This window comes from Microbacterium phyllosphaerae, from assembly GCF_050628115.1.
In the GTDB taxonomy this organism is placed as follows: domain Bacteria; phylum Actinomycetota; class Actinomycetes; order Actinomycetales; family Microbacteriaceae; genus Microbacterium; species Microbacterium phyllosphaerae_A.
Genome location: NZ_CP192502.1, coordinates 568,765 through 626,435 on the forward strand (window position 1 = coordinate 568,765; position 57,671 = coordinate 626,435).

Sequence of the window (57,671 nt, forward strand, 5' to 3'; positions counted from 1 at the left end):
GGTCACGCTCAGTGCCCGCGAGGGCATCCTCGAGCGTCACGAGGACCTCGTTGAGCTGACGAGCCTGCTCGTCCCAGCGGGACATCAGCGTCGAGAACGATGCGGCAGCCGCACCCGTCCAGAAACCACGCAGCTGCTCGATCTCGCTGCGGACCTTCTTGGTCTGCTGGTCGATCCCGGACTTGGTCTCCCGCACCGCCTGGGCTCCGCGGCGCAGAGCCCCTTCTTCTGCGGAGATGACATCAGCCATAACTCACTCCCTCCGGTCCTTGCGGACACACGTGCGGGGAGCGCATCCCAGAGTTGGGACGACTTCGAAACAACCCCCCACGATTCGTTTCAGGAGACAGGCTAGGTCAGATCCACCGGAATCGCCAGAACAGCGGGCTCATCCGTGCGGAGATCGTCCGGTCGATGGAGAAATCGTCGCGACCGACGACTACGTGTTGTCGCATGCCTCAACTAGGGTGAAAGGCGGAATGCGCAGCCACGGGTCTCCTCCCGATCGGCGGCACACCATGGAGGGGGCATCGTTCCATGACTCAGAGCAGCACAGCGGCAGGCACCGTGTTGCGGCTTTCCGTCGTCAGCGACGACCGACGGCTCGACGTCGGCGTGCCGTCGCAGGTGCCGCTCGTCGAGATCATCCCCGGCTTCGCCCGGAGCCTCGGCGTGCTCGACCCGACCCTCACCCACGGCGGCTACTCGCTGCAGAGGGCAGACGGCACCCCTCTCGACCCCGCCCGCGGCGCCGCTGCGCAGGGCGTGCACGACGGCGAGCTGCTGACCCTCGTCCGTGGCGGCCTGATGAAGGAGCCGCGCGTCTACGACGACGTCGTCGAGGCCGTGATCGACGCCACCGCCGAGCAGCACGGCTCGTGGACGCCGGCAGACAGCTCGCGCACCGCCCTCTTCGTCAGCCTCACGTTCCTCGCGCTCTGCGCGCTCTTGCTCGTGGCCACCCCGCCGACGTCGCTCCTCCCGGCGATCATCGCGGGAGCGGGCGCCATCGTGCTCAGCGTCGCCGCAGCCGTCCTCATGCGCCTCCGCCAGCCGGAGGCCGGACACGCACTCGGACTCACCGCTGCGGCCTACGGAGGGCTCGCCGGGTACCTCGCCGTGCCGGTGCAGAGCATCTGGGGCTGGCCACTCGCCGCTCTGGGCCTCGGACTCGTCATCGTCGGAGGCGTCGGCCTCGCGGTCACACAGGACAAGCCCGAGATCCACCTCGTTCCCATCGCCCTGGGCGCATCGATCGGCATCACGGCCACGAGCGCCGCGATCTTCGGAGATGCGCTCGCGCCCTACGCGATCATGCTCGCCACGACGGCACTGCTCGCCAACGGCATCCCCTGGCTCGCCCTCACCTCCACCCGCATCCGGGTGATCTCGCCGCAGAGCGATGCCGACATGTTCGCCGCCCCCGAGCCGATCGACGCCGACGAGGTCAAGCGCCGCGCAGCGGCCGGCACGCGCACGCTCATCGCGCTGCGTGCCGCACTCGGCCTCGCCGCCCTGATCGCGACTCCGCTGGTCGCCGCCAGCGGCGTCTTCGGTGCTCTTCTCTGCGTTCTCGCGTTCGTCGGCATGATGTTCCAGTCGCGACAGATCCACGCCCGCCTCGGCGTGCTCGTGCTCATGGCGATCGGGGCCATCGGCCTCGCGACGACGGGCGTGACGGTGGCGCTCGCGCTCCCCGACGTGCGCACCTGGATGCTGCTCATCCTCGTCGTCGCGACGGTCATCCTCGTCGGACTGACGCTGCTGACCCCGAAGGCCCGGCTGCGACTGACCCGCCTCGGCGACACCGTCGAGGTCATCGCTCTCGCCCTCCTGCTGCCGCTCGGCGTCACCACGGCCGGACTCGTCTGACCGATGGCGACCAAGAAGGATCTGATCGAGGCGCAGGGCTTCAGCCGGCGTCGACTGCTCTCGGCGTTCACCGGGGGCGCCCCCGGCGGCAAGGAACTCGACCCCGCGAAGCCGTTGCGCGCCGTCGTGGCAGGCGTCGCTCTCACGGTCGGCGTCATCCTCGTCGGGGTGTTCTGGGGCATCATGCAGCCCGGGCTTCCTGGCGACTGGCAGAACAACCGACTCATCGTCGCCACCGACACCGGGGCGCGCTACGTCTCGGTCGACGGCACTCTCTACCCGGTGATCAACACCGCCAGCGCACGCCTGCTGATCCCGGCCGGCGAGTTCAAGGTGGTGCGCACCGACCAGGCCGCGCTCGACGGGATCCCGGTCGGCCCGGCGATCGGCATCCTCGGTGCCCCTGACGACCTTCCTGCCCCGAGCGCGCTGATCAACTCGTCGTGGACAGCCTGCGTCGACGACGGCGAGGGCGCCGCCGTCTCTCTCTCGACCTCTCCCATCGCCGACGTCTCGACAGGCACGGGAGCGGTCGTCCAGCGCGGCGACGAGCTCTTCGTGATCGCTGACGGCCTGCGCTACGCGGTCTCGGCCGATGACGCGAACGCCGTGCTCCGCGCGGTCGGCCTCGGAACCAGCGACATCCTCGAGGTCGACGGCCGCTGGCTCAACCTCTTCGAGTCCGGAGAAGAGCTCGAGCCGATCAGGCTCAACGCCATGGGCGCCCCCGTCCCCGACACGAACCTCACGGCGGGAACGATCGTGCACACGCAGGGCACCCCGGCCGACGAGCGCTATGTGGCTCTCGCGACCGGCGAGCTCGCACGCCTCAGCCCGCTCGCCTACCAGCTGTACCTCCTCGGCAGCGGCCAGGAGGCCACCGAGAAAGAGGTCTCTCCCGCCGAGACCGGAGACGTGCCGACCGTGCCGTACATCGGAGGCGAGGACTGGCCCACTCTGCCGCTGAAGCCACTCGCGGCAGGTGAGTCTCCGTGCGCGGTGCTCACCGACGACGCTCACACCGTGCTCGGGGCGACCACGACAGCGCTGCCTGAAGAGCGCTCCACGGTCGATGTCAAGGTCGGTGGCGGAGCCCTCGTTCAGGTCAGCGCCGCATCTGACGACGCGGTCGGCATGGCCGTGCTGATCGACGAATCCGGCACGGCCTACGCGATCCCCGGGGCTGTGGCAGAGCAGAGTCCAGAGGATGCAGCGAGCGGCCCGATCGCGCAGCTCGGCTACTCACCCGACGATGTGGGACGGGTGTCCGACGCGTGGCTCGAGTTCTTCGCCGCAGGGCCAGCCCTGACCACCGAAGCCGCGAGAGAGTCGCCCGGCTCGGGGACGAACTGATGCGTCATCGCAGCGCCGCCCTCGCGGCCGTCATGCTCGGCGCCGCAGTGCTCGGCGCACCGGCGACGGCGCTGGCGTCGACCGCCCCCGCCTCGTCGATCGTGTCGACTGCTGCAGCGGGCCAGGCGTGCACCCCCGGAACCGTCGTCTTCAGTCCCGAGGCTCCGGCCGCTCTCGCCGAGCTCGGCGCCGAGGACGCGAACCGGCTCGCCACGGGCAAGGGCATCGTCGTCGCGATCGTCGACTCGGGGATCGATGCGAGCAATCCGCACCTCGCCGGCGTCGTGATCGGCGGCGTCGATCTGGTCGGCGACGGCGAGCGCGCCGACGGCATGAGCGACACGACCGGTCACGGCACCGCCATCGCCGGTCAGATCGCAGCGCAGCCTGTCGCGGGTTCGGGCGTGGTCGGACTCGCACCCGACGCGCGACTGCTGTCGGTGCGGGCATTCCGCAGCACCCAGCAGCAGGATGTCGACAAGGGATACGGCCCGACCTCGCAGCGCCTCGCAGACGGCATCCACTGGGCAGCAGACAACGGCGCCGACATCATCAACGTCTCGATGTCACAGGACAGCGACTCCGCCGAGCTCCGAGCCGCCGTCGAGCACGCTGCCGCCGTCGGCGCACTGGTCGTGGCGAGCGGCGGCAACCGGGCATCGGACGCCGATGCTGCGGACGCCGCCCGGTATCCCGCGGCGTACGAACAGGCACTCGGGGTCAGCGCGGCCGACAGCAACGGCCTAGCCACCGAGAGCTCGATCCACGGCCCCCAGGTCGATGTAACCGCTCCTGGTGGCAACGTGCTGACGGCGGCGGCCGGCGGCGGGGATTGCATCTTCGCCGGCGACGCGCCCGCATCGAGTTACGCCACCGGATACGCCAGTGCCGCCGCAGCCCTCGTCGCCGAGGCGCACCCCGAGGATCCTCCGGCAGGGTGGGCCTATCGGCTCACGGCCACGGGGCTGCGAGCAGACGCAGACAACCGCGACGACGTGAACGGGTGGGGCTTCATCCAGCCGTTCGCCGCGATCGAGCTGCTCCCTGACGAGACCACACGGGGCCCGGTGAGCCCGTACTTCGACACGACCGAGAGCGCGGCCCGACCGCCCGCCGCCACGGTCGACCCCGACCACGGAGCCTCGCCGTTCCTACTCACCCGCGAGGCGGCGCTGTTCACCGCGATCGGCGGAGCGAGCCTGCTCGGTGTGCTCGGCATCCTCATCGTGCTGCGACGCCGCAGGGAGGCTCCCGTCGATGACCCGAGCGAGGTCGAGCGCGAGGGCGGACTGCTGCACACGCCGGACACGGGCGCCGACAGCGACCGGCTGAGCTGACCGGGCCGGTCCGGTGAGCGGAGCCCGCGGTCGAGGTCGCCGGCTCGGTGCGCAGCGGGCGGGGCTTCAGGCGAAGACGACGAAGCCCAGCGCGACCAGCCCGACGACAGAGACGGCACAGGCGGCCGCGAAGGCGAGGAGAGTCATCATGCTCCAGCGCAGGCCCTGCTTCGCGACGGAAGGAAGCTCCGGGTCCACCGCGCGCGTGGGCGCGGCAGCGCCGACGACGACCGGAGGCGCGGAGGGTCCGAGGGGAGCGGGACGCGGACGGTAGATCTCGGGAGCCGGGGCATCGGTCGGCGCCTCGAAGGAGAGGGGCGCGGCAGTGGGCGCGGGTTCGACAGGGGCATCGTCGTGTTCCGCGGCTCCCGGCTTTCGCTTTCGCCGCAGACGTCGAGGCGGCCGAGAAACGACGACGGTCGCCTCTTCGACGGGTTCGTCGTCAGGAGAATCCGTGGGCTTCTCGGCGCGTCCCGCACTCCGGTCGACGACGACCGTCGCCTCATCGGCAGAATCGGCAGGCTCCTGGACGACTCCCCCGCTCCGGTCCACCAGGACTGTGGCCTCATCTATGAGTTCGTCGTCGGGAGTAGCGGCGGGCTCCTCGACGGGTCGCGCACTCCGGTCCACCACGACGGTGGCCTCATCGAGAGCGTCGGCGGCGGTGACATCCGCTGAATCCGCGGCCCCCGCGGACCCCGCGTCTTCGTCCGCGACGTCCGCATCAGCCGTCTGCGCTGGCTGCGCTGACTGCGCCGACTGCGCCGACTGCGCTGGCTGCGCATCCGTAGCCGCGCCACCGCGCCGCCGATCACGACGGGTGAGGATGACGGTCTCTTCACCGTCGTTCTCGTCTTCGCTCATCTCACCCGCACCGGGATCGTCGTGCCCTCGAGCATGGAGTCGGTCAGCGAGGAGGATGCCGCGATGCGTCCTGCCGTGCTGTCGTCAGGCCTCGTGCGCGCCCCGCCGGCGACCACGTCGATGACGACGACCGAGACGTTGTCGCGCCCACCTGCCTTGAGCGCACGGCTCACCAGCGCCGCGGCGGCGGTCTCTGGGCGTCCGTTCATCGTCAGGGTCGCGCGGATGGCCTCGTCGCTGACCTCACCGCTCAGCCCATCGGAGCACAGCAGCAGCCGTTCGCCGTCGACGACGGGAAGCAACCAGCTGTCGGCCGTGCTGTCCGGCGCACCGATGGCCCGGGTGATGACGTTGCGCTGAGAGAACGACGCGAGGTCCTCGGGGCGCAGTTCTCCGGCATCCACGAGCTCTTGCCCCAGCGAGTGATCGATCGTCAGCTGGGTCAGGTCGTTGCCATGGTGCCGGTAGACGCGGGAGTCACCGACGTTGAAGACCAGCCAGTGCGGCGCACCGTCGTGCTCGACGAGCGCGACGCCGGTGACCGTGCTTCCCGCCCCGCGCTTGTGCTCGGCGGAGATGTCCTCGACCACCGCGGCAGCATGGCTCAGGGCTTCGCCGATGTCGGCGACCTCGACCGTGCGCCCTCGCAGGGGTTCGAAGGCCTCGACCACGGCAGCGCTGGCCCGGTCGCCCGCCTCATGCCCGCCCATGCCGTCGGCGACCAGGAAGACCGGCGAGGCGACGAGCATCGAGTCCTCGTTCGCGGCGCGCTTGAGACCGGTGTCGGTCAGCGACGCGACATTGAGGACCACCGAAGAGAGACTCACGAATCGCGCTCCGCCATGACGTGCATGCCCACTTCGCCGAGGATGAAGCGCCCGTTGCCGGTGACGCTCTCACCCGGATCGAGCAGGGTCTCCGTGCCGTTCTCCTCGACCACGACGACGCCGTTCGTGGCGTGCAGATCGGTGAGGCGCCACTCGTCGTCGTGCACGACGAGGCGCGCATGCGTCTTCGACAGCGTGCGTGTGGTGTCGGAGATCGCGAGTCGCTGCTCGCCCGGCTCGCCGATCGGATTGCGACCGATCACGACGCTCGCGCCCGAGAGCGAGAACTTGCGGCCGTCGTCGAGCACGAGCGAGCGACGTATGCCGCGCTTGCGCGCCACGACCACCGTGGCATCGAAGTCATCGACGTCGATCTCTGCCGGACGGGGCGTGACGACTGTCTTGTCGACGTCAGCGGCGAGTCCGCCGAGCGGCATCGGAGCGACGGGGGATGCGGCGGCATCCGAGGGATCGACCGGCGCCGGCGCCGGGTCGACTGGCGCAGGGTGGGCCGGCGCAGGCTGGGCAGGCGCTGCGGGCGCCACGGAAGCGTCCACGGTCGCCGACGGGGCCGGACGGATGACGGGCATCTGCGGCTCGAGGTCCGAAGCACCGTCGCGGAACGACGGCGGGGCGGGACGCACGACACGCTGCGGGTCGGCGGTCGGCGCGGCGGGAGGCTGATCCGCTGCCCCATGATGCGGCGATGCCGGCGCCGCGAACTGCACGGCGGGCGGTACGGAGGGTGCGTCCTCGAACGGAGCGGGCGGCTGCGCAGCGGCAGCAGGCGGCGCAGCGGCAGGAGCAGGAGGCTGCGGAGCGGCAGGAGCAGGAGGCTGCGGAGCGGCAGGAGCAGGCGGCTGCGGGGCAGCGACGGGCGCGGGTGCCGGCGGGGCCACCGGCTCTCCGCCCATCGCGGCCATGATCCCGGTCGTCGGGTGCGCCTCGACCGGAGCTGACGGCTGCGGAGCGGATGATGGCACCGGCGGCTCCGGAGACGCCACCGGGGCGGGCGGCTGCGGTGCGGGCGGCTGCGGTGCGGGCGGCTGCGGAGCGGCCACCGGGGCGGGCGGATGGGGTGCGGACTGCGGTGCGGGCGGCGCGAACGACGCGGCAGGCGCTCCGATGTTCGGCGACTGCCCTCCGGACGATGCGAACGACGGGGGCTGCGCGCCGGGCACGGGCGGCGGACCGACCGGCGCCATCGGTGTCGATGACGGAGCTGATGACGGAGCTGATGACGGTGCCGACGGCGACTGAGGCGGCTGCGGCGGCGCGCCCCACGCGGACGGTGTGGCGGGTGCGGCGGGAGCAGCGCCACCGGCGGATTCCGACGGCGGGGTCGCCCGGGGCGGGGCCGCGTAGTCGGGGAAGATGAGCGCAGGAGCATCCGGCTGGCTCGGGGTGTGCGGCGCGAGCGACGGGATCGTGTAGCCGGACGCGTCCCGAGCGGGCGCCGCGGCAGGTTGCGCGGTGCGACGCGGGCCGGGCTGCAGGGCGGCCAGACGGTCACCCTCTGGATAGGGCGGGGCGCCCCAGGCGAGCACCGTCGCCCACACCGGCGGAAGCAGGATGGCGAGCACCGTCATGCCGGCGCCCCGCCCGAACCGCTGGTTGATGCGGTGGGTCGCGACGACCTTGAGGTAGATGCCGTACAGCTGCACGATCGGGATGAAATAGAACACGACCGACCAGGCGGGGACTCCACCTCGTGCAAGGATCTCGGCCTCGTTGAGGATCGGGACCCACCCCTTCCACCCCTCGCCGTCGATACGCGGGAACAGGCGCGAGAGCGCGTACGCGTACCAGACGTAGATGGCGATGCCGATGAGCACACCGAGGCCGCCCACGATGGCGAGCATCGTCGCGTAGCCGGTATCCACGGGCGCGATCATGAGTCCCCCTTCTTCCGGTCGCCGAGCGAACCGGTCAATCCGAGCGTACCGAGCGCGGGCCGAAGTCCGAACGAGCGGAGGCCGCCCGCTGACCGGATCCGACCGATGAACGATGTCGGCCGCACGCGCTTGACGAGGCGATGCCACCATTTTCCGTCATGCGCGAGCTCGGCACGTTCCGCGTCCACGATCTCCCATGCGGCACTCGCGTCGTCCTTCGTCGGTGGATGCTCGGCGAACACCGCACGGTCGACGAGCGCCGCCAGGCGGTCCGACGCCTCGCGGTCGGTCGACAGCGCACGCTGAGTGCGTGTGCCCTGCGCATCCATCGCGACATCATGGTCGGCGTACACGTCGACGAGCTCCTCCCATGCGCCGGCGAGTCGCACTTCAGGGTCCGCCGCCGTGCGACGGGCTCTGGCGCGATACCGCTTGGCGAACACGAGGACGAGGAACGGCAGCGCCAGCAGTACGAGTCCGAGAAGGCTCAGACCGACCGCCCGCAGGATGGGCAGGAGGATCGCCAGCAGCTCCGACTGCGGTTCCTCGAGCGGAGGCGCGTCGTTGTTCGAGTCGCTCTGCGCCTGGGGAGGATCCAGCGCCTCCGAGCGAGGCTGCTCGGGGACGGTCGGATGCTCGGGCAGCTGCTCGCCCTCCGTGATGGAACTGGGCAGCATCGCGTACTGCGGCGTCGTGTCGACCGGCATCCAGTCGGCGCCGGAGGCGCGTACCTCGACCCAGGCGCTCATGTTCGCCCCCGTGCACGTCTCGGTGCACGCGGGGATCCCCGGCACCTCCTCGGCCGCGGCGAGACGCGTGCCGATCACGACTCGGGACTCGAGGCCCCAGTGCTCGGCGAGAAGCGCCGCGGCCACCGAGAACTGCTCGTCGTCTCCGACGGCCGAGACGAGCAGCTCGGGTGCGGCATCCGCTCCCGCCCGCCGCTCCTGCTCGACCATGTCGGTGAAGAGCTCCTCGACGCGAGCGGCGGAGTGCCCGGCGTAGCTCGGTGCGAACGCGTACCCCTCGGACTCCTTGAGCGAGGCGATCCACCCGGCTGCCGCTTCGTCATCGATCAGGGCATGGCTGAGGTATCCGCGGGAGCGCAGGCGATCGATGATCTCGAGATAGCCCGCCCCCGTGCGGGGCTGCTCCTGCATCTCGGCCCACTCGACGAGTGCCGGATAGCGATCGGTGTCGAGGTTCGACGCTCCGCCCTGCAGTGCGGTGATGTCGCCCTGGCCGTCGGGAGCATCCGCGAGCACCGTGTAACGGTCGCCGGGGATGAGTCCCTCCTCACCTGTGGAGGTCTCGGCGATCGTGATCGCCGTGTCGCCCCCCTCGTTCACATGGAACCCGTCCGCGAGCGCGTCCGCACGGGTGCCGGAGAACGCCGGCGCCTCCGCGAGGCCGGCCGGTGACGGCACCCAGATGCCCCGGTAGGCGTCGCCGATGGTGATGTCGAGGGAGACCCGCCCGGCCGCGGGGAGCGCCGTGCGCGGGAGCCGGCTGAACCGGTCGTCCGGGTCGATGTGGAAGTCCTCGCCGTCGTACGAGTCGAGGGTGACGAGGCGGATGCGGTCGACCGCCCCGGGGTTTCCCTGCACCCGCAGGACGGTCTCATCGAGAGTGCCGCCCGCGAACCACGAGCGATAGGCGCTGAGCGGGCTCGCCTGCTGCTGCACGACGATCATCGGCTCCACCTCGTCGCGCAGCACCGATCGGTCCGACCATCCGGCCGCCGCCGGGGCGATCGCGAATCCGGCGACGAGCGCGACCACCGCGAGCGCGGCCGACAGGAGATGCCGACGCACGGTCAGCCAGACCGGGGTGGCCCGGCGCGAGATGTTGGCGGCGGCGACCGTGCGCAGCGCCTGGGCACGCTGCAGCCGCGCACGACCGACCAGCCAGACGAGGGCTGCGACGAAGAGGGCGACGCCGATCAGCCACTCTCGGGGAGCCGGAAGCGCGACTCCGAGGATCGAGACCGGCGACGTGGTGCCGCTCACACCGAAGGCGATGCCGAACACGCTCATCGCCGTCACGACCGGGACGGCGATCGTGGCGCGGCGTCCGTTCTCGAGCACGAGGAGGGTCGCGACGAACGCGCCGAACAGCATCACGACGAGGAACGGGATGAGCACGGCCTGGTATTCGCCGAGCGGCGGGTTGAGCGTCAGCATCTGCTTCCACCCGAGCACGACGCCGAGCACCGCATCGCGGAGGCCGCCGATGAATGCGGGGACCGACGAGAGCGCGGAAGGGATCGCGAGCGGCACCGCGACCACGAGGTACGTGCCGACCGCCGCGAGGGCGCCGATCAGCATCCCCCAGCGCAGCACGCGGGCGAGCACGGCGATCGCCATGCCGAGCAGACCGCCGACGAGACCGACGGCCAGGGCGCGCGGCGATTCGTAGACCGGCCAGACCGCAGCGGTCGCGAGGCCGACACCGACCAGCACGTAGCCGAGCGACCAGAAGGTGAGGGCCGAGAGGGCGAATGACCGCCGCGACCCGGCCACACCGCGCTTGGCCCCTGCCGCGCTCATCGAAGGGCTCCGCGCGCGAGCATCTGCGGCAGGTCTCCGAGCGCTCCGAGGGTCATCACCGCGAGCTCTCGCGCCGACCGCATCGTGGGCTGTTCGCCGAGTTCACTGCGCACGGCGACGGCCTCGACTGCGGCGGGCAGCTTGACCGCTGCGAGTCGGAGTCGGTCGAGCGGCATCCGCGAGCCGGTGAGGAGGAATCCGATCGAGAGGTCCGGATACGACTGCACGGTGAGGGCGGTGACCGCCTCGAGACGCATGACCCGGTCGGCCGCGTCGATCGTCGACGTGGCATCGAGCAGCGCTTTGGGCGTCACGGTCGGCAGCGTGCGGATCGAGAGCACCTCGGCACGACTGTGCTCGGGGATCTCGTTGCTCACCGAGAACAGCACGTCGCGGCCGTCACGGACGCCCTGAAGCGCCAGGGACGCCGCGGCGCTGACCGTGTTCTCGAACTCGTCGTCGCTCTCGTACGACTCGGCATCGAGGTCGAGGATGATCGCGATGCGGGCGTGCCGCGACTCCTCGTACTGGCGCACCATGAGCTTGCCGGTCTTGGCCGTCGACTTCCAGTGCACGTGGCGCTGCGAGTCGCCGACGACGTACTCGCGCACGGCGTGGAACGAGAGGTCGGCGTCGACCAGGACCGAACTCGGTGTGCCCTCGAGATCACGGATGAGCCCCGCACTGGTGCTGGGAAGACGCACGGTGACCGGATGCACGTGAATGCGCTGCACGTCGGGCCAGCGGAGCTCGCGGCGGAGGATGCCGATGGGATCGCCGCGGGTGATGGTCATCGGGCCGACGTCGATGACACCGCGGCGGTGGGCGGCGATCGTGAGCTGCTCGCGGTGATGCGCGCTGGGGCGCAGCAACGGGACGTGCGCCTCGACCAGCCCCTCCCCCACGGGGACGTCGACGACACCGGGGAGCGAGAGATGCTCGCCGTTGTTGCGGACGTCGAGGGTTGCCCCGATCTCCGCTCCGGCCACCACGCGGTCACGATCGAGCGTGAGGTCGATCCGGTAGTCGTGGGTGCCGAGGATGAACGGGACGCAGGCGACCAGCAGCACCAGGGCGATCGCAGCCACGGCCCAGGCCTCGACCCAGCCGAACAGCAGTCCGGCGATGAGACAGAGAACGAGCGCCACGGCCACCAGCATCCCGGCCGCCGTGACCGTCTCGCGCACCCAGGCGACGGATGCGCGAGCGGCGCGCCCCGTGTTGCGAGCCGCACGACGAACGCCGAAGACCGCGCCGCGGACGGGGCCCCGGCGCGTGCGGTCGTAACGCGTGACCGTCGACGTGCGCGTCGACGTGCTCGTGCCCGCCGTCGTGCGCGTCAGACGGGACTCGGTGCTGAAGCTCACGCAGTGCCGTTCTCGCGCGGGGGCTCGACGTCGAGCAGGATCTGGCCTACGACGGCGACAGCGGTGACGCCGTCGAACTCCGCCTCGGGTTCGAGCACGAGACGGTGGGCGAGGGCCACGACAGCGAGCTCGCGCACGTCGTCGGGCGTGACGAACGTGCGGCCGTTCTTGGCAGCCCAGGTCATCACGAGACGCGAGAGCGCGATCGCGCCTCGCACGCTCGCGCCGAGACGGACCTCCGATGCCCGGCGCGTGGCATCGACGATGCGCATGATGTAGTCGGAGACGAGCGGGTTCACGTACACGCCGCGGGTCATCTCGGCCATCGTGAGGATGGTGTCTGTGCCGACGATGCCGTCGAGCACGTGCTTCGGCTGCGCGGCTCCCTGGAGGATGCGCATGGTCGCCGCCTCATCGGGGTAGCCGATCGACGTCTTGATCATGAACCGGTCGAGCTGCGCCTCGGGCAGACGGTAGGTGCCGCCCTGCTCGATGGGGTTCTGCGTCGCCATCACGAGGAAGGGCGAGGGCACGGGGCGGGTGACGCCGTCGACCGTGACCGTTCCCTCTTCCATCACCTCGAGCAGCGAGGACTGCGTCTTCGGGCTCGCGCGGTTGATCTCGTCGGCGAGCACGATGTTCGCGAAGACGGGTCCGGCGTGGAACTCGAAGGCGCCCTCCTTCTGGTCGTAGACCGTGATGCCCGTCACGTCACCCGGCAGCAGGTCGGGGGTGAACTGGATGCGCGTGCTCGTTCCGGTCACGGTCTGCGCGATGGCACGTGCGAGCGCCGTCTTGCCCGTGCCGGGGAAGTCCTCCAGCAGCACGTGTCCTCCGCTGACGGCCGCGGCGAGCACCAGCTCGACCACGTGCCGCTTGCCGAGGATCGCCTGCTCGACGTTGCCGGTGAGGATCGAGAAGGTCTCCGCGAACCAGGCGGCCTGTTCGGGAGCGATGGTCACGGGAGCGGCTGTGGGAGCAGACATAAGGAAAGAGTATTCGTTGGTTGTGTGGTGGTCGGGCGACCCGCCTCAGGGGCAGGCGCCCGTCACGCGATGGGTGATGGATGACAGGGTCGCGTATGCGCCCTTCCAGGTGATCTTCACGTCGAAGGCACCGGGGGTGTCGGTGACGGGCGTGACGACCCGGTCATACGACCCGCTGGCCGCTCCCGAGACCGCTACGACGTCGGACTCGCGTGCGGGCATGCACGCCCGGAACTCGACGTCGACGATCGTCGGCGCAGTCGTCGCAGTGATGTTCACGGCTCCCGAGCACGAGCGCGTCTGCTGGGGGTGGCACGCGCGCGCCTGCACCTGACCCGGTGACGAGTCAGGGCTGAGGAAGAAGTCTCCTCGCCAATCGCCGTACATGTTGTACTGCGCGACGAAACCGTCTTCGACGTCGAGTGCCGGAGCCGACGACAGTCCGTACGAGTACCGGTCGCCGTTCTTCGACGGCGAGGTCGCCACCGTGTAGGTCGTATTGCCGCCGGGACCGTCGACGAAGGTGAAGGTGAACACCGTCGCCGTCGACGACTCCGCGACGCCGTAGCCGTTGGAGGCACACGCCTTGACGTTGTAGACCTGGTACGCCTGGAGTCCCTGCAGCGACGGCGAGGCGGACTGCACCTCGGCGCCGGAGACCGACAGACGGCCATTGCCGTCGGCGCTGCAGCTGGCGTTGCCCGAACGCCAGGCGAGGTACACGACGTCGAGACCCTGGGCGCTGCCGTTGGCCTGCGCGGCGATGCCCGACACATTGATCGACGTGTTGGATGCTGCGCTCGCGTTGGTCCACGACGGTTCGAAGTACGGAGCGCCCGCCACCGTCACGGACGTGCGGAAGGCTCCTCCCTCGTTGCCACCCTCGCCGTTAGGGGGCTGGAACTGGCTGATCGGGACGATCGTGAGGTTCTGCGCTCCGGGAGACAGTCCGATCTCCACCTGGGTCGTGCCCCCGTTCCGGGGGATCATCTCGCCGGTCTCCTCGATGCGGAAGGCCAGCGCGTCATCCGAGGCGTCGATCGCGAGCGCGACGATGCCCCGCCCACGGTCGGACTGTCCCGGACGGTAGACCGGCGTCGCGGTCGCGTTCGAGACGACCGGCGCCGCATACGCCCAGCTGGTGAGGGGCGAGGTCGTCGCCGATGTGCCCACGGCGTTCACTGCGGCTGCGGTGAAGACGTGCGGCGCCCCGTTGACGAGCCCGTTCACGGTGCAGCGGTAGGAGCCTCCCGCGGGACTGCACGAGGCGTTCGCCGGCGATCCGTCCTGCATGATGGTCACGCCCGAGACGCTCGGGTGTGCACGCCCTGCCTCGCCGAGGGGTACGTCGAGCACCACGGTCGTCCGGGTGAAGCCGACCGTGGTGACGCTCGCGGGCGCCTGCGGGAAGCCCTGCAGGTCGAGTGTCAGGGTTCCTGTTCCGGTGCGACCCTGCGCATCCGACACCACGAACGGGATGACGCACTGGCCGCCGGGCGCCTGTCCGCCGCCCGGCCAGCTCGCCGTGATCGACTTGCTGCCAGACGTCGAGATCGAGGCGACGTCGCAGCGCGCTCCCGCGCCGAGCGACATCAGTCGCAGCCCGGAGCCGGGCTTGCCCGCGAACGGGTCGTACTCGCCCGCCACGTCGACCACGTCGATCGTGCAGTTCGGGTTCGTGACGATGCACTGCTTCGTGAAGGTGGCCCCTCGCGGAGCATCCGGCGGAGCCGCACCGACGACGAGGCGGACGGATGCCGAGGGCTGCCCGTACTGCTCGACCGTGACACTGATGTTCTCGCTGTTGCCCGGCTTCGCATCCGCACGGGCCTCGATCGTGAGGGTCTTGCCGTTGGACGTCACGATGAAGGCCGACCCGGAGTACACGACCCGGTACACGAGCGACCCGGAGTTGCCCTCGCGCCCACCCTCCCAGGCGGCCATGTTGGCGTACATGTCGATGGTCTCGGTGGCACCGGGAGCGATCGTGTGCGAGATGGACGAGAGCAGCAGCTGCGGCTCGGCAGGACGGATGCTGATGGGCACGTCGATGTACGACCAGCGCTCCTGCCCCTTGAGCCGCACGGGCACCAGGCAGGTATCCGACCATGGCGCCTCCCGGCCGGCACGGTAGGTCGCACCACCGGATCCCTCGGCGACGCACGACGCAGCCGCGCGCTGGGCGCTGAACTGACCGCTGCCGACCTCGACGGCATCCGATGCCGTCAGATCGACGTAGTCGCTCACGTCGAACGTTGCCGAGGCATCCTCGTCGACCACGACGGGCGTGGAGCCGGGTTTGAGCTGCACCTGCATGTCGTCGAAGGCTGGGATGCGCAGGAACCCGTATGCGACGACGTCGCGTCCTCCCGACCCCTTGCCCTTGAGCTGGAACGGCACGAGCGCGCCTTCGGCCGGAGCGGTGCCCACGATGCGGTTGCCCTCCACCGTGTATCCGGGCTGGTCGCCCCACAGGCTCAGGGTGAGCGACGACGTGTCTCCCGACGGCCAGCTCACGCGATCCGTCACGACGTCGATGCCGCGGTCCGCGAGGTCGTCGCGATCACGTGCGGTGAGGACGGTGTCGGCGACGCTCGGCTGATCGGCGACCGCGCCATCGGTCACCGTGACCACGATCAGGCCCTGCGCGGTGCTCGACGTGCGCTTGGACTTGACCGTGTAGAAGTAGGAGTTGGTTCCGGCGGTGTCGCCGGCACGCAGCACGACCCGGCCCTCGTCGAGGTCGGTGTCGGAATCGATCAGCGCGTTCAGGCGGTCGTACAGCGGGTTTCCCTTGACCGGCGGAGCGTTGGGCACGAGCTCGGTGATCTCGAGCTCGCTCTGCGCGGGATCGAGGTCGTTCGAACGAGGATCGAGGACGATCGGGGTCTTCGACCCCGCCTCGACGCGCACATAGTCGCTGAAGGTCACGGGGGCGGAATCATCGACATCCGCGTCGAGCACTCCGATGCGGACGACGCCCGTTCCCTCCTCTCCCTGCGGGTCGCGCACGGTGTAGCGGAAGCTGGCCTGGCCGCCCTGGACGCCGGCTGCGGGGGCCCGGTAGACGATGGACTCGCCGCTCGCCGAGATCGTCGCCGTGCCCGCGCCCTTCTCGGGCTGCTCGATGCCGGTGAGCACCACGCGATCGCCGTCGCTGTCCATTCCGTTGGCCGGGACGCGGAGCGAGACCGTCTGGCCGCTGAGCACGCGTCCGGTGAGAGTGGTGGGAGTCGGCGCACGGTTCGTGCCCGGGGGCACGACGGTGACCGTCACCGTGCCGGTGTCGGAGAGCGACGGGTTGCGCTCCAGCGAGACGGAGTAGGTGAGCCGGTACGTGCCCGGCGTGGTCGGGGCGAGATATCGCAGCGCGTTTCGGTCGGCGAACACGAGCTCGCCGGCTTCGCCGGAGCCGGTGACCTCGGGGAGCACGACCAGGGGCTCTCCTCGCGGAGCGACGTCGTTCGCCGTGACGCTGATGCGGGTGAGCGACCCTGCGCGCACGGTGATCGCGTCCGAGAAGACGATCGGGCGGGTCACGGTCGACGGCGGGGTGAGGAAGACCGTGACGGTGCCCTGCACCGCGGCTCCCGATCCGTCGGCGACGGTCACGGTGGCTCGGCCGATGACTCCGGGCTCGCCGTCTTCGGTCGTGCCGTTGACGCGGATGCTCTCGTTGCCGACCACACGCACGTTCAGCTGCGGGGTGGAGCTCACGGCATCGGACAGCATCAGCACCCGGCCGCTGGTGTTCTGCACCGCACGCAGTACATCGACGGTGGTGTCCTCGCCCTCGCGCACGAAGGCGGTCAGGGGTGCCATGGCCAGCCCGGACGACCCGTCGACGGCGGTGATGCGGATGACGGCGGACTGCTCGGCCTGCGTCGAGACGTCCTGGGCGGTGTACGTCACGACGTACTGACCCGGTTCTGCGACGGTCAGCTCGACCGTGCCCGATGCGGCGTTCGGCGTGACCTCGAGTCCCTGCGCGGTGGCGGCCGTCTGCACGGCATCGACCAGTCGATACGAGCCGGAACCGCCGGAGAGGTGATCGGAGATGCGGATCGACTGCAGCTCACCCACGCGAGCGGTCAGGGCGACGGGCGATGCCACGAGGGCCGGACTGCCCGTGACCTGCACGTCGAGGGTCTTCTCGGCGGTCGCGCCGTGCACGTCCTCGACCACCACGGTGACCGCGATCACCGCATCCGCCGCGTTCGGGTCGGTATGACGTATGGCCACACGACCGTCCGCCATCGGAACGACCATCACGGGCGATGACGAGTCGGTCTCGTAGGCGTCGCTGAGCACGAAGGGGTCACCCTCGGGGTCGACCCAGCCGGAGAGGGCGGAGACCACCGTGCTGCCACCGGGGAGGAGCTGCGGAGTCGGCCACTCCTGCTGGCAGGCGTCGACGCCGCACCACACCGGCGCCGAGTTCACGCCCGCGTCGACGACGGTCAGGGTCACGGTCGCGGGTGACGACACCGCAGCCCCATCGGTCACGGTGTAGGTGAAGGAGGTCTGGCCTGATCCCGCCTTGACATTGACCACCAGCGATTGGCCGTTGGCGACGAGGGTCAGGTCGCCGAACGCGGGATCCCCGAGACCGCCCGCCACAGAGTCGGGGTCGATCGTCAGGACGTCCTTCTTGTTCGGATCGTGGTCGTTGAGCAGCACCGGGAGGATCACCTGCTCGCCGGCGCGGACGCCGAAGGCGTCATCGACGGCGACGGGCGGAAGCTGCTCCGCCACATCCTCGACGATGATGGTGCCCTCCTGCTGCTCCGTGTCGTCTTCGATCGCCCACTGCTCGAGCGGGATCAGCACGCCGTCTGGCGCGGTCCAGATGAGCCCGGTGCCCGTCTCGCTCAGCACGGCGCGGTCGCCGTTCTCCTGGAAGACCGGCTCGATCGTCGCGGAGTCGAGTGCCTCGTCCGGAACGCGCAACGGCACGGTCTCGCCGTCGGCCCACAGGGTGCCAGCGCCGGTGTCGAGCCAGGCGGCATAGACCTGGTCGCCCACGACGACGGGGGCCGCCGGAACTCCGGTCGCATCAGCGACGCGCTCGGACTCTCCGGAGGCGAGGTCGACCGACACGAGGCCGTCGGAGTCGGCGATGAACAGGGACTCGCCGGAGGCGGCGCCCTCCTGCAGACGAGCGTCCTCGGCGACATCGAGCTCGACGGGTTCGTCTCGACCCTGGAGCCACAGTTCACCGGACCCCGTCTGCAGCATCGCCCAGCGGTCGCCCACGACGGTGACGGACAGCCCCTCCCCCGCGTCGGGAGCCGAAGAGACGGATGCCGGATCGCCGAGGAATCGGTGCTCCTTGATGTCGAACCGGCGCACCGCGCCCTCATCGGCCGAGTACAGCACGAGCAGACCCTCGGGTGAGAGCCCGATCGCATCCGCCGTGTAGGTCGGCGGGTCTTCGCCCTCTTCGACCTCGACGCCCGCGAACGGGTCGACGAGCGCGGTGGCAGCCCCCGCGTCGAGTGTCGTCACCGAGACCTGACCGGTATCGGTGCGGTAGGCCACGTAGGGACCAGCGGAGAGGATCTCCCTCGTGCCCGCAGGGGTCGGCTCGGAGGCGAGCGGGGTGCCTGCATCGGACGAGTCGGAGAGCAGGTCGGTCGGGCTGGCGGGGTCGAGATCCCAGCGCTGCCTGTTCCCCTGCGCGTACAGCACGGCGGCGGAGCCGCTCTGCCAGACAGCCTCGGGGTCGTCGACGTTGCGCACCGTGTCGATCTCGGCGAGCTCGGTGTTCACACGGGCGTACTGGCCACTGTCGCGCATCACCCAGACCGCGGACTCGAGGCGGGGCACCTCCTGCGACTGGTATCCCTGCGCCGTGACGGCGAGGGTGACCACGACGGCGAGGGCGGCGACACCCGAGATCGCGGCGATCAGGCGGCCTCGCGACCGGGGCTTCGTCTCCGCGCGGTTGCGGTCGCCGATGGCCATCAGAGGATCCCTGTCAGGTAGAGGACCGCGATGCCGACGCCGGCGAGCACGGCGGCGCCGATCAGCGCGCCGATCACTCCCGCGATGAGGGGCGAGCGGGTCTTGGTGCGGGCGGCGGGGAGGTCGTCACGGTCGCGGGGTGCGGCCTGCTGGCGCGCGGCACGCACAGCACGACGCGAGTCGGGGGCCACCGTCGTGATCACGGGCCCGCGCGGCGCGGAGTCCGAGAAGCTCACCGGTGCCGCGGCCGCCCACTCGGCGGATGCCGCTTCGAACGCCGTCGGGTGGATGCCGAGCTCGTACTGGGCCCAGCGCAGCCGTTCGGCGAAGTCGGCCATGCTCGCGAACCGCTTGGCCGGATCGCGGTGCATCGCCGTCGCGAAGATCTCATCGACGATCGGCGGGATGCCGGGCAGGGGCACAGCGGTGTAGCGGGCCTTGACGATGCGATCGGTGAGCTGGTCGCGCGAGTTGGATCCGCGGTCGGGGCGCTCGAAGGGGCTGCGCCCTGCGAGCAGGGTGTAGAGCGTCGCGCCGAGGCTCCAGATCTCGCTCGGCACGGACCCGGAGACGCGTTCCTGCAGTACCTCGGGCGAGCTCCACGGCACGGACATCGCGATCGTCTCGCCGTCGCCCTCATCGATCACGGCGGCAGCGATGCCGAAGTCGGCGAGCACGGGAGCACCGAGGGAGTTGATGAGGACGTTCGAGGGCTTGATGTCACGGTGCAGCAGACCTGCCCGGTGCACGGTCTCGAGTGCACCGGCGATGCGCACACCGGTGTCGAGCACCTCCGCGAGGGCGAGCGGCGCCTTCTTGTACCGGGCGCTCATGGTGTCGGGGCAGTATTCCATGGCGAAGTACGGGCGACCGTCCGCCGAGATCGACGCCTGGTAGATCGTCACGATCGACGGGTGCGCACTGAGTCGGGCGGAGATGTCGGCCTCGACGTTGAAGGTGCGCAGCACCTCGCGGTTGACCGCGTCAGCGAGGAGCACCTTCACCGCGGCGACGCGACGAGGCATGTCCTGCTCGTAGAGGAACACGTCGGCGAAGCCACCGGAGCCCAGCGGACGCACGTAGCTGTACCCCGCCAGCGTAGGCGGTGTCGATGCCATGCGCGTTGCCACTCATGCTCCTCACGGTCGGATGGGGAGACCGCGCCCTGCATGAACCCGACGCGCTGCGTTGGGCGTTCCCCCCGATCACAGAGTATATCGAGGGGATCGACGATCCCGAGGGCCGCTCGTCGCCTCGGGAGGGCGCTGCGGTGCAGGATTCAGGCGCGCCAGCATCCCGCGATGTGATCGTCGACCATCCCTGCTGACTGCATCAGCGCATACATGGTGGTGGGTCCGACGAAGCGGAAGCCGCGGCGACGCAGCTCTTTGCTCATGGCCGTGGACTCGGGCGTCACCGCGGGGACGTCGGCGAAGGAGGTCGGGCGGGTGCCGGGGGGCGGAGCGAACGACCACATCAGCGCATCCAGTTCGCCGTCCTGCATCGTGCGAACGATGGAGGCGTTGCCGATCGTGGCCTCGATCTTCGCGCGATTGCGGATGATCCCTGCATCCGCCATGAGCCGCTCGATGTCGGATTCGTCGAACTCGGAGACCGTCTGGACGTCGAATCCGGCGAAGACCTCTCGGAATCGAGGGCGCTTGCGGAGGATCGTGATCCAGGAGAGCCCTGCCTGGAATCCTTCGAGTGCCATCTTCTCGAACAGCGCACGGTCGCCGTGGAGCGGGGTTCCCCACTCCTCGTCGTGGTAGCGGCGATACTCCGCATCGTCACCCACCCATGCGCAGCGTTCGCGGTGGTCGGGCCCGGCGATCAGAGACGTCATGACCTCACGTTATCCGGGCGCACGGACATGGCCGACGGTTTCTCATCCGGTGACGGCGGGTTTCTCCGACCGGTGGGTTTCCGCGACCGGTGATGCTTCCGTGACGTGTGGCGTGTGCGCGGACCGCTGAGTCGTGGGGTGCGCCATCGTTGCTCGGGGTCCCACCATTTCGGCCCCCGCACCTGCGGGAGACCGTCGTTCATGCGGATCTCCCACCCGGACGTTCCGAGGGAACGGTGGTGCCACCAGCACAGCGGCACCCCGTTGTCCGTATGGGTCGGACCACCCCTCGCATGTTCGACCACATGGTGGATCTCGCACCACGATGCCGGGACGTGGCATCCGGGGATCAGGCATTCCCTGTCACGGGCGACGATCGCCCGGCGTTGATGCACGCTGAAGATGCGGTCGGTGGTGGTGATGCCGATGATCCTGCCCTCATCGAACAGGACGCGTTGGATCGTGCCGGAGCATCCGATGTGCGCGGCGACGGAGACGGGGAGGTGGGCACCGGATCCTGGGATCGTCGCCCACCCGCCATTGCCGGAGTTCGCGCCCGTTCCGGACGCCGCGGGTCCGAAGGCAGCCCCGGCACCGTGACCGACATGGGCATCGTGACCGGTGTGGGTGGCGTGATCGACATGGGCGCCGTGATCGGTGTGGGCGGCGAGGTCGTTCGCGTCGACGTTGACGACCAGGACCGGTGCCGCCCCACCGAGGGTGGGCATGGCGTTGTGACGGGCCGCGATCGCGAACACCATCGCGAGAGCGTCGTGGCGCTTCTGCGACGCGGTGCGATCATCGAGCACGCACCGCGGATCGGAGTTGAACGGATCCGCATCGGCATCGTCAGCATCTATGCCGGGGTCAGCATCGACATCGACATCAAAGTCGGCATCGGCATCAAAGTCGGCATCGGCGCCGAAGTCAGAAACATCAGAGACCGAGTCGGCACCGTCGCTGGGGGCGAAGTGCACGCCGGGCATGGGTGGGCCGTCGCCCTTGGGGTTGAGGATCGCGTCGATGATTAACTGGAACTGCGCCGCGACGTCTGGGGTCAGATAGCCCCGGATCGCGTGCACGCCGTCTTTGAGACGGCCGATCGTGATGCCCCGGCGACGCTTCGCGTCCTCATCTTTGGGTTCTTCCCCATCGGGGTCGAACATCGACGCGAGATCCTCCGCGAGAGCCGCCAGATCCTGCGCGGTCGGCGCCGGCCCCTGCCCATCAGCCTCGTCGTCGTCAGCATCCGCATCGTCAGCATCCGCATCGTCGGCGTCGGCGTCGGCGTCGGCGTCGGCGTCGGCGTCGGCCACGAGACCGTGCCCGCGGGCGCACCCCGCCAACGCGACATCCGCCGCCAGGCGCTGATCGACCGTGAGCCGATCCCACACCTTCTCGATCGGACCCGTCGCCGCGAGAAACCCCGCCACGCCGACCACCCCATCCAGCAACGCGAGCCGCAGCTCCGACCACCGCGCGGGCATCCGCTCCCCCGCCAGACTCGTCGGGCGCCGCACCAGGTCGACGACCTTGTCGACCCTCGTCGCACCCCGCACATCCACGAGCACCGTCCGCTGCAGCAACTCGTTCAACCCCCGACACCCCGCCGAGTGAGGGAAATCACCCGGATCACCCGTCGCGATGGTCTCCACGATCACCGCCTCGGCCCGACGGAACACCGCCCCCGCACCCTGCAGCACCATGATCCGATCCACGTCCGTCAACCCGGCTAACGCGTCATCGGACAGCATCGTGTCGAGGTCGGCGATGACCCGATCCAGAAGCTCCGTGGTGCTGTTCATACCCGTCAGTCAACACGGGACCACCGACATTCAAGACCCGAAACCATCCCGTTTTACCCCAGATCAGAGCCGTATTCCAATCTCCCAGAATGATGCAGAGTCGTCCACCGAGAGGCACACAGGGTGGTGGTGCTGAGGCGGCCCCAGGACGAAAGGGAGCACTGACCCGAGAGGCACCCCCGGAGAACGGGACACGAGCCGACGAGGCAACCGCAGGAGCAAGAGGCACGACCCGGAGAGGCCGCACTAAGAGAGAGGAACACGACAAGAGAGAGGAACACGACAAGAGAGGAACACGACAAGAGAGAGGAACACGACAAGAGAGGAACACGACCTCAAGAGGCGGCCCGATGAGACAGGAACACCGACCGAGAGACAACCCCGGAGAGAGGAACACGAACCGAAGAGACACCGCGGAGAGGCCGAGCACGCGAGACGGAGAACGGCGGGAGAACAGACCGCCCCTCCCCCGAACGCGAAGGTGGCCCCGCTCGAAGAGCGGGGCCACCTCGATCGCGCAATCGCGGAGGTGTCAGTCGGCGATGGTCTTCGCGTCGATGACGAAGCGGTAGCGCACGTCAGACGCGAGCACGCGCTCGTACGCCTCGTTGATCTGCGAGGCCGTGATGACTTCGATCTCCGATGCGATGCCGTTCTCGGCACAGAAGTCGAGCATCTCCTGCGTCTCCCGGATGCCGCCGATGTTCGATCCGGCGAGCGAGCGGCGTCCGCCGATCAGCGATCCGACATGCACTTCCAGCGGCTCGGCCGGCGCACCGACACAGACCATCGACCCGCCCACGTCGAGCAGCCCGAGGTAGGACCGCAGGTCGACGACGGCGCTGACGGTGTTGAGAATCACGTCGAAGGATCCGCGCAGCGAGCGGAAGGTCTCGGGGTCACTGGTTGCGAAGTAGTGGTCGGCGCCGAGGCGGATCCCGTCGTCCTTCTTGTTGAGGGTCTGCGACAGCACGGTCACCTCGGCCCCGAGGGCATGCGCGATCTGCACACCCATATGGCCCAGTCCTCCGAGTCCGACGACGGCGACGCGGGTGCCGGGTCCGACGTTCCAGTGGCGCAGCGGCGAGTACGTCGTGATGCCTGCACAGAGAAGGGGCGCGGCGACATCGAGTGCGAGCGCCTCGGGGATGCGCACGACGAACGACTCGGTCACGACGACCTGCTCCGAATAGCCGCCCTGGGTGATCGTCCCGTCGCGGTCGGTCGCGCCGTATGTCCCCACCGCGCCGTTCGAGCAGAACTGCTCCTCGCCCCTCTCGCAGTTCCTGCATTCACCGCACGAGTTGACGAGACACCCGACGCCGACGCGGTCGCCGACCGCGTGCTTCGTGACCTCGGAACCGACGGCTGCCACGATTCCAGCGATCTCGTGCCCCGGCGCGAGCGGATAGCTCTGCGGGCCCCAGTCTCCACGGACGGTGTGGATGTCGGAGTGGCAGATCCCCGCGAAGGCGATGTCGATCAGGACGTCGTGGGCACCGAGCTCTCGGCGCTCGATCACGGTCTTCTCGAGTGGTGCGGCTTCGCTCGGTGCGGCGTAGGCGTGGACACGGGTCATCGAAGACTCCTCGGGTCGGTTCGGGTGGGCAGATCGACACTACGGGGTGAACCTGTGTCGATCCGTCGCTCGTGTCGGTACCGTGGGCTGAGACTCCGGAGGGGGAAGTCCTATGCGCCGATCATCCTTGACCGCACGCCTGATCACGATCCTGATCACTCTCGTACTGACGCCGATCGCTCTGATACTGCTGTCCGTCGGCGGACAGGCGGTGAACCTCACGCTCTTCTCGTACGGCTTCGACGGCTACCTGGCGCCCCTGGTCGGGCCACTGCTGCTGCAGACCCTCGGGCTCGTGCTGCTCATCCTGGTGGTGCTCACCGGCATCCGGAGTTCTGCCGGCCTGATCGTCGTCGGCATCTTCAGCATCGTTCCCCTGATCGTCGCGGTGTTCCCGGTGACGCTGTCGTGGATCATCCGGATCCAACCGCGGGACTGGGGCGACGGCCTCGTCTACGGGATCCCTCTCGTCGTGCTGGCAGCTCTCGGGGCGATGGGACTGGTGCTCGTTCTCGTCCGACGAGACCCGCGCCCTAAGGGCACTGCCCTGGGCGTGATCGGCATCGTCGCCGCCCCGCTGCTGCTGACCGCGGGCGCCTGGGCGATCACCTGGGGCATCGCCGATGGAGCACTCTTCGCCCTGCAGCGATTCCAGTTCGACCTCCGCCCCGGTGCGGCAGCGGCGGTCTTCGCCGGCACCCTGCTCGTTCTCGCAGGCATCGCCGTGTCGAGGTGGTCTCCCTTCGCGCTCATCCTGCCGGCGCTCGCGCTGCTGATCGCCAGCATCCTGCTGATCGCCGCTCCCGATGCCACATTCCGGATGCTGTTCCAGCTGCCGCGCGGACTGAACGCCGTGATTCCGACCCTGCTGCTCTATGGTGGCGGGGCAGCGGCCGGGCTGCTGTATCTCACGTTCACCGTCGTGCTGCTGCGTGTCCGGAGGCAGTCGCGGCTCACGGGCGACGGCTCAGCACACTCGGGCGACACCTCGTCCGCACAGGCACAGTACTCGGCGGGGCAGTATTCGGGCACGCAGTATCCGGGCGCGCAGCATCCCGGCGCACAGAACGCTCAGAGGCAGTACCCGCCATCGCAGTACCCGCCCGCCCCGACGCAGCATCCGTACCCGCCAGCCCCCGGGCAGCAGCAGCCTCCCGCACCGTACCCACCTCAGCCCGGGCCCTGAGGGCGCGACTTCCGACAGACGACACCGGCCGGGATCCTACGATCCCGGCCGGTGTCAGTGGAGTCGCGAACTCCGTGTCAGCGCTTGGCGTTCTTCTTCAGCACCTTCTCGAGCACCGGAGCGTCTCCTGATGCCGCGAGCGCCGCGTAGTACTCGCGTGCTTCGTCCTGCCGCGCGCGCTCCGCGCCCGAGGCGATGGGGGCGCGCACGTGCTCGGGCTCGTAGCCGAACGCGTCCACGAGTTCCAGCGCGTACGGACGAAGCCGCATGCACAGCCGGTCGATGTACCGTGACACCGCGGCCGCGCGCTGCGTCGACAGACGCCCGTTGATCAGGTGCCACGCGAGGTGCTTCTCGATGAGCTGCAGGCCGAACAGGTCGCGCAGCCACGTGAGCACCTTCTTGGTGTCGGCGTCGTCGACGCGGTGGACGGCGTCGGTGAACGCCTCCCACTGCAGCAGTTCGCCGTGGGCCCGCGCAGCCTCGATCAGCTCGGCCTGGTTCTCGTTGAACAGCTGGGCGCCGAGAACCTTGTCCTTGCCCGCCGGACGCAGTCGACCGGCCACGTCGGCGACCATCTGCTGCACGCGCTCGGCGAGCAGCTGGTGCTGCTGCTCCTCTCGCAGACCGTTCTCGACCGAGCGCGCGACCTGACCCAGGTCGACGACCGACTGACCGAACTGCCGCAGTCCCGCACCGTGGAACACCTTGCCCGCGGTCATCCCGACGGCGAACTTCGCCAGCGCCGCAGCATCCTTGCCCGTGAACTGCTTGGCGTAGTCGGTGAGCAGACGCTTGCCGACGAGCTGCAGCAGAACGTTGTTGTCCCCCTCGAAGGTGACGTAGATGTCGAGGTCGGCGCGGAGCCCGACGAGACGGTTCTCGAACATGAAGCCCGCGCCGCCGCAGGCCTCACGAGCCTCCTGCAGGGTGTCGAGCGCATGCCAGGTCGACAGCGGCTTGAGCGCCGCGGCCAGGGTCTCGAGGTCTTCGCGGTCTGCAGGGGTGTCGGTGCGACCCGAGAACACTCCGTCGAACTTCTGCAGGAACTCGTCGTGCGCGAAGATCTGAGCGTACGTCGTCGCGAGGCGCGGGAACAGGCGGCGCTGGTGCTTGCCGTAGTCGAGCAGCACGACCTCCTGCCCGTCTGCTCCGTCGAACTGACGACGCTGGGTGGCATAGGTGATCGCGATCTTCAGCCCGAGAGCGGATGCCCAGCAGGCCGCGCCGTCGAGAGAGACGCGCCCCTGCACCAGCGTGCCGAGCATCGTGAAGAAGCGACGGCCCGGGCTGTCGATCGCGCTCGAGTATGTGCCGTCTGCCGCGACGTCGCCGTACTTGTTCAGCAGGTTCGTGCGGGGGATTCGGATGTGGTCGAAGCTCAGGCGCCCGTTGTCGATGCCGTTCAGGCCACCCTTGAGCCCGTCGTCCTCCCTGCCGATGCCTGGCAGGTCGACTCCGTCTTCTCCGCGCAACGGCACGTAGAAGCAGTGCACGCCGTGGTTGACGCCGTTCGTGATGAGCTGCGCGAACACGGTCGCGGCGATCCCGTGCAGGGCCGCGTTGCCGAGGTACTCCTTCGTAGCCCCGCGGAACGGGGTGTTGATCACGAACTCCTCGGTCTCGGGGTCATAGGTCGCGGTCGTGCCGACGGCCGCGACGTCAGATCCGTGTCCGATCTCGGTCATGGCGAATGCGCCGGGGATCGAGAGGTCCATGACTCCGGGCAGCCACTTCTCGTGGTGCTCGGTGGTGCCGAGCTGCAGGATCGCAGAGCCGAAGAGCCCCCACTGCACACCGGACTTGATCTGCAGGCTCGGGTCGGCGACGACCAGTTCCTCGAAGCCCGCGATGTTGCCGCCGTTGTTCTCCTCGCCGCCCAGCGACTTCGGGAACGCACGGTGCACGGCCTTGTTCTCGACGAGCAGGTGCAGCTGGCTGAGCACGCGCTCGCGGTGCTCGTCCTTGCCCAGTTCGTCCTTGCGCCAGAACGCCGAGTCCTTGATCATCTCGCGCGCCTCGCGGCGGGTGTCGGCCCAGGTGCCCATCAGCAGATCGGTGACCCGGGCGATGTCGAACGTCAGGTTCGCATCAGCACTGTCGGTGTGGGGGCGAGTCGTCTTCGGACGGACGGCGGCGTCGGCCATGAGCATTCCTCTCAGAGGGAAGTAAAGATGCTTCCATGGTAGGTCTGCCACAACCAGGAGCGAACTGCCCTGTGTTCATCCTCCAACGCCGGGCGGGCACCCCGCCCCGCCACATTGTCGTCAGACCACAGTCGGCACCACACGAGCGACCGTCAGGCCTCGACGGCCGCTCCGGGCGGAGGGGCGGTCTTCGTCTGCTCCCACCGCCGCTTGGTCCCGGAGCTGAGCCGAGCCCACGTGCGGTCGCGGATGAAGATCGAGTCGATCGCGATCATCGTGAGCGAGAACCAGGGCAACCCCATGAGCACGCCGATGCCGATGTGGAAGGAGAGGATGCCGATCAGGCCGATCAGACGCGTCGGTCGGGTCAGCAGCATGAGCGGGAACGCCACCTGCAGGATGATCGACCCCCACGTCGCCGCGACGACCATCGGCCCCCACGTCGTGACGAGGTCGCTCAGCACCGGCCAGGTTCCGAACCGCGCCGTCTGCAGCGGGTTGTAGACCGCGTACCCCTCTTCCCAGGGAGCGCCGCCCGCCTTGTACAGCGCGCCTGAGGCGTACACGAAGCACACCTGCGCTGTGAGCGCCACGAGCGCCAGGTTGTGGAAGACCGTGCCCAGCAGCGCCGGCTGGCTGTTCGGAGCGAACCATTCGCCGCTCTTCGCTCGGCGCTTGGCATCGAGCGACCAGCGGGCCGCGGGGTCGGCGAAGAACAGCAGCAGCAACGCGATGCGGAACATGTTGTCGCCCTGATCGCCCACCATGTCGTTGGCCTCGACGAACCCGACCCACAGGCAGAAGAAGACCGGCAGCACGATGCGGAAGCGCCATCCGAGCACGAACAGCACCGCGAGCACGCCGAGGAGCAGATAGAGAGATGTATAGAGGACGTCGTTGCCCATCGCCGCGTGGAAGGCACTGAAGACCCAGATCTTGGGGAACTCGCTGACGGGCTCGACCATCTCGCCGTTCCATGCCGACCCGGATCCGAACGTGTACAGACGGGTGCCGAAGTTCGCCACGAGCAGGCCGATCGCCGTGACACCGAAGAGGATGCGCGTGACTGCGAGCCCGTAGAGCGCCTTCTTGCCGTTGAAGAGCCAGTCGCCGACGAACGCCGAGATGCGGTCGATGGCCGAGAGCACCATCGCCCAGAGCCCCGCGATCATCGACGACGCGAAACTCAGCAGTCGCGTGACGAAGGACTTCGGCGGGACGGAGGCCGGAGCGGGTGCCGGTGCCGGCACCCGCTCCGGGGTCGAGGGAGCGGATGCCGGAGCGGGCGCCGTGGTCGTCGCTCGGGTGGCCGCCGCATCCGTGCTCTTCGCGGCATCCTTCTTCTTCGCGTTCGCGCGGGGCGCCGCGGTCTTGATCGGCGCGCTCACGGCTGGATCCTCTCGAACTGTGCCCGGAAGGTGTCGGCGAAGTTCTCGCGGCTCTGGCCTTCCTCTTCTACAGGCAGTCGCCAGCCCGTGGTCGAGAACGTCGGGTCGGGGCGCTGCGCCCCGGGGTCATTGCGATCCGCATAGGGGACCACGTTCTGCCTGCTCACGCGGTACTGCACCTTGACGACGGCGTCGGCGCCCCAGATCGCGTAGGCGACCTGGGTGGCGTAGGCGGTCGAGAGGTGCTCCTCGGCCATGTAGGCCTCGGTCGACGGGTTGTCCCCCTCGAGCTCGTCGAAGGAGCGCCCCATCCACTCCTCCCAGTCGCCCTCGGCGAAGTCGAGCCCGACCACGGCCTTCTGATCGGCGTTCAGCTTGTTGAACGCGTTCATCTGACCGCTGGCGACCTCGCTGGACTGGATGCCCGCGCGGGGCGGCATGAGGTTGTACCGGATCATCGAGAGCTCGACGTCGGTCGCGCTCACCCACCCGGTCTCGATCTCCTCGCCGTCCTTCTCTATGACGGCACGGACGTTGAAGTGGTAGTCCCCGTTGATCGGCTCGGGGGCGAAGACACTCCACGACTGACCGAACATGGGCAGCATGTAGCCGGCGAGAACCTCCTGCGTGGGGATCTCCCGCAGCGCCGAGTAGGGCGCGATCCACAGGAACGACGCTCCCACATGCCACAGGGTCAGCAGGCACGCCGCGAACGCGATGAGCTTCACCCACCAGGTCGGGCGGGGTCGTGCCTGGGCGACGGAAGCCGAAGCCGCCTGCTCTTCCGGTGAGGTCTCAGTCATGGTGCTCATTCACATCCTTCTTACCGCTGAAGGTCGGAGCCGCCTCGACGACGGCTCCGACCTTTCAGCGTTCGTGCACTGCGTTCTACTCCGCCTGGACCATCGGTCGACGGGATCGTGCGATCCGCGTCGCCCCCAGTCCGAGCATCAGCAGCAAGGCCGCCAGAGCGATCCATCCGCCCTGGATCTCCCCGCCGGTGGTGGCGAGGCCCGAGGCCACGACCTGGAATGTCGCCGCCACGCTGCCGGAGCTCGCCCCGGTCAGGGTCACGGTGTGGGTTCCGAGATCGGTACTGGACGGGACCGTCCAGGTGAAGGTGACCGTGCCCTGGGCGTCGGCGACCTGAGTCCCCAGCGCGACCGGGGCGGAGGTCATCACACCGCTGACGGATTCACCCGGCGCGAACCCGGTGCCGACCGCGGTCTGCTGGGCGCCGCGCTCGAGAACCGGGACCTTGATCGCGATGGCGATCTTGCCGGTCGGATCCGCCGCTGCATCCGCAGAAGCCGAAGCCTCAGCCGTCGCCGAGGCCGAGGCCTCAGCGGTGGCCTCAGCCGAGGCGTCGGCGGCAGCCGACGCGGAGGCCGTCGCGGACGACGAGGCGTTGGCCGCCGCGGCCGCCGACGCGTTCGGGTCGGCATCGGCCGAAGCCGACGCGTCAGCCGCGCTCGTCGAGGTCGCATCGGTCTGTGCAGCCGCCTGGGCCGCGGTCGCCGCAGAGGCGTTCGCATCCGTGGTGGCGGTCGTCGAGGCATCCGTGGAGGCATCGTCGGTCGCGGCGGCCGAAGCCGCTGCATCCGCCGTCACATCCGCAGCGGCCGAGGCGGTGCTCGTCGCATCGGCGAGTGCCGCAGCGACAGCCGCAGCCTCGACCGAGGCGTTGCTGTCGTCATCGGCCTGAGCCGAGGCCGACGCAGATGCCGAGGCGTTGGTGTTGACCTCAGCAGACGGATCAGCCGCTGCCGTTGCGTCCGCCGTGGCGACCGCATCCGAGGAGGCATCGGTCGATGCGCTGGCGATCGCCGCCGCGCTCGCATTCGATGCCGCACTCGTGCTCGCGTCCGACGTCGCCGAGGCCTCAGCCGCGGTGTCGGTCGACGCGTCGGCCAACGCCGCCGCCTGAGCCGCGATCGCCGCACCGGCGTTCGCCTCGGACGTGGCGTCCGCGGTCGCAGCCGTCGACGACGTCGCCGTCGCCGCCGACTCCGCCGCCGCTTCGGCTGCCGGGTCGGCCGCAGCCGAACCCTCGGCCGTGGCGTCCGCGAAGGCCGCAGCCTGAGCCGCCGCCTCCGCGATCGCATCGGTCGATGCATCGGCGTTCGCAGATGCGGATGACGAGGCCGCCGCGTTCGTGTTGGCCGACGCCTCGGAAGAGGCGTCCGTCGACGAGTCAGCCGTCGCCGCCGACTCCGACGATGCCGCCGAGTTCGAGTCCGCCGCCGTGGAGGCATCCGCGTTCACGTCATCCGAGGCATCCGCCTGAGCCGCTGCCTGAGCGGCCACAGCCGCAGAGGCGTTGGCCGTCGAGGTGGCGTCGGTGGATGCGGTGGTCGACGCGTCGGTCGTCGCTGCGGCCTCAGCCGCAGACTCCGCATCGGCCGTCGCCGCCGCGGAGGCGGTGGACGTCGCGTCGGAGAGAGCCGCAGCCTCAGCCGCCGCCTGCGCCGACGGGTCGCCGTCTGCGGTCGCGTCAGCCGACGCAGACGCCGAAGCCGCCGCGTTCGTGTTGACATCGCCGGGGTCGCCCGCGGTCACCTCGGTGGTGTCCGTGTCGCTGAACGCTCCCGACGTGGCCGTGAGCGTGTATCCCGTGCCCGGAGCCGTGTCGACGGGAACCGGGTAGTTCACCGTGAACGCACCGAACCCGTCGGTCGTAGCGGTCACAGGACCGCCGACGTTCGCGCCGCCACCCGGAGCGGTCAGCTGCAGCGACACCGAGGAGTTCACGGGCCAGCCCGTTCCGGTGACGCCCAGGTTGGCGCCTGCGGGAACGGATGCGGCCGCATCCACGACGACCGGAGCCGCCGTGACCTCGGTCGTGTCCGTCGCCGTCTGGGTTCCGACGCTCGCCGTGACCGTGTAGCCCGTGCCTGCGGGGGTTCCTGCCGGCACCGGATAGTCGATCGCGAATCCGCCGAGCGCACCCGTCGTCACCGTCTGCGGCGTGCCGATCACAGCGCCGCCCGGTGCCGTGAGCTGGATGACGACCTCGGTGTCAGCCGGCCAGTCGGCGCCCGAGACCGCAAGGTCCGTGCCCGCCTCGACGGTCGCCGCCGCATCCACCGTCGCCGCGGCCGTGACCGCGGTCGTGTCGATTGCCGTCTGCGTGCCCACCGTCGCCGTCACGGTGTACCCGGTGCCGGGTGTCGCACCGGCGGGAACCGGGTAGTCCAGCGTGAAGCCGCCGGTGCCATCCGTCGTCACCGTCTCGGGACCGCCGACGTTCGCGCCGCCACCGGGTGCGGTCAGCTGCACCGAGACCTGCGTGTTCGCCGGCCAGCCGGTTCCCGTGACAGGAAGGCTGGCGCCCGCCTGCACTGTCGCCGCGGCATCGACCGCAGCAGCGGCCGTCACCTCGGTCGTGTCGGTCGCCGTCTGGGTGCCTGCAGTCGCCGTGACCGTGTACCCCGCGCCGGGGACTGCCGCGGCGGGAACCGGGTAGTCGAGCGTGAAGCCACCCGTGCCGTCCGTCGTCACCGTCTGAGGATCGAAGGGGACCCCGCCGCCCGGGGGCGTGAGAGTCACCGAGACCTGGGTGTTCGCCGGCCAGTTCGCGCCCGTGACCGGAAGGCTGGTGCCCGCCTGCACGGTGTCTGCAGCATCCACTGCCGCAGCGGCGGTCACCTCGGTCGTGTCGATCGCCGTCACCGCACCTGCGGTCGCCGTGACCGTGTACGCGGTGCCGGGAACCGCCGAGGCGGGAACCGGGTAGCTCAGCGTGAACCCGCCTGCACCATCGGTCGTCACCGTCTCAGGGCCGCCGACGTTCGCGCCGCCACCGGGAGCGGTCAGCTGCACCGAGACCAGGGTGTTCGCGGGCCACGTCGTGCCCGAGACCGCGAGGTTCGTGCCGGCCTGCACCGTAGCCGCCGCATCGATCGTCGCGACGGGAGCATCCGTCACCTCGGTCGTGTCGGTCGCCGTCTGCATTCCCACGGTCGCGGTGACTGTGTAGCCGGTCGCGGCAGGAGTTCCTGCCGGCACCGGGTAGTCGAGGGTGAACGAGCCGGACCCGTCGGTCGTCACGAGTTCGGGGCCACCGATGTTCGCGCCGCCACCGGGAGCCGCGAGCTGCACGGAGACCTGCGTGTTCGCGGGCCAGTTCGTTCCGGAGATGCCGAGGTCGGTGCCCGCCTGCACAGCGGGTGCCGCGTCGATCGCCGCCGCGGCGGTGACCTCGGTGGTGTCGGTGGCAGTGCTCGTGCCATCGGTCGCCGTCACGATGTAACCGGCGCCCGGCACCGTCGCCGCGGGGATGAACACGCTGCCCGTGAAGGCTCCGGAGCCATCCGTCGTGACGGTCACCGGGTCATTGACGACAGCGCCGCCGGCGGTCGTCACCTCGACCTCGACATCGGTGTTCGCGGGCCAGCCGGAGCCGGTCACCGGAAGGTTCGTGCCCGCCTGCACGGTGGGCGCCGCGTCGACGGCCGGGACGACCGCAGCCAGCTCGTTCGGGCCGGCCTGCGCGTGCGCCAGGACCACGGTTCCGACTCCGCCTGCACCGAGCAGGTCGCCGACCGTGAGGACGAACGCCTCCTCGCTGTAGATCGGGCCGCTGTCCGGCTGCACGTTGCCGCGCAGCGAGACGACGCCGTTGAGGAGTCCGACGACAGGATCGAGGGCCGTGATGATCGTGGTGACCGCCGTCGTGACCGTCGGGACGACCGTCGCGATCACTCCGGTCGGTCCGAACAGGGTCGCGTTGATCGGCGTCGTCAGAGCGCCCAGGAGAGTTCCGACCGGGATGGTGATCGGAAGACCCGCGACCTTGAGCGAGATGGTCGCCGTCGCGGTGCCGCTGACGACGCTGCCGAGCGTCTGGTTCGGAACCGAGACCTGCAGGCCCGTGCCGATGTCGACGATGGTCGTCGTACACGTCGGCCCCGTTCCGACGAGACACACGGCCACGTCGATGTTCAGGGTCGCGGCATTCAGCGTGTTGGTGAGGGTGGTCTGGACGAGCGCCGGCACCGTCTCGAGCACGTTGCCCACGCGCGTGATCAGATTGTTCAGCACGTCGGCCGACAGCACCTCCTCGTTCACCGCGAGACCGTTGAGGCCGTGACCTGTGGTGTCCGAGAGCAGCGCGTCGAGGTCGGCCTCGACCGCACCTGTGCGCAGGTTGACGGTGATCACCCCGTCACCCACCGGGGTGTCGAGCACGGTGTTCAGCGCCGCGTTGACGTTCGTGGTGATCGCGATGTCGACGCCGCTGTCTCCGAGGATCGGAGCGAGCGCCGCGTTGAGTCCCGCGAGAGCCTGCGCGAGGAGACCGTTCGGGCCCGCGAGCGTGGCGACGGCGGCATCGACGGTCGACGCGACGCCCCCGGTCCCGGTGAGCGTGTTCACCAGGCCGCCGATGGCGGGAAGCGTCAGCTGGAGGTTTCCGCCGGCGACGTTGTAGTCGCGCGTGACGGCACCTGTGCCGTCGATGGCGACCTCGGCGCTGATGGCGTCGAGCGAGATGTCGAGGTCGGCGACCGCTGACGTCACTGCGGAGCCGAGCAGCCCCTGCAGGTTCAGCGACGCGTTGGCGGGGTATGCCCCGGCACCCGTGGTGTCGATGACTCCGGTATCGCTGACCGCGCCGGTCGCGGCGCGCGAGACGCCGGCATCCGACGACTGCGAGTACTGGTTCACCGCACCGAGCTGCAGGAATCCGCCGAGCGGAACGCTGAGGCCACCGGGGATTCCGAGATTGAGGGCGTTCAGCGCCGTGAGGTCGAGTGAGCTCGTCTCGGTGACCGGAGTCGGATCGCCGCTGTTGCTCGTGGCAGAACCGTCGAGTTCGGCGACGTCGTCGAGCGAGACCCCACCGAGCAGGAGGCTGCCGCTGAGGAATCGCGAACTCGACGCGGACTCGTCACCGGGTGCCGCAGTGGCCGCCGTCGGTATCAGTGCACTTGCGAGGATCACAGCCCCGGCGGTCACGCCGGCGATGCCCCCTCCGATGGCTCTGCGTCGCCGCAGAGTCTTCCCCCTCAGAAATTCCATTCGCCTCTCCCGTGATGCAGATGTTCCGCGTCACAAGGCCCTCCCCAGGCGTCGACACGAGTCGACCGAGCGCATGTCCAGACAGTATTGCGGGATCGAGATTGTTAAGTCCAGCCAACGTCCAGACTTCTTTCCGGATTCGTCACTATCCGAGACATTTCGCATCGTGCCTCGCTAACCATCCCACAGGTGGGTTCTCGGCATCGGTTCGGCAGGACGAATCGTCGACCGGTCAGAGCACGCAGAAACGCCCCGCAGGTCGATGCCTGCGGGGCGTTTGCGTGCGTGCTCGGGTCGTTAGAGCGTGAGGCCGTGCCCGAACCGGAAGAGCGGATCGGCGGTGTCGAACGGGACATCGGGGCGCGAGGCCTCGACGGCCGCCATAGACCTCGGCAGGTCGAACGGCAGCGCGCCCCGCGCGCTCACGACGCCGCTCAGGACATCGAGCAGGGCAGCCGCGGAGACACCCCAGTTGACCGTGACGGCCGCCGCCGCATCGGTGATCGGCTGGAGGATCGGCGGGCGATCTGCCAGCACGTCGACCACGGTCGGGACTGCGCTCGCCACCTCGCGCACGTGGGCGATCACGTCGTCTGCGAAGTCCAGCGAGCCCGCGTGGAAGAAGTTCTCGAACATGGTCTCGCGCTGCTCGAACGGCGCCTGCAGCCGGATGATCGCGAGATCGGCCTCCGCGGGGGTCGCGACCACCGTGCCGTAGGCCGACGCGGCCTCGGCGTCGATCCCCTCGACGTAGAGCTTGAGCCCCATGGAGAAGGGCAGCGATCCGTCGTTCGTCAGCACCGTGACCGAAGCACGCTGAGCCGCTTCGCCGGCGGCACGGAACTCCGCGCGTCCGACGACCTCGTCAGCGGCATCCTCGTCGACGAACGGGTTCTCGAAGAGTCCGAGCTCGAACTTCTCACGGAGGATGCGGCGGGCGGAGACGTCGAGACGCTCCTCCGACACCGAGCCGTCCGCGATCAGCCCGAGCAGCAGCTCGGGGCAGTCCTCGCCGCCGAACTGATCGGCGCCCGCATCGAGCACCTTCAGCATCCGCTCGCGCGGAGTCAGGTCCTCGACGCCCCATGCTCTGGCGGGGAAGGGCTGGCCGAAGATCTCGGCGTCGTTGATCAGCCCCCAGTCGGTGCACACCAGACCGTCGAAGCCGTAGCGCTCACGGAGCAGGCCGGTGATGACGGATCTGTTGAAGCCGAACCCGACCTCCTCGTACTCGGTGCCGACGGGCATGCCGTAGTACGGCATCATCTGCCGCGTGCCCGCCGCGAGGGCATCCTCGAAGGGCTTGAGGTGCAGCTCGAACTGCCCACCCGGATACACCTGCTCACGACCGTACGGGAAGTGCGGATCTTCGCCGTCCTTCTGCGGGCCGCCCCCGGGGAAGTGCTTCGTCATGGTCGAGACCGACCCTGGGCCGAAGGCCTCGCCCTGGAATCCACGGATATATGCCGCTCCGAGAATGCCCGACAGCTCGGCGTCCTCTCCGAAGGTCACGGTCTGGCGGGCCCAGCGCGATTCGGTGGCCAGATCGACCTGCGGGTGCAGCGCGACGCGCAGACCCACAGCCGTATATTCCTGACGCGCGATATCTGCGAAGCGCTCGACCAGCTCGGGGTCGCGCGTGGCGGCGAGGCCCAGCGTCTCGGGCCACTGGGAGAAGGGGCCCGCCAGGATCGATGCGCCCGGATTCTCACTGAACGAGTGGCGCGGATCGGTCGACAGTGTCACCGGGATGCCGAGTCGGGTGTCTGCGGCGAGACGCTGCAGGGCGTTCTGCCACGCGGCGATCTCGCGTCCGGTGGGAGCTGCACCGAGCAGGTTGAAGTGCGTCATGTTCTTGACGTGCACGAACTCGCGTGCACTCGGGGTCGCGAAGACCGGGTTGGCCTCATCGAGGTCGCCGATCGCGATCATCGTGTGGAAGAACAGTCCCGCTTTCTCCTCGATGCTCATCTCGTCGAGAAGCAGCTGCACACGATCGTCGACAGGGAGGGCCGTGTCGAGCCAGGGTCGGGCGGTGGTCACGTCTGTCATGGTCACTTGACTCCCTTGATGCGATAGACGAGGACGGCGCCGGCGAGTGCGACGAGCGCACCGAACAGGTACCAGGTGGTGTATCCGCCGAGCGGTGTCGCCGCCCCCAGGGCGATGATGCTCGGCGCGATCGCGGGGGCGATCGACTGCGGAAGGGCGTTGGCGATGTTGAGCACGCCGAGGTCCTTCGCCACGTCATCCGGGTTGGGCAGCACCTCGGTCGCGAGGGCGAGGTCGACGGAGAGGAAGGACCCTGCTCCGAGCCCGATGATCGCCTGCGCGACGATCACGATCTCGATGCTGGGAGCGACGGCGAGGATCACGAGGCCGACCACCATGATCAGCCCGGCGATCGCGACGAACGGACGGCGCTTGCCGATCTTGTCGGAGAGGAATCCGCCGAGAGGCGCAGAGATGGCCATCGCGGCCATCGAGGCGAGGTTTGCGATCAGGATCGTGCCCACCGCCGCCTGCTCGTCGAGGGCGAACTTGTTGACCAGGTAGAGCGGAAGGAAGGTGGCGATGCCGGCGTAGCCGAACATCACGAAGAACTTGGTCAGCCAGGTCCAGCCGAAGTCGGGGTGCTTGCGGGGGTTGAAGACGAACGAGCCGAAGAACGTGCCGATCGTGAAAGGGGTCGCCGGCTTCTGGGTGAGGCGACGGTCTTTGAGGGTCAGCACGAACACGACGACGAGGATCAGGGCGATCGCGCCAGGCACGACGAAGCGCTCGAAGTCGCCGGGGAGGAAGTTCACGATGAAGCTTCCGGCGAGGATGCCGATGGGAGTCGTGATGCCGATGATGCCCGACACCTTGCCGCGACTGGAGACCGGCACCTGGTCGGGCAGGGTCGCGTTGGCGGCCGCGAGCACCGCGTTCATGGCCGCCTGCACCAGGCACCAGGCCAGCAGGACGACGAGCACCGAGGTCGCGGCGCCGATGATCACGAAGCCGCCGAGACCGACGACAGCCCCGCCGAGGATCCACGGGCGCCGCATGCCCCACTTGGATGTGGTGCGATCGGAGAGGCGGCCGACGAGCGGGTTCGCGATGAGGGCGAAGGCGGCGCCCACACCCATCACGAGGCCGAGGCTGCCCTCGGTGTTCACCGGGTCGAGGCGCTGGATCTTGAACGCCATCGACACCATCACCGGGGTGAGCAGCGCCAGATAGACGCCGAAGTTCACGGCGGCGAGTCCGGGGGTGTAGCCGCGCGGGGTCTTGAGGGGCGTGGTGCCGGGAGCTTTGAAGCCGGTCGTTCCGACGGCCGCCGCAGTGGCGGCCGATGACAGCTCTGTCATGGGGGGGTCCTTTCGGGCAAGGTTCGCCGGTCATCCACGACCTGACGTGATCTCGACCATATCGGAATATCGACCGTTTGGTAAGTGAATATCGACCGATTGGTAATGAGAGAGAATGGGAGGGAAGGGTGGGCGGATGACGACAGCAGCCACGAGGGGGTCACGCCAGGCGCGCGCGGCCGAGACCCGGCAGCGGATCGTGGACGCCGCCCGCGAGCTCTTCATCTCGAACGGATACCGGTCGACGTCGCTGCGCGATATCGCGGCGGCAGCCTCGGTCAGCCACCCCGGGCTCCTCGGCCACTTCGCGTCGAAAGACGACCTGCTCGCCGAGGTCGTGGCCGGGTTCGAGGACGACAACGAGAAGGACTTCGACCTGATCGCCGCGGCATCCGAGCCGGGTGGCCTGATCTTCGCCGACGTCGCGCGCCGCAACGCCCGCACACCGGGCTACCTCGAGCTCTTCGCCGCGCTCACGGGTGAGGCCTCGGCCCCCGAGCATCCGGCACACGATCGGATGCGGGCGCGGTACGCACGACTGCGATCGCTGAGTGCAGAGGTGCTCGAAGACGCGGCACTGCACGGCTCGGTCGACTCCGACCGCGACGTGTCCGATGAGACGACGCGGCACATGGCCGGATGGGACGGTCTGCAGCTGATCTCGCAGTACCTCCCCGACCGCGTGGATGTCGTCGACATGCTCGAGGAGCGGGAATCGCTCTGGGCGATGCCCTCCGGATGGCGGGATCCCGATCAGCCTGCCCCGGCCGCCGACGCGGCAAGCCCCTTGCCCGCGCTCGACGGCACGGCGGTCGAGGGAGCACCCGAGACCGACCCCGGGTACGCCGTCGGCCGACGGCGGCGAGCGCAGATCCTCGCGGACGCGATGCGACTCTTCTCCCGCGCCGGATACGGCGACACGAGCCTGCGCGACATCGCGGAGGCCGTCGGGGTGTCGAAGTCGACGCTGCTCCACCACTACGCCTCGAAGGAGCTGCTGCTCAGCGCCGTGCTCTCGGAGCGCGACAGGTCGATCCAGGAGCGCACGGACGCGCACCGGGCGGAGCGGGCAGCCGACGTGCTGCGTGCGATCCACGAGGGTGCCCGCGTGAACGCCCTCGACGAGCCCGGTCTGATCGAGGTCTACGCGGTGCTCTCGTGCGAGGCCGTGCCGGCCGGGCACCCCGCCCACGACTACTTCACCGAGCGGTTCCGCCGGGTGATCGATCACTTCGCCGAGCTGTTCCGGCTCGCGCAGGTCGACGGGGACCTGCCGGATCACCGTGACCCCGAGCACGAGGCCGTCTGGCTCCTCGCGCTGTGGGACGGACTGCAGTACCAGTGGCTCTACGACCGCGATGCCGTCGACGTCGCGGCGCATCTGCGCGCGCATCTCGAGGACGTGCTTCCTCGAGTGTGAACGTGGCGCGCGATCAGGCGGAGGCGATGACCGCCAGCACGCCCTCGCCGTAACCGTCGCGCTTCTTCGCACCGATGCCGGTGATGCCGTCGAGATCGGCGAGCGACGCCGGACGATGCTCGGCGAGCGCGCGCAGGGTCGCGTCGCCGAAGACCATGTACGCGGGCTTGCCCTCTTCGCGAGCAGTCTCGGCGCGCCAGGCGCGGAGCGCCTCGAACAGACCGCGGTCGCCTGCGTCCAGCGCATCCGCCGCGCTCGCCTTGCGTGCCCGCGGGGTGGATGCAGGTCGTCCGATCGTGTCTTTGCGCAGCGGCACGGGCGTCTCGCCCTTCAGCACCCCGGCCGCCTGCTCGCCAGGGGCGAGCGTGCCGTAGTCTCCCTGCGCCGCGATGATGCCGCGAGCGAGAAGCTGCCGGACGACGCTGCGCCAGTCCTGATCCGAGAGGTCGGCACCGATGCCGTAGGTCGCGACCTTCTCGTGCCCCTGCTGCCGGATGCGCTCGGTCGAGGCTCCCCGGAGGATGTCGATCAGGTGCCCGGCGCCGAACGACTGGTTGCGCTCACGCTTGAGCCGCACGATCGTCGAGAGCAGCTTCTGGGCGGGGACGAGCCCGTCGAAGGTCTCGGGCGTCTCCAGGCAGGTGTCGCAGTTGCCGCAGGGCTGGGACTCCTGCCCGAAGTAGCCGAGCAGGTTCTGCCTGCGGCATTCGACCGTCTCGCACAGCGCGAGCATGGCGTCGAGGTGCTGCCCCAGGCGCATCTTGAAGGTGCGGTCGCCCGGGCTCTGATCGATCATGCGGCGCTGCTGCACCACGTCGCCCAGACCGTAGGCCATCCACGCGATCGACGGTTCTCCGTCGCGACCCGCACGACCTGTCTCCTGGTAGTACCCCTCGACGGACTTCGGCAGGTCGATGTGGGCGACGAACCGCACGTCGGGCTTGTCGATGCCCATGCCGAAGGCGATCGTCGCGACCATCACGACGCCGTCTTCACGGAGGAAACGAGACTGGTTCTTCGCGCGCACCTCTGCGGGGAGACCCGCGTGGTACGGCAGGGCGTCGAAGCCCTGCGCCGCGAGATAGGTCGCCGTCTGCTCGACGGACTTGCGGCTCAGCGCATAGACGATGCCCACCGAGCCCTCGGGCTGCGCACGGATGAAGGCCACGAGCTGCTTGCGCGGGTCGACCTTCGGCACGATGCGGTACTGGATGTTGGGGCGGTCGAAGCTCGCGACATAGTGCTTCGCGTCGTCGAGGCGCAACCGCTCGGTGAGCTCCTTGTGCGTCGCCCGGGTGGCGGTCGCCGTGAGCGCCATGCGCGGCACACCGGGGAACCGCTCGCCGAGGTCGCCGAGGGCGAGGTAGTCGGGACGGAAGTCATGGCCCCACTGCGACACGCAGTGCGCCTCGTCGATCGCGATGACGCTGAGGGTGCCCCGCTGCAGCAGCGCCGTCGTCTGCGGCGAGGACAGCCGTTCGGGAGCGACGTAGATGAGATCGAGCTCCCCCGCGACATATGCCCGCTCGACCTCGCGGCGCTCGTCGATCGACTGCGTCGAGTTGAGATATGCCGCGCTGACGCCGTTGGCCCGCAGAGCGTCGACCTGGTCGTGCATGAGTGCGATCAGCGGGCTGACCACGAGCCCCGTGCCCTCGCGGACGAGCGCAGGCACCTGGTACGTGACGCTCTTGCCGCCACCGGTCGGCATGAGCACGACGGCATCGCCGCCGCCGATCACGTGCTCGACGATCGCCGCCTGGTCACCGCGGAACTCGTCGTACCCGAAGACCGTGTGCAGCGCCTCCCCCGCACTCGCGTACCGGCTGGGCGCGGCGCGTCGCGCCGGCGCAGCGGATGCGGTCTTCGCCTGCCCCACCGGCGTCACCGGGCCTGGGCCCCAATCGAGCGGCGGCTCGTACCCTGCGCCCTGCGGAACCCAGTCCATGGGCTCCGGCGGCTCCGAGGGCTCCCACTCGGCGCCGTCCCACGGCTCGTCTGCGTACGGCAGATCCTCGTACGGGTCACGGGGAGTCTGCGGCATCCCTCCAGCGTAACGACCCCCGCCGACCTCGGCCCGCCCGTCCACAACTCAGCGGGCGTAGGTTGGACGCAGACACCCGAAGGAGCACTCGATGACCGATATCACCGTCACCCGCAACGACGACGAGTCCCGCTACGAGATCCGCACGGATGGCGCGCTCGCGGGCTACGCGGAGTATCAGCTGCGGCCCGGGGCGATCCGCTTCATCCACACCGAGCTCGACCCCGCCTTCCAGGGTCAGGGTCTCGCGAGCATCCTCGCCGAGCGGGCACTGACGGATGCCGCGGCAACCGGCGACGCGATCGTGCCGCTCTGCCCGTACATCGCCAAGTACCTCACGAGCCATGAGATCCCCGGCGCGGAGATCCGTTGGCCGAAGAGGCCCGGCGATGCCCCGACGGAGGCCTGACGACCGGGCCCGGTCGTCCTCGCCCGCGCCTACTGCATGCAGGTGCCGGTGTAGTACTCGAAGAGGGCCTCGCCCGACGCCTTGACGTCGTCGTCGTACGCGGTGATCATCGCCGTCGGGTCATCGGTGATCGACTCCGCCGCCACCGTCAGGTAGCCCTTCCACGCTTCGAGGTCATCGACCAGCTCGGCGGTCGGCTCGACCTTCTCCATGAGCGCGAGCCTCGCTGTGACGTCGCCCTCGGAGTTCATACCGGGGATCAGCGGCGAGAATGCAGCGGCCGACGTCTGCGTGTCGTCGAGCAGCGGGCCGCAGAAGCCTGCGTCTCCGCCGGATGCGCACCCCGACAGCAGCACGGCCGATGCACTGAGGGCGAGCAGGATAATGGAAGAGCGTCGAGCGTTCATTCGTTGAGCCTATGAGTCCGCTCGTGCGACCGTGCGCAGACGCACCTGAGCGAAGGAGAATCGGATGACCGAGATCGCGAGCGGATCCGCCGACGCCCACGGAGCTGCGCCGATGATCGGAGAGCGCCGCATCGTGCTCGAGCCGCGCGAGGTTCCGCTCGGCGGCGTCCGCGGCATGAAGGTGCTGCGTGTGCTGCCGCACCGCAACCTGCCGACGATCGGAGCGTGGTGCTTCCTCGACAGGTTCGGACCGGCGGACACCAGGATGCGCGTCGAGCCACACCCGCACATCGGGTTGCAGACGGTCACCTGGCCGCTCGTCGGCGAGATCCGCCACCGGGATTCGCTCGGCAGCGATGCCGACCTCCGTCGTGGTCAGCTGAACCTGATGACCGCGGGCAACGGCATCTCGCACTCGGAGTACTCGATCGGTGACGACCCGATCCCGCTCGACGCCCTGCAGTTCTGGGTCGCGCTCCCCGACGGTGCACGTCAGGGGGTCGGCGGTTTCGAGCGGCACACCGACCTCCCCCAGGTGACCCTGATCGCACACGAGGGCCCGGATGCCACAGCCACCGTCGTACTCGGCGAGTTCGCCGGCACGGCCTCCCCTGCGACCGTGCACACCCCGATCGTCGGCGCCGAGATCGTGGTCCCGGCCGGCTCCCGCGTGCGACTGCCTCTGCGGGAGCACTGGGAGCACGCGATCATGCTCGTCGAGGGCGATATCTCCTTGTCCGAACACGAGATGACCCGGAACGACATGCTGTACCTCGGTGATTCGAGGCAGGCGATCGACGTCGCCAGCACGCAGGGCGCCCTGCTCTTCCTGGTCGGCGGCGAGCCGTTCGACGACGAGATCGTCATGTGGTGGAACTTCGCCGGCCGCACGCACGAGGAGATCGTCGAAGCGCGCACCGAGTGGGAGGCGGCCTCTGCGCGGTTCGGAGTCGTCGAGGGTCACGACGTGCGCATCCCCGCTCCTCCCCTGCCCGACGTGCGCCTGATGCCGCGCGGCCGCAGGATCTGATCCGACTCCTGACACAGAGCGACGCCCCGCACTCCGAAGAGCACGGGGCGTCGCGACCGATCACTGCTACTGCGCGTCGACCGTGACGATCGTCCGCACATCCGACTCGCCGTACTGCACGAGTCCGAGGTAGCGGGTGCCTGCGGTGAGGCCGGTCCAGCCGAGCTCGTAGCTCGTGGCCTGGCCCCGGACGGCGTCGAGCGGATTCGGGTTCGCGGTCAGCGCGCCCTCGCCCTCGGGCTGCACGTTGGCGTAGGTCATGTCCCACGTCATCGGCGCCGACGTCGAGTACACGTTGGCGACGACCAGATACGTCCCGGCCGTCGGAGCAGCCAAGGTGACCTGCTCGTCGGCCGACCCCGTCGCCGACTGCCAGCGCTCGTAGTAGCGCAGGTCGTCGGCGCTCACGACCCGATAGACCGTGAGGTCGAGGTCGCTGCCGGTGTCATCGGACGAGTCGAGGTCGAAGCGCGAGAGCGTCGTGCCCTCGGGCACGTCGACGATCCACGACACGTCCTTGTTCGCGTCTCCCGATGCCTCGTCACCCGAGTGGCCGACGACGCGGCCGTCAGGGTCCTCGAGCAGCGAGAACGGCGTCAGACCCGACACCGCGAGAGCGAGAGCGCCGTCGACACCGGGAGTGATGTCGACCGTGGTCGACCCGTCGACTCCCGTGCCCTCGACCTCGGCCGGAGCATCCGCCGTGACCGGGAACACCGCGATCGGCGACCGCACCGTGTTCTTCTTGCTCGTCCAGGTGAGCGATCCGGTCGCCCACGTCTCGACCGGTGCGCTCTGGTTGTCGAACGTGACCGTGTAGGTCGCGGTCTGGCCGGGCTTGTCGAACTTCAGCGTCGACGGCTGCACCGTCACGTTGACGCCGGGCAGATCGACGGATGCCGTGAACGTGCCCTTCTCGGTCGCGGTGACCGTACGGGTGACGGTCTGCGCACTCGCCAGCGATCCGATCGAGAACGATGCGATGTTCAGGTCGCTGCCGTCGATCGGCTCGCCGGGGAAGTCGGCCAGGCCCTTGCCCTCGAGGAACGCGACCCAGTCGGGCACGTCGTTCAGGTAGAGCAGGCCAGGGTTGAAGTAGCGCTTCGGATCGACCTGGCCGGCACCCTGCTGGAACGGATCCGTGTTCGCAGAGCCGTCGGCATTGACCGTGTCGTACGCGGTGGTCATCATCGCGGACTTGATCTCGGCGGGCTTCGCGTTCGGGCGCTCACCGAGGTAGAGCGCGGCGAGACCGGCGATGTGCGGCGAGGCCATAGACGTTCCCGACAGGATGCCGAAGGTCGGCGCCTCTCCGGGCCCGTTCTGCGTCGCCGCGAGGATCGCCACGCCGGGCGCTGCGATGTCCGGCTTCATGATGTCGCTGCCGTCGGCCAGCATCGGGCCGCGGCTCGAGAATCCGGCGATCTGCGGTACCGGCGTCACGACACCGGTGGTGTTCTCGCCCACGAGCGTGATCGGACGGTCGGTGCCGCCCTGCACGTAGGCCAGCACGGCGGCGCGATACACCGACGAGAGGTGCACGGTGGGCACCGCGTGGAAGTCGTTGTCGAGCGAGTCCGCACCGCCGGGCACGTTCACGAGCACGACGCCCATGCCACCGGCATCCTTCACGACCTGCGACTTCTCGGCGCGGGCGTTGCCGCCGCGATCGCAGACCACGATGTGACCCGTGACCTTGGAGGGATCGATGCTGCCGGGAAGGCACAGCGCCGCGTCAGCGGCCGTCTGGCCTGCAGCCGGCGCGTCACCCGCGTAGATCGAGGGGCCCGAGACAGTGGTGCCGAACGGCACGCTCACCGAGGCGCCGGCCTGGGCGAAGCCGTCGAACTGCACGGTGCCCTCCCAGGTCGGGATCGTGGATGCCGCGACCGTGGTGTACCAGGGGGAGGCGTGGTCGGCGGTGACGGAGTCCGGTCCGTCGTTGCCGGCACTGGTGGCGACGAAAACGCCCGCCGCCGCTGCGTTGAAGAACGCGATGTCCTCGGGGGCGAGCACGGTCGATGCCGCTCCGCCGCCGATCGAGTAGTTGATCACGTCGACGCCGTCGGCGACGGCCTGGTCGATGGCGGCGATCAGGTCGCTGCCCGCGCAGATGTCGTCGGTCGTGACGGCCTCGTCGGGTCCGACGTAGCAGGCCTTGTACGCCGCGACCTTGGCACCGGGCGCGACGCCGGAGATCTTGCCGAAGTCGACGTCCTCGATCGAGGCCTTCACGCCGAAGTTGCCGGCCGCGGTGCTCGCGGTGTGCGATCCGTGGCCGTCGCCGTCACGTGGCGAGAGGTAGTCGTACTGGAAGTCGAAGCCGGCTGCCTGCGCGCCGGTGTAGAAGTACTGGGCGCCGATGAGCTTCGACGAGTAGTCGCCCTTGTCCCATTCCTGAGCCTCGACCATCGTGCCGCGGAACTGACCGCCGTCGGACTTGTCAAAGTAGACGAAGGTGCCGTCGGTGTAGGGCTGACTGCCCTTGTGACGCTTGTCGTTCTTGGGCTGCTTCTTGAGCTTCTTGCCCTCGAACGAGGGGTGCTCCGGGGCGATGCCGGTGTCGATGACACCCACGACGACGCCCTCTCCGGCTTTGTCGACTCCGCCGGTCTGCTGCCAGACTCCGCCGCGACCCTTCTTGTCGTCACCGAGGCCGAGGAAGTCCGTCGACGTCTGCGCGTCGGGGTGACGGATGAAGTCGGGGTAGACGTCGTAGACGTCCTTCGACGCGCGCAGCTTGTCGACCTGCTCACCCGTGAGCTCGGCGCTGAAACCGTTGAGGACGACCTGGTAGCTGATCTCCGGGGTGACGCCCGCCTCCTGGGCGACCGTCTGCTGCTCGGTCTCGAGATGCTGCACGTAGCGCTGCGAGTCCTGCGACTGCGTCTCGAGCTGCTCGCCCTCGGCGGGCTTGGTCGCCTCGAGTCCTTCGACGTCGCCGGTGTAGCTGGCGAGCGGGTCGGACTTGAGCACCACGATGTAGTGGCCAGGCGTTCCTTCGACCGGAGTGGGGTTCGTCACCTCCTCCGTGCCTGCGTAGCCTGCGGTTGCCGTCGATGCGATGAACAGCGTTGCCAGGGTGGTGGCAGCTGCCATCCGGAGGGGTGTTCGACCCATGTGCTTCTCCCGATGATCTTCGTGCGACCGCGTTGCCGCACCGCCGCTCAAGCTACGCCGGGCTTCCGTCTACACACCAGAGTCGAGGGTTATTCCTGGACGAACGGCCAGCCGAGTCGACGATGGTCGACAGTAGGCTGGAGGGGTGGCATCCTCCCCCGTCCTGACGACTCGCGTGCTGCTGGTCTGCGCCGCGATCGGTGTCGCCACCGGCATCCTCGGGGGGATCGCCGGCCTCATCACGCCCGGCGTTCTGGTACTCACTCCCTACCTTTACGGACTCGTCCTCGGATCGCACGTCCTTCCCGGGATCATCGCTCAGGAGGTGCTGCGCCGACCGCTCGTGGCACTCGTCACGCACGTCATCGCCGCTCTCATCTCGAGCGCGTTCAACCCTGCGTGGGCGCTGCGCTTCATCGGCACCGCACTGCTGTTCGGGGCGATCCAGGAGGGCATCGCCGCACTCACCCGCTACCGCTCGTGGGGCGCCTGGCGCTTCTTCATCTCGGCCGGCGTGATCGGCGTGATCGTGGCCGTCGTCGTCTTCTTCGCCGCGCATCTCGCCGTGCTGCCGCTGTGGGCGCAGATCGCCTACCTCGTGATCTCCGTGCTCGGGCCCATCGCCTGGACGGCCGTGGGGCTGGCGATCGGCGGCGCCCTGAGCCGTGCGGGCGTCGCCCGGCGTTGACGCCCGACCACCCCGAATCCGGCGAATGCGGATCAGGTAAGGCTCAGCTAAGTTAGAACGGTACCGATCCGCCGAGACCCGGGGTTATGCCGTGCGCTCAGCTGCGCCTCTTCTCCGCGTGCGTGACCTCTCGATCACGCACGCCGATGCCGCGCACCCCTCCCCCGAAGACGTCACCTTCGACATCCGCCCCGGCGAGGTCGTGCTGCTGCTGGGCCCGTCCGGCTCGGGCAAGTCGACGCTGACGCTCGCGCTCAACGGCCTGATCCCCCACGCCGTGCCCGCGACCATGACAGGGTCGGTCGAGGCCGGCGGACTCGACACCGCCGACACCCTCACCGCCGCGCTGAGCACGCACGTCGCGATGGTCTTCCAGGATCCGGATGCGCAGATCGTCACCGGCAGCGTCTACGACGAGGTCGCCTTCGGTCCCGAGAACCTGCTGCTGTCGCTCGACGAGGTGCGCGCGAGGACCGAAGACGCACTGCGCCGTGTCGGCCTGTGGGACAGGCGAGACGACAACCCCGACCGCCTCTCGGGCGGCGGGCGTCAGCGTCTCGCGATCGCCTGCGCCCTGGCGATGGGCTCCCCTCTCGTCGTGCTCGACGAGCCGACCGCCAACCTCGACCCCCAGGGCATCGACGATGTCTATGCCGCGCTCGCCGACGTGATCTCCGCCGGCGACCGGTCGATCCTGCTGGTCGAGCACAACCTCGATGCCGCGATGGGCTTCGTCACCCGCACGATCGTGATCGACCGGGCGGGTCGCGTCGTCTTCGACGGGCCGCCCGCCGACGTCATCCGCACGAATGCCGCAGAGCTCGTCGCGATGGGCGTCTGGCTGCCCGCGGCGACCCTCGCCGCCTTACGGATGCAGGAGGCGGGATCGCACTTCGACCGACTCCCCCTCACGCCGGACGAGCTCGCCGCCGCGCTCGCCGCAGCCGCGAGTCACCCCGTTTCGAGTCTCTCCGCTCGCTCGACGACCGCAGTCGGCATCCGCTCGACGAGCGAGGAGCGCAGCGACGAGACGAAACGCCCCAGCACCCCGATCATCAGCGCCCGCGGGCTGACCGTCCGCCGGCATCGCACCGAGATCCTGCACGGCATCGACCTCGACATCACACCGGGCACCCTCACCGCGATCGTCGGCACGAACGGTGCAGGCAAGACGACGCTGCTGCAGTCGCTCGCCGGGGTCGTGCCACCGCCGAAGCGACAGGTCACGGTCGACGGCATCGATCCGGGGTCGGCGTCGCCGAGAGATCTCGCGAGCCGTATAGGCTTCGTGTTCCAGAACCCCGAGCACCAGTTCATCGCGCACACGGTCTTCGACGAGCTCGCCCACGGACTGCGGCTGAGGCACACGCCGGATGCCGAGATCTCCGAGCGTGTCGATGCGATGCTCACGCGGTTCGGGCTCGAGGCCAAGGCCGACGTGCATCCGTTCCTGCTCTCGGGCGGAGAGAAGCGGCGGCTCTCGGTCGGCACGGCGCTGATCACACGCCCGCGGGTGCTCGCGCTCGACGAGCCGACGTTCGGACAGGACCGCGCCAGAGCATCCGAGCTGCTCGCCCTGCTGCACGACCTGCGCGATGAGGGCACCACGATCCTCATCGTGACGCACGATCTGCAGCTCGTCGCGGAACACGCCTCGCACACCGTCGTCCTGAGGGACGGTCGGGTGCACGCCGCCGGCCGCACCGAGGTGCTCTTCGGTGCGGAGACGCCCTTCGTCGAGGCGGGGCTGCGGCTTCCGGCACTCCAGCGCGTGCTCGCCGCGGCGGGGCGGACGATCGCATGAGCGCGCAGACGTTCGATCCGTACGCCGCGGTCACGGCATCCTCTCCGCGTCAGTTCCTGTACGCGCTGAATCCGCTGGCCAAGGTCGCCGGCGTCGCACCGGCGATGCTGGTGCTGATCTTCGTGAGAGACCTCGCCACCCCGGCCGCCTTCCTGGTGCTGTCGCTCGCTCTGATCGTCGTGGGGGCGCGGCTCACGGTGCGCACCGCAGCGCTGCTGTTCCTCGCGCTGCCCGTGGGCATGCTCGCGATCGGTCTCGGATTCTCGCTGTGGGTCGACACGGGCCTCGTCGGCGACACCCCTCCTGCTCTGCAGATCGGCGACTGGTCGCTCTACCAGGGGGCGCTCGCGATCGGCTTCGCCACAGCCCTCCGTCTCGGCGCGATCGTCTCCCTGGCGCTGATCGGCGGCCTGACCACCACCGGGCCAGACCTCGTGCGCGCGAGCGTGCAGCAGCTGCGGGTGCCGTATCGCATCGGCTACACGGCGCTCGCGGCCTTCCGCTTCGTGCCGCGGTTCGGACATGAGCTGTCCGTGATCCGCGCGGCACACCGCGTGCGCGGTCATCATGGCGGCAGCGGGCCGTTCGCGAGGATCGCCCGGGGCTGGGGCTACATCGTGCCGCTGCTCGCAGGAGCCATCCGCCACGCCGAGCGCGTGGCTCTCGCCATGGATTCCCGCGCCTTCGGCGCACACCCCACGCGCACCGAACGCCACCTCGTGCCCTTCCGCGTGCGCGACACCGTCTTCATCGTCGCCTCGATCGCCGCATCCGCCGCGATCTTCGTGCTCTTCTTCCCCTGGCAGCTCCCCTGAAAGGCGCCCGCATGGCATTCAGCAAACTGGTCAAGCCCGAGTCGTCCGAGCTCATCCACCTCAGCGTCGTGCGCACTGAACGGCTCGCCCCGCACTGGATCAGGGTCACGCTCGGCGGGGGCGAGATCGAGAAGTTCCGACCGATGGGCTTCGATCAGTGGTTCCGACTGTTCCTGCCGATCGGCGGGGATGCCGGACTCGACCGGGTGCCGGCGAAAGCGAACAAGATGTTCGGATACCTCAGGTTCCTGCGGATCCCCGACGGCGAGCGTCCGGTGATGCGCAACTACAGCGTGCGGGCGTATCGCCCGGCGACCGCCGAGACCGGCGCCGAGCTCGACGTCGACTTCGTGCTGCACGGATCCGCGGCCGACGGCACGGCTGGCCCCGCATCGCGGTGGGCCGAGACGTGCGAGCCCGGCGAGCATGTGCTGATCATCGACGAGGGACTCACCTTCAATCCGCAGCGCGGCACCGAGCGGGTCGTGCTCGTGGGCGACGAGACGGCGCTGCCGGCGATCGCCTCGATCTGCGCCTCACTCCCCGCGGATGCCACGGGCACGGCGCTGATCGAGGTGCCCACCGAGGAGGATGCGCTGGAGTTCCCACACCCGGCCGGCATCGACGTCGTCTGGCTCGCTCGTCCGCATGAATTCGCCCCCGGCTCGTTCGCCCTCGCCCGGCTGGGCGAGCTGTCGCTGCCCGAGGCACCGTTCCATGCTTATGCCGCGGGCGAGCAGTCACTGGCATCCGGTGCACGCAAGCATCTCGTCGGCGAGCGCGGTGTCGACAAGAACGCCGTCAGCTTCTGCGGCTACTGGAAGATCGGTGCGTCGTCGCCTGCCTCGAAGACTGCCCGCGACGCCGCTGCCGAGCCCCTCGCATGAGCGGGGCGGATGCCGTGCGCCCGAACCCCTACGCGGATGCGTCGGCCGGTGCGGGGGTGCCGGTCGGTGCGGGGGCGCCGGTCGGTGCGGGGCCAGAAACGCACCCGGCGCCCGGTGCGGGGTCAGAAACGCACCCCGAATCGCCCTCCGCGGTGCAGAATCGACCCCGCACGGACGGCGGTCGGCCACGCTTCCGCTTCCCGACCGCGATCCTGCTGACGTGCGCCGCGCTCGGCGTCGCGGGCGGCATCCTCCTCGCACCCGCCAACTGGATCTCGACGCTCCTGTTCCTCGGCCTCCCCTTCGTCAGCGTGGGCCTGGCCGGACTGTGGCTGCTGCCCTCGGTGATCGCCCTGCGCCTGTTGCGACGTCCCCTGGTCGGGCTGCTGGTGGGACTCCTCGCCGGCCTCGTGATCGTCCCGTTCTCGGGATACGGCTTCAGCAGTGTGGCCACGAACGTCTGGTGGGCGGCATTCACCGAGCTCCCGTTCCTGTTCGTCCTCTGGCGCTACTGGGGCACCTGGCTGCACTACCTCGGCGCAGCGATCGTCGGCATCGTCTATCCGATCCTCGCCTGGACGTCGTTCAACCTCGGGACGTTCGACCTCGGCCTGCAGATCACCTTCTTCGCGATCACGCTCGCGAGCTGCCTCGGAGGCACCGCCCTCGGCATCCTGATCGCCGACCGGCTGCGCCGAGCGGGTGTCGGCGGTCGTCTGCCCCGCTGACCGCCGGGGCTCCGGGCCTGACTCGCCTGCCCGCCTGCCCGCCTGCCTGTCCGCCCCTCTGCCCGCCTGCCCGGGCACAGCTTCGGATGCCGGTGTGCGGCGCGCCGTGCTCCGGCCGCCGACCCCGGCGCGTCGCGCCCACGCTCCGAATCTGTGCCCGGGAGTGGGGATCGGTTCCTCAGTTCGGCTCCGCCCCAACGAGAAGGGCCCAGGATGCCGGCATCCTGGGCCCTTCTGCAGACGATGCGTCAGCGCTTGCCGACGATCTGGCGACCGACGAGGTCGCGCATGATCTCGTTCGTGCCGCCGTAGATGCGGTGCACCCGGGCATCGGTGAAGGCGCGGGCGATCGGGTACTCCATGATGTAGCCGTAGCCGCCGTGCAGCTGCACGCCCGTGTCGAGCACCTCCCACTCGCGCTCGGTCGCCCAGAACTTGACCTTCGCGGCATCCTCGGCGGTGAGCGTGCTGTTCTTGTAGGCGAGCAGTGCGCGGTCGATGTACGCCCACATCGCGTCGGTGGTCGCGGCCATGTCGGCGAGCCGGAAGCGGGTGTTCTGGAAGTCGGCGATGCGCTCGCCGAAGGCCTCGCGGTCCTTCGTGTAGGCGACGGTCCAGTCGAGGGCTGCCTGAGCGGCCGCGGCCGCGGCGACGCCGATCGAGAGACGCTCGAGCGGCAGGTTGAGCATCAGCTGGATGAAGCCCTGCCCCTCCTTGCCGCTGATGAGGTTCTCGTCGGGGATGAACACGTCGGTGAAGCTGAGCTCGGCCGTGTCCCAGCCGTGGAAGCCCATCTTGCTGAGCTTCTTGCCCTGGTCGAAGCCCTCCATGCCCTTCTCTACGAGCAGCAGGCTGAACGCGTCAGGACGGTTGCCCTCGCCGGTCTTGACGAAGGTCACCACGACGTCGGCCGTCGTGCCGGAGGAGATGAACGTCTTGGCGCCGTTGAGGATGTAGCCGCCGTCGACCTTCTTGGCGTTGGTCTTGATGCCGCGGAGGTCCGAGCCCGCACCGGGGTCGGTCATGGCGAGAGCGCCGAGCACCTCACCCGTGGCCATGCGGGGAAGCCACTTCTCCTTCTGCTCCTGCGTGCCCATATGCACGAGGTAGGGCACGGCCAGGTCGTCCTGGATGCCGAAGGCGCCGGCCAGCGAACCGGCCCCTGAGGCGATGACCTCTTCCATCACGATCGTGCGGAAGCGATAGTCCTGCAGCATCCCGGCGCCGCCGAACTCCTCGGGGACGGACAGACCGATCAGGCCCGCCTCACCGGCCGCCAGCATGGTCGCCCGGTCGATCTCGCCCGCGGCATCCCACCCCTCGATCGCCTCATTGGTCACGTGGCGCTTGACGAAATCCTTGACGAGGTCGCGGAATGCCTCGTGATCCTCTTCGTAGATGTCGCGTTCCATTGCGTCCTCCTGAACGTTCGTGCGTCATTGCTCCGGCGATTCTATGCCGGTTCGCCGACACCGGGACAGCCCGTTGTGAGAATGCATCCCACAATCGGTGGGACTGGGTACCGCGGTTGTCGGATGCCGCAATGCAGCGACCCAGGCGACGTTCGGCCGTGCGTTCAGTGCGTGTAATCGGGTGCGGCAGGGAGCCCGAAGAACTCCTCGAGCGTGTGATACCCGCCGTGATGGTAGGCAGCCGCGAGATCGCGTCCGAGGTAGCGCAGATGCCAGGGCTCCGGCTTGTATCCGGTGACGCCGGAGCCGATCTGCTCGTAGCGGACGATGAATCCGTACTCCCAGGCGTTCGCCGCGATCCACTCCCCCTGCGCGGTCGCCCCGAACGACTCGATCGCCCCGCACCGCGAGTCGCACGCCACGAGATCGATGGCGAGACCGGTCTGATGCTCGCTGTGCCCCGCTCGCGCGGACGACGCATCCGCACCGGCCTGCCCGCTGTTGCGCACATGCGACGCATGGGTCGCCACCTGGAGGTCGTACGAACGGTAGCCGTTGTTCGCCCCGATGCGCCCCGCGCCCTCAGCAGCCGCGGCAGCGGCCATCTCGCCCACAGCCGAGGCGACATCCGCCCGCGCCTGACCGGACGCGGTCGTCATCTGCAGCGGGATGTCCGCGAGCGACGACGGCGCGAAGGCGACAGGGGCGAGCGGGCGCGCCTTGTTCACGACAACCCAGACATGGGCGGGATCGTCGAGCGCCACGCACGGCGCGTTCCCGGCGATGACGGCTGCGCGGAAAGTCTCGGCGCCGCCGAAGCCGGCGATGATCGCCGCGTCATCGGCCACCGCGATCGCCTCCAGCACAGTCGGCTCCGAGCACGGGTCAGCCGCCGTGGTCGCTCCGACCTCGACCGCAGGGACCTCCTGCACGACGAGCGGTTGCGGCATCTCCGCCTCTTCCGCTGCCGAGTTCGCGATGGGCGCGCCGGCGATCGACAGCAGGATGCCGACGGCGGTCACCGCAAGACCGATGGGCAGCGCGGGTCCGCGAATCGGGGAACGCGGCGCCGCATGCTGAGGCTGCGGCGCGAAGTACATGCTCCCATTGTCCCTTAAGTCGGATAGAACATATGTCGCACTCCGGTTGACTCGAGTATCGTTTCTATGTTCGAATGGCTCTCATGCGGTGGCAGGGACAGAAGCTCGGTGACGTCGATGCCGCGGCGCTGCCCGGACTCGAGAACCGCTCGAACGTCCTCCGCACGGTGACCACGCCCGACTTCGCGGGCATGACCTTTCACGAGGTGCTGTCGAAGTCCGCGCTCAACCATGTTCCGGGCGCTTCGCGCATGCCGTTCGCGTGGACCATCAACCCGTACCGCGGATGCAGTCATGCATGTGTGTACTGCTTATCGCCGGACACTCTGATCCTCTGCGCGGACGGCCGCCAGCGACCTCTGCGTTCACTCGAGATCGGCGACGAGATCATCGGAACCGAGCGACAGGGCAGCTATCGGCGCTACGTGCGCACGACCATTCAGGCGAAATGGACGACGCGTAAGCATGCCTACAGAGTCACGCTCGCCGACGGGACGGAACTCGTCGCGAGTGGTGATCACCGATTCCTCACCGAGCGTGGCTGGAAGCATGTGTCGGATGCCGATTCCGGGCAGCGTCCACATCTCACGACGAACAATCGACTCATGGGGTTCGGAATCGGATCCGCCGGATCATCGATCGATGCGCTCTCCTCCGGATACCGTCGGGGCTACCTCGCGGGGATGATCCGCGGCGATGGGATGATCTTCCACGGCACGTACCCAAGCGAGACCCGAACGCGTGAGATACACAGCTTCCGCCTCGCACTGATCGATGACGAAGCCCTCGCGCGAACTCGGCGATTCCTCGATGATGAAGGCGTGCCGACCAGGACCCGCCCCTTCACGGTCGCCACCGATACGCGCAGCGCTGCGGACGCGATCCACACCGCCGCCAGGCGACATGTCGAGACCATCGAGTCGCTCGTGGAGACGCCCGACGCTCCGGACGCCGACTGGTACGCGGGGTTCCTCGCCGGCATCTTTGACGCGGAGGGCAGCTGCTCCCGCGGTGTTCTGCGGATCTCGAACAAGGACGCCGACATCATCGCGTTGATCGAACGGGGGTTGCGGCTTTTCGGGGTTCCGCATGTCGTCGAAGGTCCGCGCCCCAACGGCGTTCGGAGCGTCCGTGTCGTCGGCGGACTCCCCAGCCGCCAGCGGTTCTTCGCGATCTGCTCGCCGGCGATCACCCGCAAGCTCTCCATAGAGGGGACCGCGGTGAAGAGCGTCTCCGATCTGAGGGTCATCGAGATCACGCCGATCCCGGGAGAGCATGATCTGCTCGATATCACGACCGGCACAGGAGACTTCATCGCCAACGGGGTCATCAGTCACAACTGCTTCGCTCGGGGCACGCACGAGTACCTCGATCTCGACGGCGGCGCGGACTTCGATTCTCAGATCGTCGTGAAGGTGAACGTCGTCGAGGTGCTGCAGAAGGAGCTGCGCAAGGGCAGCTGGGCGCACGAGACCGTGGCCCTCGGGACGAACACGGATCCGTATCAGCGCGCCGAGGGGCGCTACAAGCTGATGCCGGGGATCATCGACGCCCTCGCCGCCTCGGGCACGCCGATGTCGATCCTCACCAAGGGCACGCTGATCAGGCGCGACATCCCCCTGCTGGTGAAGGCGGCGCAGCGGGTGCCCGTCGACATCCAGATGTCCATCGCGATGTACGACGACGAGCTGCAGAAGGCGATCGAGCCCGGCACCCCGACGACGCAGGCTCGGCTCGACACGGTGCGAGCACTCCGGGATGCGGGTTTCAGGGTGACCGTCTTCCTGATGCCGATCATGCCGCACATGACCGACTCGGTCGAGGCGATCGACACCGCTCTGCGCCGCATCAAAGAAGCAGGTGCCAGTCGCGTGATCTACGGTGCGCTGCACCTGCGCGCCGGCGTGAAACCCTGGTTCATGCAGTGGCTCGGCGAGTTCCGTCCCGACCTCGTCTCGTCGTATCGCGGACTGTATCCGGGCGTCTCAGCAGAGGCGCCCAAGGGCTATCGGCAGTGGCTCGCGAAGCGGACACGCCCGCTCATCAGGCTGCACGGCCTCGACGGCCAGCACGAAGACGACTACCCGGTGCGCGGCATCCGATCGTCCGCGCCGCACGGGCGCCCGGCCCCCGCAGTCGCTCCGTCGGCCGCCCCCGCACAGCCGATGCTGTTCTGATCGCGGATCGGAGCGCTCAGCGAGGCGCCCAGCGCGATCGGGCGACGTCCTGAGAGAGCCTCCAGGGCGCGTAGGCTCGAGCGTTATGGCTATCGGCTCCACAATGCACACGTTCGAGGTCCAGTTGGCCGACATGGACCGTGGTGTGTACGACGACTTCTCGTTGCGCGTGGCGCGGCATCCGTCCGAGACCGATGCGTACATGCTCACCCGCGTGCTCGCATACGGGCTCGAGTTCACCGAGGGCATCACGTTCGGCGGCGGCATCTCGCAGACCGACGAGCCCGCAGTCCTCGTGCGCGACCTCACCGGCCAGATCACCGCCTGGATCGAGATCGGCGCCCCCGATGCCGAGCGCCTGCACTATGGCAGCCGTCTCGCCGAGCGCACCGTCGTCTACACGCACCGCGACCCGGCGAAGGTCATGGCCCCCTGGGCCGACAAGCGGATCCACCGCTCCGAGGACATCCGCGTCTACAGCTTCGACCCCGGGTTCATCGAATCGGCCGCACCGCTCATCGAGCGTCGCAACACCATGACCCTCACCGTCACCGAGCAGGTGCTCTATCTCGACCTCAACGGGACGACCCTGACCACGGCGATCCACGAGCACGAACTCGGCTGAGTCGAGCCGCAGCCTGCGGCATCCGTAGCCGCGCAGCATCCGGCTCATGCCGTCGCTTCTTCCCCGGTCCGCGCGCCTCCCCAGGGAGGAGAACTGCGCCTCGGGAGGAGATTCCGCGCCGAATCCTCCGCCTCAGGAGCAGATCTCCTCCCAAGGAGGTGTCGCACTCCGCGCGCTCCGACGCACGTCTCACGCTTCGAGATAGGTCGCATGCTCTGCAGGAGACTGCACGCTCCGAAGGAGCGATCTCGCGCATCCGTCCTGCGAAGCGTGAGTTCTCCTTCGCACCGACCCTCCGATAAGAGCCAGCCACGCCACGCCAGCCCACGCCAGCCCACACGACGCCAAGCCAGCCCACGCCACAACGCGCCACGCACCGCACCGCACCGCACCGCACCGCCCGACGAAGGCCCCGCCCCCGCAGATGCAGGGACGGGGCCTTCGAGCGTGACGGATCAGGCCGTGAGGTCTGCCGCGGTCGGAACGCGACCGGCGATCTCCTCGATCAGGTCGTCGTCGATGCGCGCGTTCTCGAACGGCGCGTCGATCTCGGCCCGCTCCAGCAGCTCGGTCATGCGGCGCTGGCGCTGGCGCGTGATCAGCGTCACGACGCGACCCGAACGACCGGCGCGGCCCGTGCGGCCCGAGCGGTGCAGGTACGTC

General features: G+C 69.2%; 38 protein-coding genes (2 of these 38 only partly in view). 14 read left to right on the forward strand and 24 right to left on the reverse strand.

Features of this window, described 5'->3' with window-relative positions:
• Nucleotides 1-250 carry the 5' portion of a WXG100 family type VII secretion target gene (locus tag ACQ4LY_RS02565; protein WP_056309991.1) on the reverse strand. 65 nt of this gene lie to the left of the window's left edge, so the window shows 250 of its 315 coding nt (coding positions 1-250); its start codon is at nt 248-250; its stop codon lies off the left edge, out of view.
• A gap of 287 nt (nt 251-537) precedes the next feature.
• Between ACQ4LY_RS02565 and eccD the strand changes: the two genes are divergently transcribed.
• Genes eccD through ACQ4LY_RS02580 form a run of 3 tightly spaced genes read left to right on the forward strand, consistent with a single transcriptional unit; the run spans nt 538 to nt 4,562 of the window.
• Nucleotides 538-1,872 (forward strand): type VII secretion integral membrane protein EccD, encoded by a 1,335-nt coding sequence (gene eccD / locus ACQ4LY_RS02570; protein WP_056510274.1) that lies wholly within the window; start codon nt 538-540, stop codon nt 1,870-1,872.
• A gap of 3 nt (nt 1,873-1,875) precedes the next feature.
• Nucleotides 1,876-3,225: a type VII secretion protein EccB gene (gene eccB / locus ACQ4LY_RS02575; protein ID WP_431074424.1), complete on the forward strand. Its 1,350-nt coding sequence runs from the start codon at nt 1,876-1,878 to the stop codon at nt 3,223-3,225.
• Complete coding sequence (locus tag ACQ4LY_RS02580; RefSeq protein ID WP_431074425.1) at nt 3,225-4,562, forward strand: S8 family serine peptidase; 1,338 nt, start codon at nt 3,225-3,227, stop codon at nt 4,560-4,562. Before eccB ends, ACQ4LY_RS02580 begins: the two co-directional genes overlap by 1 nt.
• A gap of 66 nt (nt 4,563-4,628) precedes the next feature.
• On the opposite strand, the gene ACQ4LY_RS02585 is transcribed toward ACQ4LY_RS02580, so the two are convergent.
• The 11 genes from ACQ4LY_RS02585 to ACQ4LY_RS02635 form a co-directional block, all read right to left on the reverse strand.
• A complete protein-coding gene (locus ACQ4LY_RS02585) occupies nt 4,629-5,426 on the reverse strand; it encodes a hypothetical protein (protein ID WP_431074426.1) in 798 nt (265 codons plus the stop codon).
• Entirely contained in the window at nt 5,423-6,253 is an 831-nt protein-coding gene (locus ACQ4LY_RS02590; protein ID WP_431074427.1) for a PP2C family protein-serine/threonine phosphatase, read from the reverse strand. Before ACQ4LY_RS02590 ends, ACQ4LY_RS02585 begins: the two co-directional genes overlap by 4 nt.
• Nucleotides 6,250-8,148, reverse strand: coding sequence for a DUF5684 domain-containing protein (locus tag ACQ4LY_RS02595; RefSeq protein WP_431074428.1), 1,899 nt, complete (start codon nt 8,146-8,148; stop codon nt 6,250-6,252). The genes ACQ4LY_RS02590 and ACQ4LY_RS02595 overlap by 4 nt, the downstream gene beginning before the upstream one ends.
• A complete protein-coding gene (locus ACQ4LY_RS02600) occupies nt 8,145-10,697 on the reverse strand; it encodes a transglutaminase domain-containing protein (RefSeq protein ID WP_431074429.1) in 2,553 nt (850 codons plus the stop codon). Before ACQ4LY_RS02600 ends, ACQ4LY_RS02595 begins: the two co-directional genes overlap by 4 nt.
• Nucleotides 10,694-12,064, reverse strand: coding sequence for a DUF58 domain-containing protein (locus tag ACQ4LY_RS02605; protein ID WP_431074430.1), 1,371 nt, complete (start codon nt 12,062-12,064; stop codon nt 10,694-10,696). The genes ACQ4LY_RS02600 and ACQ4LY_RS02605 overlap by 4 nt, the downstream gene beginning before the upstream one ends.
• Nucleotides 12,061-13,026, reverse strand: coding sequence for an AAA family ATPase (locus ACQ4LY_RS02610; RefSeq protein ID WP_431075740.1), 966 nt, complete (start codon nt 13,024-13,026; stop codon nt 12,061-12,063). Before ACQ4LY_RS02610 ends, ACQ4LY_RS02605 begins: the two co-directional genes overlap by 4 nt.
• 69 nt (nt 13,027-13,095) lie before the next feature.
• Nucleotides 13,096-19,017, reverse strand: a complete 5,922-nt coding sequence (locus ACQ4LY_RS02615) for an Ig-like domain-containing protein (RefSeq protein ID WP_431074431.1) — start codon at nt 19,015-19,017, stop codon at nt 13,096-13,098.
• The gene (locus tag ACQ4LY_RS02620; protein WP_431074432.1) at nt 19,017-20,147 is read right to left on the reverse strand and encodes a serine/threonine-protein kinase; all 1,131 of its coding nucleotides are present in this window, start codon (nt 20,145-20,147) and stop codon (nt 19,017-19,019) included. Before ACQ4LY_RS02620 ends, ACQ4LY_RS02615 begins: the two co-directional genes overlap by 1 nt.
• 149 nt (nt 20,148-20,296) lie before the next feature.
• Nucleotides 20,297-20,863 carry a DNA-3-methyladenine glycosylase I gene (locus ACQ4LY_RS02625; protein WP_431074433.1) on the reverse strand — a complete coding sequence of 189 codons (567 nt, stop codon included), beginning with the start codon at nt 20,861-20,863 and terminating at the stop codon, nt 20,297-20,299.
• Entirely contained in the window at nt 20,860-22,668 is a 1,809-nt protein-coding gene (locus tag ACQ4LY_RS02630; protein ID WP_431074434.1) for a DUF222 domain-containing protein, read from the reverse strand. Before ACQ4LY_RS02630 ends, ACQ4LY_RS02625 begins: the two co-directional genes overlap by 4 nt.
• 532 nt (nt 22,669-23,200) lie before the next feature.
• Nucleotides 23,201-24,247, reverse strand: a complete 1,047-nt coding sequence (locus ACQ4LY_RS02635) for an NAD(P)-dependent alcohol dehydrogenase (RefSeq protein ID WP_431074435.1) — start codon at nt 24,245-24,247, stop codon at nt 23,201-23,203.
• A 127-nt stretch (nt 24,248-24,374) separates the two neighbouring features.
• Between ACQ4LY_RS02635 and ACQ4LY_RS02640 the strand changes: the two genes are divergently transcribed.
• Complete coding sequence (locus ACQ4LY_RS02640) at nt 24,375-25,433, forward strand: hypothetical protein (RefSeq protein ID WP_431074436.1); 1,059 nt, start codon at nt 24,375-24,377, stop codon at nt 25,431-25,433.
• Between the two features lie 77 nt (nt 25,434-25,510).
• On the opposite strand, the gene ACQ4LY_RS02645 is transcribed toward ACQ4LY_RS02640, so the two are convergent.
• The 6 genes from ACQ4LY_RS02645 to ACQ4LY_RS02670 form a co-directional block, all read right to left on the reverse strand.
• Nucleotides 25,511-27,580, reverse strand: a complete 2,070-nt coding sequence (locus ACQ4LY_RS02645) for an acyl-CoA dehydrogenase (protein ID WP_431074437.1) — start codon at nt 27,578-27,580, stop codon at nt 25,511-25,513.
• A 152-nt stretch (nt 27,581-27,732) separates the two neighbouring features.
• Nucleotides 27,733-28,968, reverse strand: a complete 1,236-nt coding sequence (locus tag ACQ4LY_RS02650) for an HTTM domain-containing protein (RefSeq protein ID WP_431074438.1) — start codon at nt 28,966-28,968, stop codon at nt 27,733-27,735.
• Complete coding sequence (locus ACQ4LY_RS02655; protein ID WP_431074439.1) at nt 28,965-29,780, reverse strand: DUF5819 family protein; 816 nt, start codon at nt 29,778-29,780, stop codon at nt 28,965-28,967. Before ACQ4LY_RS02655 ends, ACQ4LY_RS02650 begins: the two co-directional genes overlap by 4 nt.
• A gap of 76 nt (nt 29,781-29,856) precedes the next feature.
• Complete coding sequence (locus tag ACQ4LY_RS02660; RefSeq protein ID WP_431074440.1) at nt 29,857-34,926, reverse strand: choice-of-anchor G family protein; 5,070 nt, start codon at nt 34,924-34,926, stop codon at nt 29,857-29,859.
• Between the two features lie 360 nt (nt 34,927-35,286).
• On the reverse strand, nt 35,287-37,041 hold the full coding sequence (locus tag ACQ4LY_RS02665; RefSeq protein WP_431074441.1) for a glycoside hydrolase family 3 protein: 1,755 nt from the start codon (nt 37,039-37,041) through the stop codon (nt 35,287-35,289).
• Between the two features lie 2 nt (nt 37,042-37,043).
• Entirely contained in the window at nt 37,044-38,342 is a 1,299-nt protein-coding gene (locus ACQ4LY_RS02670) for an MFS transporter (RefSeq protein WP_431074442.1), read from the reverse strand.
• A gap of 136 nt (nt 38,343-38,478) precedes the next feature.
• Here ACQ4LY_RS02670 and ACQ4LY_RS02675 point away from each other — a divergent pair, with 136 nt between their 5' ends.
• A complete protein-coding gene (locus ACQ4LY_RS02675; protein WP_431074443.1) occupies nt 38,479-39,762 on the forward strand; it encodes a TetR/AcrR family transcriptional regulator in 1,284 nt (427 codons plus the stop codon).
• 13 nt (nt 39,763-39,775) lie between these two features.
• Here ACQ4LY_RS02675 and recQ read toward each other — a convergent pair whose 3' ends face one another.
• Nucleotides 39,776-41,806 carry a DNA helicase RecQ gene (gene recQ, locus ACQ4LY_RS02680; RefSeq protein ID WP_431074444.1) on the reverse strand — a complete coding sequence of 677 codons (2,031 nt, stop codon included), beginning with the start codon at nt 41,804-41,806 and terminating at the stop codon, nt 39,776-39,778.
• 91 nt (nt 41,807-41,897) lie between these two features.
• Between recQ and ACQ4LY_RS02685 the strand changes: the two genes are divergently transcribed.
• Entirely contained in the window at nt 41,898-42,215 is a 318-nt protein-coding gene (locus ACQ4LY_RS02685) for a GNAT family N-acetyltransferase (protein WP_431074445.1), read from the forward strand.
• A 29-nt stretch (nt 42,216-42,244) separates the two neighbouring features.
• On the opposite strand, the gene ACQ4LY_RS02690 is transcribed toward ACQ4LY_RS02685, so the two are convergent.
• Entirely contained in the window at nt 42,245-42,622 is a 378-nt protein-coding gene (locus tag ACQ4LY_RS02690) for a hypothetical protein (RefSeq protein ID WP_431074446.1), read from the reverse strand.
• 64 nt (nt 42,623-42,686) lie between these two features.
• Here ACQ4LY_RS02690 and ACQ4LY_RS02695 point away from each other — a divergent pair, with 64 nt between their 5' ends.
• Nucleotides 42,687-43,652 (forward strand): pirin family protein, encoded by a 966-nt coding sequence (locus tag ACQ4LY_RS02695; RefSeq protein WP_431074447.1) that lies wholly within the window; start codon nt 42,687-42,689, stop codon nt 43,650-43,652.
• 66 nt (nt 43,653-43,718) lie between these two features.
• Here ACQ4LY_RS02695 and ACQ4LY_RS02700 read toward each other — a convergent pair whose 3' ends face one another.
• Entirely contained in the window at nt 43,719-46,751 is a 3,033-nt protein-coding gene (locus ACQ4LY_RS02700) for a S8 family peptidase (RefSeq protein WP_431074448.1), read from the reverse strand.
• 166 nt (nt 46,752-46,917) lie between these two features.
• Between ACQ4LY_RS02700 and ACQ4LY_RS02705 the strand changes: the two genes are divergently transcribed.
• The 5 genes from ACQ4LY_RS02705 (at nt 46,918) to ACQ4LY_RS02725 (ending at nt 51,694) form a co-directional block, all read left to right on the forward strand.
• A complete protein-coding gene (locus tag ACQ4LY_RS02705) occupies nt 46,918-47,460 on the forward strand; it encodes an ECF transporter S component (protein ID WP_431074449.1) in 543 nt (180 codons plus the stop codon).
• A 91-nt stretch (nt 47,461-47,551) separates the two neighbouring features.
• Nucleotides 47,552-49,264 (forward strand): ABC transporter ATP-binding protein, encoded by a 1,713-nt coding sequence (locus ACQ4LY_RS02710; protein ID WP_431074450.1) that lies wholly within the window; start codon nt 47,552-47,554, stop codon nt 49,262-49,264.
• Nucleotides 49,261-50,079 carry an energy-coupling factor transporter transmembrane component T gene (locus ACQ4LY_RS02715; protein ID WP_431074451.1) on the forward strand — a complete coding sequence of 273 codons (819 nt, stop codon included), beginning with the start codon at nt 49,261-49,263 and terminating at the stop codon, nt 50,077-50,079. The genes ACQ4LY_RS02710 and ACQ4LY_RS02715 overlap by 4 nt, the downstream gene beginning before the upstream one ends.
• A gap of 11 nt (nt 50,080-50,090) precedes the next feature.
• Entirely contained in the window at nt 50,091-50,966 is an 876-nt protein-coding gene (locus tag ACQ4LY_RS02720; protein WP_431074452.1) for a siderophore-interacting protein, read from the forward strand.
• Entirely contained in the window at nt 50,963-51,694 is a 732-nt protein-coding gene (locus ACQ4LY_RS02725; RefSeq protein ID WP_431074453.1) for an ECF transporter S component, read from the forward strand. Before ACQ4LY_RS02720 ends, ACQ4LY_RS02725 begins: the two co-directional genes overlap by 4 nt.
• Before the next feature lie 248 nt (nt 51,695-51,942).
• Here ACQ4LY_RS02725 and ACQ4LY_RS02730 read toward each other — a convergent pair whose 3' ends face one another.
• Both ACQ4LY_RS02730 and ACQ4LY_RS02735 read right to left on the reverse strand, forming a co-directional pair.
• Nucleotides 51,943-53,106: an acyl-CoA dehydrogenase family protein gene (locus ACQ4LY_RS02730; RefSeq protein WP_056310070.1), complete on the reverse strand. Its 1,164-nt coding sequence runs from the start codon at nt 53,104-53,106 to the stop codon at nt 51,943-51,945.
• Nucleotides 53,107-53,270: 164 nt separating this feature from the next.
• The gene (locus ACQ4LY_RS02735; RefSeq protein ID WP_431074454.1) at nt 53,271-54,206 is read right to left on the reverse strand and encodes a M15 family metallopeptidase; all 936 of its coding nucleotides are present in this window, start codon (nt 54,204-54,206) and stop codon (nt 53,271-53,273) included.
• Nucleotides 54,207-54,289: 83 nt separating this feature from the next.
• Between ACQ4LY_RS02735 and ACQ4LY_RS02740 the strand changes: the two genes are divergently transcribed.
• A complete protein-coding gene (locus ACQ4LY_RS02740; RefSeq protein ID WP_431075741.1) occupies nt 54,290-56,383 on the forward strand; it encodes an intein-containing Rv2578c family radical SAM protein in 2,094 nt (697 codons plus the stop codon).
• An 85-nt stretch (nt 56,384-56,468) separates the two neighbouring features.
• Nucleotides 56,469-57,008: a YaeQ family protein gene (locus ACQ4LY_RS02745; RefSeq protein ID WP_431074455.1), complete on the forward strand. Its 540-nt coding sequence runs from the start codon at nt 56,469-56,471 to the stop codon at nt 57,006-57,008.
• A 455-nt stretch (nt 57,009-57,463) separates the two neighbouring features.
• Here the strand turns inward: ACQ4LY_RS02745 and ACQ4LY_RS02750 are convergent, their stop codons facing one another.
• Nucleotides 57,464-57,671: the final stretch of a DEAD/DEAH box helicase gene (locus ACQ4LY_RS02750; protein WP_431074456.1), read on the reverse strand. The gene runs 2,093 nt beyond the window's last position; only the last 208 of its 2,301 coding nucleotides appear in the window; its start codon lies beyond the right edge, outside the window; its stop codon occupies nt 57,464-57,466.

What these genes read in the sequence shown, in the direction of transcription:
- ACQ4LY_RS02715 (WP_431074451.1), top strand. Translation starts at nt 49,261, where the DNA reads ATGAGCGCGCAGACGTTCGATCCGTACGCCGCGGTCACGGCATCCTCT.
- ACQ4LY_RS02725 (WP_431074453.1), top strand. Translation starts at nt 50,963, where the DNA reads ATGAGCGGGGCGGATGCCGTGCGCCCGAACCCCTACGCGGATGCGTCG.
- ACQ4LY_RS02585 (WP_431074426.1), bottom strand. Translation starts at nt 5,426, where the DNA reads ATGAGCGAAGACGAGAACGACGGTGAAGAGACCGTCATCCTCACCCGT.
- ACQ4LY_RS02695 (WP_431074447.1), top strand. Translation starts at nt 42,687, where the DNA reads ATGACCGAGATCGCGAGCGGATCCGCCGACGCCCACGGAGCTGCGCCG.
- recQ (WP_431074444.1), bottom strand. Translation starts at nt 41,806, where the DNA reads ATGCCGCAGACTCCCCGTGACCCGTACGAGGATCTGCCGTACGCAGAC.
- ACQ4LY_RS02745 (WP_431074455.1), top strand. Translation starts at nt 56,469, where the DNA reads ATGGCTATCGGCTCCACAATGCACACGTTCGAGGTCCAGTTGGCCGAC.
- ACQ4LY_RS02675 (WP_431074443.1), top strand. Translation starts at nt 38,479, where the DNA reads ATGACGACAGCAGCCACGAGGGGGTCACGCCAGGCGCGCGCGGCCGAG.
- ACQ4LY_RS02645 (WP_431074437.1), bottom strand. Translation starts at nt 27,580, where the DNA reads ATGGCCGACGCCGCCGTCCGTCCGAAGACGACTCGCCCCCACACCGAC.
- ACQ4LY_RS02690 (WP_431074446.1), bottom strand. Translation starts at nt 42,622, where the DNA reads ATGAACGCTCGACGCTCTTCCATTATCCTGCTCGCCCTCAGTGCATCG.
- ACQ4LY_RS02670 (WP_431074442.1), bottom strand. Translation starts at nt 38,342, where the DNA reads ATGACAGAGCTGTCATCGGCCGCCACTGCGGCGGCCGTCGGAACGACC.
- ACQ4LY_RS02740 (WP_431075741.1), top strand. Translation starts at nt 54,290, where the DNA reads ATGCGGTGGCAGGGACAGAAGCTCGGTGACGTCGATGCCGCGGCGCTG.
- ACQ4LY_RS02635 (WP_431074435.1), bottom strand. Translation starts at nt 24,247, where the DNA reads ATGACCCGTGTCCACGCCTACGCCGCACCGAGCGAAGCCGCACCACTC.
- ACQ4LY_RS02685 (WP_431074445.1), top strand. Translation starts at nt 41,898, where the DNA reads ATGACCGATATCACCGTCACCCGCAACGACGACGAGTCCCGCTACGAG.
- ACQ4LY_RS02735 (WP_431074454.1), bottom strand. Translation starts at nt 54,206, where the DNA reads ATGTACTTCGCGCCGCAGCCTCAGCATGCGGCGCCGCGTTCCCCGATT.
- ACQ4LY_RS02700 (WP_431074448.1), bottom strand. Translation starts at nt 46,751, where the DNA reads ATGGCAGCTGCCACCACCCTGGCAACGCTGTTCATCGCATCGACGGCA.
- ACQ4LY_RS02730 (WP_056310070.1), bottom strand. Translation starts at nt 53,106, where the DNA reads ATGGAACGCGACATCTACGAAGAGGATCACGAGGCATTCCGCGACCTC.
- ACQ4LY_RS02615 (WP_431074431.1), bottom strand. Translation starts at nt 19,017, where the DNA reads ATGGCCATCGGCGACCGCAACCGCGCGGAGACGAAGCCCCGGTCGCGA.
- ACQ4LY_RS02625 (WP_431074433.1), bottom strand. Translation starts at nt 20,863, where the DNA reads ATGACGTCTCTGATCGCCGGGCCCGACCACCGCGAACGCTGCGCATGG.
- eccB (WP_431074424.1), top strand. Translation starts at nt 1,876, where the DNA reads ATGGCGACCAAGAAGGATCTGATCGAGGCGCAGGGCTTCAGCCGGCGT.
- ACQ4LY_RS02595 (WP_431074428.1), bottom strand. Translation starts at nt 8,148, where the DNA reads ATGATCGCGCCCGTGGATACCGGCTACGCGACGATGCTCGCCATCGTG.
- ACQ4LY_RS02655 (WP_431074439.1), bottom strand. Translation starts at nt 29,780, where the DNA reads ATGAGCACCATGACTGAGACCTCACCGGAAGAGCAGGCGGCTTCGGCT.
- ACQ4LY_RS02630 (WP_431074434.1), bottom strand. Translation starts at nt 22,668, where the DNA reads ATGAACAGCACCACGGAGCTTCTGGATCGGGTCATCGCCGACCTCGAC.
- ACQ4LY_RS02580 (WP_431074425.1), top strand. Translation starts at nt 3,225, where the DNA reads ATGCGTCATCGCAGCGCCGCCCTCGCGGCCGTCATGCTCGGCGCCGCA.
- ACQ4LY_RS02665 (WP_431074441.1), bottom strand. Translation starts at nt 37,041, where the DNA reads ATGACAGACGTGACCACCGCCCGACCCTGGCTCGACACGGCCCTCCCT.
- eccD (WP_056510274.1), top strand. Translation starts at nt 538, where the DNA reads ATGACTCAGAGCAGCACAGCGGCAGGCACCGTGTTGCGGCTTTCCGTC.
- ACQ4LY_RS02600 (WP_431074429.1), bottom strand. Translation starts at nt 10,697, where the DNA reads ATGAGCGCGGCAGGGGCCAAGCGCGGTGTGGCCGGGTCGCGGCGGTCA.
- ACQ4LY_RS02720 (WP_431074452.1), top strand. Translation starts at nt 50,091, where the DNA reads ATGGCATTCAGCAAACTGGTCAAGCCCGAGTCGTCCGAGCTCATCCAC.